The 57,671-nt window shown below is 52.5% G+C and carries 55 protein-coding genes (2 of these 55 only partly in view); 16 read left to right on the top strand and 39 right to left on the bottom strand.

The annotated features are described in order from the left end of the window. The 3 genes from AC13H5_RS04385 to AC13H5_RS04375 all read right to left on the bottom strand — a co-directional run. Nucleotides 1-743, bottom strand: the beginning of a protein-coding gene (locus tag AC13H5_RS04385; RefSeq protein ID WP_483546363.1) for an LTA synthase family protein. It extends 1,165 nt beyond the left edge of the window; only the first 743 of its 1,908 coding nucleotides appear in the window; the start codon lies at nt 741-743; its stop codon lies beyond the left edge, outside the window. 195 nt (nt 744-938) lie between these two features. Beyond that, on the bottom strand, nt 939-1,718 hold the full coding sequence (locus AC13H5_RS04380) for a sulfite exporter TauE/SafE family protein (RefSeq protein WP_034776656.1): 780 nt from the start codon (nt 1,716-1,718) through the stop codon (nt 939-941). 42 nt (nt 1,719-1,760) lie between these two features. Beyond that, entirely contained in the window at nt 1,761-2,132 is a 372-nt protein-coding gene (locus AC13H5_RS04375; RefSeq protein ID WP_235420128.1) for a rhodanese-like domain-containing protein, read from the bottom strand. Between the two features lie 113 nt (nt 2,133-2,245). Here AC13H5_RS04375 and AC13H5_RS04370 point away from each other — a divergent pair, with 113 nt between their 5' ends. From AC13H5_RS04370 to AC13H5_RS04360, 3 genes are all read left to right on the top strand, one after another. Then, on the top strand, nt 2,246-2,542 hold the full coding sequence (locus tag AC13H5_RS04370; protein ID WP_029595926.1) for a rhodanese-like domain-containing protein: 297 nt from the start codon (nt 2,246-2,248) through the stop codon (nt 2,540-2,542). Between the two features lie 69 nt (nt 2,543-2,611). Continuing rightward, on the top strand, nt 2,612-4,012 hold the full coding sequence (locus AC13H5_RS04365) for an MBL fold metallo-hydrolase (RefSeq protein WP_034776653.1): 1,401 nt from the start codon (nt 2,612-2,614) through the stop codon (nt 4,010-4,012). A gap of 63 nt (nt 4,013-4,075) precedes the next feature. Continuing rightward, the gene (locus AC13H5_RS04360) at nt 4,076-5,197 is read left to right on the top strand and encodes a redoxin family protein (protein WP_483546362.1); all 1,122 of its coding nucleotides are present in this window, start codon (nt 4,076-4,078) and stop codon (nt 5,195-5,197) included. Nucleotides 5,198-5,219: 22 nt separating this feature from the next. On the opposite strand, the gene nfsA is transcribed toward AC13H5_RS04360, so the two are convergent. The 3 genes from nfsA to AC13H5_RS04345 form a co-directional block, all read right to left on the bottom strand. Next, nucleotides 5,220-5,969: an oxygen-insensitive NADPH nitroreductase gene (gene nfsA, locus AC13H5_RS04355; RefSeq protein ID WP_483546361.1), complete on the bottom strand. Its 750-nt coding sequence runs from the start codon at nt 5,967-5,969 to the stop codon at nt 5,220-5,222. A gap of 132 nt (nt 5,970-6,101) precedes the next feature. Beyond that, a complete protein-coding gene (locus AC13H5_RS04350; protein ID WP_034776647.1) occupies nt 6,102-7,571 on the bottom strand; it encodes a catalase in 1,470 nt (489 codons plus the stop codon). 108 nt (nt 7,572-7,679) lie between these two features. After that, on the bottom strand, nt 7,680-8,261 hold the full coding sequence (locus AC13H5_RS04345; protein ID WP_052090087.1) for a DUF2238 domain-containing protein: 582 nt from the start codon (nt 8,259-8,261) through the stop codon (nt 7,680-7,682). Nucleotides 8,262-8,416: 155 nt separating this feature from the next. Between AC13H5_RS04345 and AC13H5_RS04340 the strand changes: the two genes are divergently transcribed. Both AC13H5_RS04340 and AC13H5_RS04335 read left to right on the top strand, forming a co-directional pair. Continuing rightward, nucleotides 8,417-8,830, top strand: a complete 414-nt coding sequence (locus tag AC13H5_RS04340) for a VOC family protein (RefSeq protein ID WP_034776645.1) — start codon at nt 8,417-8,419, stop codon at nt 8,828-8,830. Nucleotides 8,831-9,048: 218 nt separating this feature from the next. Further along, nucleotides 9,049-9,597, top strand: coding sequence for a GrpB family protein (locus tag AC13H5_RS04335; RefSeq protein WP_034776643.1), 549 nt, complete (start codon nt 9,049-9,051; stop codon nt 9,595-9,597). A 157-nt stretch (nt 9,598-9,754) separates the two neighbouring features. Here the strand turns inward: AC13H5_RS04335 and AC13H5_RS04330 are convergent, their stop codons facing one another. The 11 genes from AC13H5_RS04330 to AC13H5_RS04280 form a co-directional block, all read right to left on the bottom strand. Further along, a complete protein-coding gene (locus AC13H5_RS04330; protein WP_483546360.1) occupies nt 9,755-10,480 on the bottom strand; it encodes a class I SAM-dependent DNA methyltransferase in 726 nt (241 codons plus the stop codon). Continuing rightward, nucleotides 10,480-10,827 (bottom strand): ribosome silencing factor, encoded by a 348-nt coding sequence (rsfS, locus tag AC13H5_RS04325; protein WP_034776639.1) that lies wholly within the window; start codon nt 10,825-10,827, stop codon nt 10,480-10,482. The genes AC13H5_RS04330 and rsfS overlap by 1 nt, the downstream gene beginning before the upstream one ends. Before the next feature lie 10 nt (nt 10,828-10,837). Continuing rightward, nucleotides 10,838-11,395 carry a bis(5'-nucleosyl)-tetraphosphatase (symmetrical) YqeK gene (gene yqeK, locus AC13H5_RS04320; protein WP_214707941.1) on the bottom strand — a complete coding sequence of 186 codons (558 nt, stop codon included), beginning with the start codon at nt 11,393-11,395 and terminating at the stop codon, nt 10,838-10,840. Then, nucleotides 11,385-11,954 carry a nicotinate-nucleotide adenylyltransferase gene (locus AC13H5_RS04315; protein WP_214797170.1) on the bottom strand — a complete coding sequence of 190 codons (570 nt, stop codon included), beginning with the start codon at nt 11,952-11,954 and terminating at the stop codon, nt 11,385-11,387. Before AC13H5_RS04315 ends, yqeK begins: the two co-directional genes overlap by 11 nt. Then, entirely contained in the window at nt 11,951-12,247 is a 297-nt protein-coding gene (gene yhbY / locus AC13H5_RS04310) for a ribosome assembly RNA-binding protein YhbY (protein WP_034776635.1), read from the bottom strand. Before yhbY ends, AC13H5_RS04315 begins: the two co-directional genes overlap by 4 nt. A gap of 5 nt (nt 12,248-12,252) precedes the next feature. After that, on the bottom strand, nt 12,253-13,038 hold the full coding sequence (gene aroE, locus AC13H5_RS04305) for a shikimate dehydrogenase (RefSeq protein WP_483546359.1): 786 nt from the start codon (nt 13,036-13,038) through the stop codon (nt 12,253-12,255). Then, nucleotides 13,035-14,147: a ribosome biogenesis GTPase YqeH gene (gene yqeH / locus AC13H5_RS04300; RefSeq protein ID WP_034779781.1), complete on the bottom strand. Its 1,113-nt coding sequence runs from the start codon at nt 14,145-14,147 to the stop codon at nt 13,035-13,037. The genes aroE and yqeH overlap by 4 nt, the downstream gene beginning before the upstream one ends. 134 nt (nt 14,148-14,281) lie before the next feature. Continuing rightward, a complete protein-coding gene (locus AC13H5_RS04295) occupies nt 14,282-14,908 on the bottom strand; it encodes a YqeG family HAD IIIA-type phosphatase (protein ID WP_034776630.1) in 627 nt (208 codons plus the stop codon). Between the two features lie 127 nt (nt 14,909-15,035). Further along, nucleotides 15,036-15,818 (bottom strand): phosphatidylserine decarboxylase, encoded by a 783-nt coding sequence (locus AC13H5_RS04290; RefSeq protein ID WP_214763700.1) that lies wholly within the window; start codon nt 15,816-15,818, stop codon nt 15,036-15,038. Next, nucleotides 15,815-16,234, bottom strand: a complete 420-nt coding sequence (locus tag AC13H5_RS04285; protein ID WP_034776627.1) for a thioredoxin family protein — start codon at nt 16,232-16,234, stop codon at nt 15,815-15,817. Before AC13H5_RS04285 ends, AC13H5_RS04290 begins: the two co-directional genes overlap by 4 nt. 67 nt (nt 16,235-16,301) lie before the next feature. Beyond that, nucleotides 16,302-16,496, bottom strand: a complete 195-nt coding sequence (locus tag AC13H5_RS04280) for a YjzD family protein (RefSeq protein WP_034776626.1) — start codon at nt 16,494-16,496, stop codon at nt 16,302-16,304. A 165-nt stretch (nt 16,497-16,661) separates the two neighbouring features. On the opposite strand from AC13H5_RS04280, the gene AC13H5_RS04275 reads away from it, so the two are divergent. Beyond that, nucleotides 16,662-17,474: a Cof-type HAD-IIB family hydrolase gene (locus AC13H5_RS04275; RefSeq protein WP_483546358.1), complete on the top strand. Its 813-nt coding sequence runs from the start codon at nt 16,662-16,664 to the stop codon at nt 17,472-17,474. 45 nt (nt 17,475-17,519) lie between these two features. Here AC13H5_RS04275 and AC13H5_RS04270 read toward each other — a convergent pair whose 3' ends face one another. From AC13H5_RS04270 to AC13H5_RS04220, 11 genes are all read right to left on the bottom strand, one after another. After that, nucleotides 17,520-18,191: a 5'-methylthioadenosine/S-adenosylhomocysteine nucleosidase family protein gene (locus AC13H5_RS04270; protein WP_483546357.1), complete on the bottom strand. Its 672-nt coding sequence runs from the start codon at nt 18,189-18,191 to the stop codon at nt 17,520-17,522. A 73-nt stretch (nt 18,192-18,264) separates the two neighbouring features. Next, nucleotides 18,265-19,113, bottom strand: a complete 849-nt coding sequence (locus tag AC13H5_RS04265) for a YitT family protein (protein WP_034776620.1) — start codon at nt 19,111-19,113, stop codon at nt 18,265-18,267. A 145-nt stretch (nt 19,114-19,258) separates the two neighbouring features. After that, nucleotides 19,259-21,556, bottom strand: a complete 2,298-nt coding sequence (locus AC13H5_RS04260; protein WP_483546356.1) for a glycoside hydrolase family 65 protein — start codon at nt 21,554-21,556, stop codon at nt 19,259-19,261. A 210-nt stretch (nt 21,557-21,766) separates the two neighbouring features. After that, nucleotides 21,767-22,174, bottom strand: coding sequence for a general stress protein (locus AC13H5_RS04255; RefSeq protein WP_483546355.1), 408 nt, complete (start codon nt 22,172-22,174; stop codon nt 21,767-21,769). Beyond that, nucleotides 22,171-22,980 carry a YsnF/AvaK domain-containing protein gene (locus AC13H5_RS04250; protein WP_483546354.1) on the bottom strand — a complete coding sequence of 270 codons (810 nt, stop codon included), beginning with the start codon at nt 22,978-22,980 and terminating at the stop codon, nt 22,171-22,173. The genes AC13H5_RS04255 and AC13H5_RS04250 overlap by 4 nt, the downstream gene beginning before the upstream one ends. A gap of 88 nt (nt 22,981-23,068) precedes the next feature. After that, nucleotides 23,069-24,016, bottom strand: coding sequence for a YsnF/AvaK domain-containing protein (locus AC13H5_RS04245; RefSeq protein WP_483546353.1), 948 nt, complete (start codon nt 24,014-24,016; stop codon nt 23,069-23,071). Between the two features lie 234 nt (nt 24,017-24,250). Continuing rightward, nucleotides 24,251-25,294 carry a LacI family DNA-binding transcriptional regulator gene (locus tag AC13H5_RS04240; RefSeq protein WP_021066665.1) on the bottom strand — a complete coding sequence of 348 codons (1,044 nt, stop codon included), beginning with the start codon at nt 25,292-25,294 and terminating at the stop codon, nt 24,251-24,253. 51 nt (nt 25,295-25,345) lie between these two features. Beyond that, on the bottom strand, nt 25,346-26,857 hold the full coding sequence (locus AC13H5_RS04235) for an alpha-amylase family glycosyl hydrolase (protein WP_483546352.1): 1,512 nt from the start codon (nt 26,855-26,857) through the stop codon (nt 25,346-25,348). Between the two features lie 23 nt (nt 26,858-26,880). After that, complete coding sequence (locus AC13H5_RS04230) at nt 26,881-27,714, bottom strand: sugar ABC transporter permease (protein WP_034776607.1); 834 nt, start codon at nt 27,712-27,714, stop codon at nt 26,881-26,883. Between the two features lies 1 nt (nt 27,715). Continuing rightward, a complete protein-coding gene (locus AC13H5_RS04225) occupies nt 27,716-29,068 on the bottom strand; it encodes a carbohydrate ABC transporter permease (RefSeq protein WP_052090084.1) in 1,353 nt (450 codons plus the stop codon). A gap of 105 nt (nt 29,069-29,173) precedes the next feature. Next, nucleotides 29,174-30,439 (bottom strand): extracellular solute-binding protein, encoded by a 1,266-nt coding sequence (locus AC13H5_RS04220; RefSeq protein ID WP_483546351.1) that lies wholly within the window; start codon nt 30,437-30,439, stop codon nt 29,174-29,176. Between the two features lie 373 nt (nt 30,440-30,812). Here AC13H5_RS04220 and AC13H5_RS04215 point away from each other — a divergent pair, with 373 nt between their 5' ends. Together AC13H5_RS04215 and AC13H5_RS04210 are read left to right on the top strand one after the other, a co-directional pair. Next, nucleotides 30,813-32,597 carry a glycoside hydrolase family 13 protein gene (locus tag AC13H5_RS04215; protein ID WP_034776602.1) on the top strand — a complete coding sequence of 595 codons (1,785 nt, stop codon included), beginning with the start codon at nt 30,813-30,815 and terminating at the stop codon, nt 32,595-32,597. A gap of 156 nt (nt 32,598-32,753) precedes the next feature. Next, entirely contained in the window at nt 32,754-34,112 is a 1,359-nt protein-coding gene (locus AC13H5_RS04210; RefSeq protein ID WP_034776600.1) for an MATE family efflux transporter, read from the top strand. A 39-nt stretch (nt 34,113-34,151) separates the two neighbouring features. Here the strand turns inward: AC13H5_RS04210 and AC13H5_RS04205 are convergent, their stop codons facing one another. Further along, entirely contained in the window at nt 34,152-34,886 is a 735-nt protein-coding gene (locus AC13H5_RS04205) for an enoyl-CoA hydratase/isomerase family protein (RefSeq protein WP_138859858.1), read from the bottom strand. A gap of 152 nt (nt 34,887-35,038) precedes the next feature. Here AC13H5_RS04205 and ybaK point away from each other — a divergent pair, with 152 nt between their 5' ends. The 6 genes from ybaK (at nt 35,039) to AC13H5_RS04175 (ending at nt 40,281) form a co-directional block, all read left to right on the top strand. Beyond that, on the top strand, nt 35,039-35,503 hold the full coding sequence (ybaK, locus tag AC13H5_RS04200; RefSeq protein ID WP_034776595.1) for a Cys-tRNA(Pro) deacylase: 465 nt from the start codon (nt 35,039-35,041) through the stop codon (nt 35,501-35,503). A 24-nt stretch (nt 35,504-35,527) separates the two neighbouring features. Then, a complete protein-coding gene (pssA, locus tag AC13H5_RS04195) occupies nt 35,528-36,226 on the top strand; it encodes a CDP-diacylglycerol--serine O-phosphatidyltransferase (protein ID WP_021066674.1) in 699 nt (232 codons plus the stop codon). An 88-nt stretch (nt 36,227-36,314) separates the two neighbouring features. After that, nucleotides 36,315-37,067 carry a carotenoid biosynthesis protein gene (locus tag AC13H5_RS04190; RefSeq protein WP_034776593.1) on the top strand — a complete coding sequence of 251 codons (753 nt, stop codon included), beginning with the start codon at nt 36,315-36,317 and terminating at the stop codon, nt 37,065-37,067. Beyond that, nucleotides 37,033-37,728, top strand: a complete 696-nt coding sequence (locus tag AC13H5_RS04185) for a lysophospholipid acyltransferase family protein (protein WP_483546350.1) — start codon at nt 37,033-37,035, stop codon at nt 37,726-37,728. Before AC13H5_RS04190 ends, AC13H5_RS04185 begins: the two co-directional genes overlap by 35 nt. After that, on the top strand, nt 37,728-38,795 hold the full coding sequence (locus AC13H5_RS04180) for a glycosyltransferase family 2 protein (protein WP_483546349.1): 1,068 nt from the start codon (nt 37,728-37,730) through the stop codon (nt 38,793-38,795). Before AC13H5_RS04185 ends, AC13H5_RS04180 begins: the two co-directional genes overlap by 1 nt. 19 nt (nt 38,796-38,814) lie before the next feature. After that, nucleotides 38,815-40,281, top strand: coding sequence for a phytoene desaturase family protein (locus AC13H5_RS04175; RefSeq protein WP_034776586.1), 1,467 nt, complete (start codon nt 38,815-38,817; stop codon nt 40,279-40,281). Nucleotides 40,282-40,711: 430 nt separating this feature from the next. Here AC13H5_RS04175 and AC13H5_RS04170 read toward each other — a convergent pair whose 3' ends face one another. The 9 genes from AC13H5_RS04170 to addB all read right to left on the bottom strand — a co-directional run bounded on the left by AC13H5_RS04170 (nt 40,712) and on the right by addB (nt 56,284). Continuing rightward, nucleotides 40,712-41,551: a phytoene/squalene synthase family protein gene (locus tag AC13H5_RS04170; RefSeq protein WP_483546348.1), complete on the bottom strand. Its 840-nt coding sequence runs from the start codon at nt 41,549-41,551 to the stop codon at nt 40,712-40,714. Beyond that, nucleotides 41,520-42,998 carry a phytoene desaturase family protein gene (locus tag AC13H5_RS04165; RefSeq protein ID WP_034776582.1) on the bottom strand — a complete coding sequence of 493 codons (1,479 nt, stop codon included), beginning with the start codon at nt 42,996-42,998 and terminating at the stop codon, nt 41,520-41,522. Before AC13H5_RS04165 ends, AC13H5_RS04170 begins: the two co-directional genes overlap by 32 nt. After that, nucleotides 42,995-44,521: a phytoene desaturase family protein gene (locus tag AC13H5_RS04160; protein WP_215190421.1), complete on the bottom strand. Its 1,527-nt coding sequence runs from the start codon at nt 44,519-44,521 to the stop codon at nt 42,995-42,997. Before AC13H5_RS04160 ends, AC13H5_RS04165 begins: the two co-directional genes overlap by 4 nt. 73 nt (nt 44,522-44,594) lie before the next feature. Further along, entirely contained in the window at nt 44,595-45,596 is a 1,002-nt protein-coding gene (locus tag AC13H5_RS04155) for a class I SAM-dependent methyltransferase (RefSeq protein ID WP_034776575.1), read from the bottom strand. 102 nt (nt 45,597-45,698) lie between these two features. Next, nucleotides 45,699-46,079 (bottom strand): YisL family protein, encoded by a 381-nt coding sequence (locus AC13H5_RS04150; RefSeq protein WP_034776573.1) that lies wholly within the window; start codon nt 46,077-46,079, stop codon nt 45,699-45,701. A 145-nt stretch (nt 46,080-46,224) separates the two neighbouring features. Continuing rightward, nucleotides 46,225-48,783, bottom strand: a complete 2,559-nt coding sequence (locus AC13H5_RS04145) for an ATP-binding protein (protein ID WP_483546347.1) — start codon at nt 48,781-48,783, stop codon at nt 46,225-46,227. Further along, on the bottom strand, nt 48,780-49,142 hold the full coding sequence (locus AC13H5_RS04140; RefSeq protein WP_021066686.1) for a response regulator: 363 nt from the start codon (nt 49,140-49,142) through the stop codon (nt 48,780-48,782). Before AC13H5_RS04140 ends, AC13H5_RS04145 begins: the two co-directional genes overlap by 4 nt. A 115-nt stretch (nt 49,143-49,257) precedes the next feature. Further along, nucleotides 49,258-52,860: a helicase-exonuclease AddAB subunit AddA gene (gene addA / locus AC13H5_RS04135; protein WP_214752394.1), complete on the bottom strand. Its 3,603-nt coding sequence runs from the start codon at nt 52,858-52,860 to the stop codon at nt 49,258-49,260. Beyond that, entirely contained in the window at nt 52,844-56,284 is a 3,441-nt protein-coding gene (addB, locus tag AC13H5_RS04130) for a helicase-exonuclease AddAB subunit AddB (RefSeq protein WP_483546346.1), read from the bottom strand. The genes addA and addB overlap by 17 nt, the downstream gene beginning before the upstream one ends. 158 nt (nt 56,285-56,442) lie before the next feature. Here addB and AC13H5_RS04125 point away from each other — a divergent pair, with 158 nt between their 5' ends. Both AC13H5_RS04125 and AC13H5_RS04120 read left to right on the top strand, forming a co-directional pair. Beyond that, nucleotides 56,443-56,823 (top strand): truncated hemoglobin, encoded by a 381-nt coding sequence (locus AC13H5_RS04125; RefSeq protein WP_138859867.1) that lies wholly within the window; start codon nt 56,443-56,445, stop codon nt 56,821-56,823. Nucleotides 56,824-56,878: 55 nt separating this feature from the next. After that, nucleotides 56,879-57,235, top strand: a complete 357-nt coding sequence (locus AC13H5_RS04120) for a hypothetical protein (protein WP_034776562.1) — start codon at nt 56,879-56,881, stop codon at nt 57,233-57,235. A 24-nt stretch (nt 57,236-57,259) separates the two neighbouring features. On the opposite strand, the gene AC13H5_RS04115 is transcribed toward AC13H5_RS04120, so the two are convergent. After that, a protein-coding gene (locus AC13H5_RS04115; RefSeq protein WP_034776560.1) for a hypothetical protein crosses the window boundary here: on the bottom strand, nt 57,260-57,671 show its 3' portion. 5 nt of this gene lie beyond the right edge of the window; only the last 412 of its 417 coding nucleotides appear in the window; its start codon lies off the right edge, out of view; it ends in the stop codon at nt 57,260-57,262.

Raw genomic sequence — 57,671 nt, 5'->3', positions numbered from 1 at the left:
TCCGGCGCCGCATAGTTCTGACGTGTGAAGTTCTCGACTTCATCCAGTTCAGAACCGTCCGCGAGCGCTTTTTGGGCCGATGTCTTCGTTTGAAGCATGGCATCGTAGACGTGGAAGTTGAACGTTCCTAAGTTTTTGACCAACAGTTCCCGGTCGAACGAGCGCGTGAGTAACTCTGGACGCTCCGTTTCCGCAAGGACGAGGTTGAACCCGAACATGGCGGCGGCTGCCGTAAATGTGATCAAGACGCGCCGCTGTGACGCTTGGCTCGTCTCTTTCATTTTCCATAGTAGGAACGGGAGCACGACGAGATCACCTAACAAGAGCAAGTCTTTCCATTCGAGAAGCGAGAGGAATGACGACGAGAGCGTCTCCATGTTCGACGATTGGAATAGGACTGGTACGGTCAAGAAATCCGTGAACTCACGGTAATAGGTCGTATCCGCGAACAAGATGAGCGAGGAGACGAGATATAGACTATAAAGCGCCCACTTCCTCTTATTTCCCCCGAAGAAGAAGCTGAAGGCGAACAAGAACAACGTGAAGCTGAGCGGGTTGATGATGAGAATAAATGCCTGGACCGCATTCTCGGCCGGCATGTTGAAGAAGAACTGATACGCGATCAGCGACTTCGTCCATAACAAGATGGTGAACACCCAGAACAGACGATGTGTTTTGAACGAGTCGAGCGCCGCTTGGCGGAATCGGTCCATTCTTCCTTTCGGTTGATTCGTGTGATTCATGTAAACACTCCTTATATGCAATTCAAGTGAAAGGTTCATTTTCTTTTTAGACGTATAGCCTCTATTTTAACGTTCTTGTGAACCCGATTCAACTAATTGACGTTTACAACTATACATAAACTTAACAATTCCATTGCAGTCTTTACACAAAAAAGGCTACCAAGTCGCCTCGGTAGCCATTTAACATTGATTCGATTAACCGATGATGTCCATCCAAATTTTTACTGTACTCGCTAAAATCAGGAGCGCCAAAATCATTTGAAGTGACTTCGTCTTCATGTTCTTGCCGACGTTCGCGCCGAGCGGTGCCGCGATTAAACTCGCGATGATCATGATGACGGCTGGTTCCCACACGATTTGGTCGGTGATGATTTTCCCCGCTGTCGAACCGATTGACGAGATGAACGTGATGGCAAGCGAACTCGCGATCGCCATCTTCGTTGGAATCCGGAGCACGACGAGCATGATCGGCATCAAGATGAACGCTCCTGCTGCCCCGACGATCCCTGCTGCCACACCGACGATGAACGCCGAGCTCGATGCGATCACTTTATTGAATGTGACTTGGTCGAGCGGAACATCCTCGACATTCTTTTTCGGTAAGAACATCATGATTGTCGCAATGGTTGCGAGCACGGCATAAACGACGTTAATCAAGTTCTCAGACAAGAGCGTCGAGCCGTAGCCGCCGATGAAACTCCCGATCAAGACGGCGACACCCATATACAAGATGAGCTGTTTGTTCAAATAACCGCCTTTCCGGTATGCGTAAATTCCGCCGATCGTCGCGAAGAAGACTTGAATCGCGCTGATCCCCGATACTTCGTGGGCGCTGAACGCCGCGAAGCCGAGGAGCGGTGGAATATACAACAACATCGGATATTTAATAATCGATCCGCCAATTCCGACCATCCCTGAAATGAACGACCCGATAAAGCCGATCAAAAAGATGGTGATGATAAATCCAAATTCCATATCAATTCCTCCAATTCCCTACCCTATATAATAAGTAAGTTTTTATTTTTGTTCCCAGGCAATCATGCCGCCCGAGACATCATAAATTTCAGTGTAGCCACGTTCTTTCAACAGTTGTGCCGCTTGGGCACTTCGATTTCCGCTCCGGCAGATGACATAGATCGGTTCATCTTTCGGATAAGGCAATTCGGTTTCATTTAATGAAGAAAGTGGTGCGTTCACCGCTCCTTCGATATGCCCCCCCTCGTATTCGTCCACTTCTCGGACGTCTAACAAGGTTATTTCTTCGTTTTCCAATCTGTTTTGTAGTGTTTCGACGTCGATTTTTGTAATTCCAGTCTCTTTGGACGTGAAAAGAACGATTCCGATCGTCACCAGCACCAAAATCGATAAAATCAGCATTAATTTCTTCAATTTTCGACCTCCGATTCTTTTTCTTGCATTCAGTATACCTCAGGGGGTATATTAAAAACAACGAAAGAAACTCACTTCAAAAATTCTACAATCACAAAGGAGATCAATGACTCATGAAAACCATTTCGACAACTGAACTAGAAACATTGCTTCAATCTGATGAAACACTCAACTTGATTGATGTTCGGGAGACAGACGAATTTGCAGGTGGCCACATCAAGCAAGCGAAAAACGTGCCACTCTCTGAATTCGGTGCGAAAGTCGATGAGCTCGATCGTTCGAAACCGATTCACGTCATCTGTGCAGCAGGCGGACGAAGCATGAACGCTTCGGCTTACCTCGATTCACTCGGCTTCGATGTCATCAACGTCGATGGCGGCATGATGAGCTGGACGGGCGAAACAGTCTAACAATCTTCTATATATATATTTCAAAAACGACAATCGTTTACAGTCAACTATTCTTAGGGGGTATTTCACATGTTATTACGTTATTTCTATGATCAAAAATTAGCACAAGCATCTTATATGGTCGGTTGCCAAATGACCGGCGAAGCCGTCGTCATCGACCCGGCCCGTAACATCACACCGTATCTTCAGGAAGCTGAAAAAGAAGGCATGAAGATTGTCGCGACGGCTGAGACTCACATCCACGCCGACTTCGTCTCAGGTTCACTCGAGCTTGCGAAACGTACCGGTTCAACGGCTTATCTATCAGACGAAGGCGACGCGTCATGGAAATATGCATTCGCGAAAGACATCGACTCAAAACTCGTCAAAGATGGCGACACGTTCAAAGTCGGTAACGTCACACTCGAAGTCATGCATACACCAGGTCACACGCCAGAGCATATCTCGTTCTTGCTCTACGACCGAAACCAAACACAACCAATGGGTATCTTCACAGGCGACTTCGTCTTCGTCGGCGATATCGGTCGTCCTGACTTGCTCGAAGAAGCAGCCGGTGTAAAAGGAACGACAGCGATCGGTGCCGAGCAAATGTTCGACTCGCTCAAAAAGTTCAAAGATCTTCCTGACTTCGTTCAAGTTTGGCCGGGCCACGGTGCCGGAAGTGCCTGCGGGAAAGCGCTCGGCGCCATCCCGACATCGACGGTCGGTTACGAGAAAGCGACGAACTGGGCGCTTCAAATGACAGACAAAGACGCGTTCATCAAAGAGTTGACGACGGACCAACCAGAACCGCCGAACTACTTCGCGATGATGAAAAAAGTGAACAAAGAAGGCATCCAAGTCACGAACGAAATCGCTCGTCCAGAAGTCGTCGGTTCGGACCGCCTCGATACGCTCGTCGAGGAAACACAAGTCGTCGATACGCGTAAAGGGGAAGAGTTCGCCAAAGGGCACGTCCCGGGCACAATCAACATCCCTTACAACACGAAGTTCGTCTCATGGGCCGGCTGGCTCGTCAACTTCGACAAAGACATCACGCTCATCGCGAGCGCGGAAGATGTCGATCAAGTACAGACGGACCTCCAATCGATCGGTCTCGACCGTCTCCGCTTCGTCGTCCCAGTCGAAGAACTCGGTCAAGAACTGTTGACGGAAACGTACACAGACGTGACAGCGGAACAAGCGATCGAGTCGGCAGAAAAAGGTGACGTCTTCGTCCTCGATGTCCGGAATGCGACGGAATGGAACGCGAGCCACTACGAGAAAGCCGAGCGCATCCTACTCGGTAAACTCGCACGCGACCACGAAGGTCTCCCGACAGATCAAACAATCGCCGTTCACTGTGCATCTGGCGTCCGTTCACGGATGGCCGCGAGTGTGCTTCAATCACTCGGCTACAAGGATATCCAAAACATCCTCGGTGGCTATGGCGCGATGAAGACTGTCCTCAATGCAGAACAAATCGGCTAATGCTATACTACAAACAAAGAAAGCGCCCACTCGTTTGGGCGCTTTTTCTCTAGGAGGGATTCTGTGATTGCCATCGGTCCATTGAACGTTCGACTCGATTTGCTGGCTATGATGGCCAGCCTACTTATTCTCTACATCGGCTTTAAAAAAATCGGCTTGTCGGAAAAAGAGCGCGACGCCGTCCTCGGCACCTGGTTCGCCGGCTTTCTCGCTTGGAAAGGAAGCGCGATCGTCCTCGGTCTCGCGTCGACGGGAAGTTTGGCCTTATCCCTTTATGCGACCGGCGGCACGTGGTCGCTTCTCATTGCCGCTGCCGTGATTGCTATTTTCGTATTCCGGCTCACGCCTAGCCTTCGTGGCTATTGGTTGTTCTCGGCCTTGGTCTTTTGGTTTGCGGTGACGCTCGTCGTTCCCAAATATGGGATGCTCCCATTGCTCTCATCTCCGCAACCGCTCCATATCTATATGGCCGTCCTGATCGCCTTGCTGCTCGTCACGACATGGCGCTGGATGCAGAGTCCTACGCTCGGATTGTTACTCTGGACCGTGGTCGGTGCGTTCGCGATTTGGTCGGTCGGGTCGCTTGTGACCGATACATTCGAGTTGTGGTGGCTCATTCCGCTCTTTCTTCTCATCGCCGTCGCCACATATGTAGCACGGCCATCTCAAAAGGCGGTCCAATACGGACTCGGGCTCATCGTCGTGCTCGCCGTCATCAATGCGAGCTTACCGGACGAGACGCCACGGCTCGAGGCCGACTCGTCCCAGACCGGATTGAACATCGGCCAAGTCCCACCGAATTTTGAGTTGAAGCGAACCGATGGGACGCCGTTCAACTTGGAAGATTTACGCGGTGAGCGGGTCGTCGTCAACTTCTGGGCATCGTGGTGCCCTCCGTGCCGGGCCGAGATGCCGGATATGGCCAAGTTTGCCCGAGAACAAGACGATGTGACCATCGTCGCCGTCAATACGACGACGAGTGAACGGGACATCGAGGATGCGCGGACGTTCGTCGCCCCATATGAAGATGCGTTCAAGGTCGTCTATGACGAGGAAGGAATCGTCAGTAACGCCTACGGGATTCAAGCGATGCCCACAACATACGTCCTTGATGAAAATGGGGTCATCATCGCCAAGCAATTCGGGGCGATCGACCACGCCTGGCTCGATGCTCAGACAAACTAAAAACCGCCTCCCGGCGGTTTTTTCATTGCTTCAAATAGCCTTGCGTCTTTAGGAAATCTTTCACGTCGAGCCGGGTCGGTTTCGACAGCATCCGACCCATCTGTCCGGTCCATGTGTCACTTCGTTGGTTCGACCCGCGGACCGCATAGTAGTCGTGAATCGTCGCATCATACGCATCGAGTTCTTGTTTCAGTTGTTCTACGTCTGCGACGTACGTGTTCTCGTGATAAATATGTTCGAACGGGAGACGCGGTTTCTGGCCTTCGACGTGCTCCGGTACACCGACGGCAAGTCCGAAGAGAGGCAATACCCGCTCCGGCAAACCGAGCAGTTCCTTCACAGCGAACATATCGTTGCGAATCCCACCGATGTAACAAATGCCGAGGCCCATCGATTCCGCGGCCACGACGGCATTTTGCGAAGCGAGCGCGGCATCAATGACCGCGACGAGCAGCTTCTCGTCCGTCTCGAGCGTCGCATTCACTTCGGCCTCCCGTAGTTCACCGATTAACTCATGTCGATACAAATCGGCGCAGAAGACGAAGAAGTGACCGTTGTCGATCACGTACTGCTGGTTACCGGCGATCTCGGCCAGCCTTGCTTTCTTCTCCGGGTCGGTCATCCCGATGATGGAATAGGCTTGGATGAAGCTCGACGTCGAGGCGCGCTGGGCGCTCTCGACGATGAGCCGGATTTGTTCGTCGGTCAACGTCTCGTCCGTGAACGAGCGGACGGAGCGGTGGTTCAGTAGTGTGTCAATGACTTGGTTCATGTAACATCCCCCTTTTTTCTTATCTTGGCATATGGACGGGCTCGGGACAATTTTTGAGATTCGAACCACTTATCCTCCTAAGGTAAAAAAACAAAAACAGAGATGCAGCTACGCATCTCTGTTGCGGACAAGTTATTCCGTCACTTGACTCAAGAACGGCGTGATATCGACGTTGAGTGCTTCCGAGAGACGCGCGCCGAGGTCGCGGTCGGCCCGGTAGAAGTTGCAAATCAAGAGCAGCACCGTGTTCTCGTGGCGGACTTCTTTAATGTGCGCCACCAAGTTGTTCACGAGCGCCGTTTTCTCTTCTTCCGAGTAGCGACGGTACACTTCACCCGCTTGACCGAAGTCGTTCGTCTTCTCGATTTTTTGACGTCCGGCTACGCCTGTGAGCGGTTGTTCCGTCTCGATATAAGTCGCGTCCGGTTTCGGTGCGTCCTCATAGCGGTTTGGTTCATAGTTGACCGGGCTCGTCTGTTGTTTGAACGGCATCGCCCCATCACGCTGATTGTTCGACACTTGTGCGAATGGGCAGTTGATTGGGAGCTGCAAGTAGTTCGCCCCGATTCGGTAACGCTGCGTGTCCGAATACGAGAACAAGCGGCCTTGGAGCATCTTGTCTTCAGACGGTTGAATCCCAGGTACGAGCACGCCCGGGTTGAAACCGACCGATTCCGTCTCAGCAAAATAGTTGTCGACGTTTTTGTTGAGTGTCATCGTACCGACGAGCTGATACGGGATGACGTCTTCGAACCAATCTTTTGTCGCGTCGAGCGGATCGAAGTCGAAGTTGTCCATATCGGCCGGATCGAGGATTTGGACGTAGAGATCCCATTCTGGGAAGTCGCCTTCCTCGATGGCGTTGAACAAGTCGCGTGTCGCATGGTTGAAGTCTTCGGCCTGCACTTTCGCCGCTTCTTCCATCGACAAGTTTTTAATACCTTGTTTCGGGACCCAACGGAGTTTTATGTACACCGTGTTTCCGTATTCATTGACCCATTTGAAGGAATGGACCGATGAGCCGCGCATATGACGGTATGACGCTGGAATTCCTTCATCGCTGAACAAGTGGATGAGCATGCTCGTCGATTCCGGCGTGAGCGACATGAAGTCGAAGAAACGGTCTGGGTCTTGCAGGTTCGTCCGCGGGTCCGGTTTGAGTGAGTGGATTACATCCGGGAATTTGATGGCGTCACGGATAAAGAAGACCGGCAAGTTGTTTCCGACGAAGTCGTAGTTCCCTTCTTCCGTGTAAAACTTGACCGAGAATCCACGTGGGTCACGAAGCGTCTCTGGTGAGCCGAGACCGTGAATGACCGTCGAGAAGCGAGCAAAGATTGGTGTCTCTTGTCCCTCTTCCTGCAAAAATTTGGCTTTTGTATATCGTTTCATGCTATTTTTAACTTTGAAGACACCGTGGGCTCCGGCGCCACGGGCATGAACGACCCGTTCCGGTACGCGCTCACGGTCAAAGTGGGCGAGTTTCTCAATTAGCTGATAATCTTCGAGAAGTGTCGGGCCGCGACGACCCGCTGTGATGGAGTTGGCGTTATCCCCGATTGGGACGCCTTGGTTAGTAGTTAGATGACGGTGTTGATCCATTAATATTGCCTCCTCTTAATAATCATTATTACAAGATTAATAATATTAAAAGATAATAATTATTACAAATAAAACGCTCGATGGACTCGAGCGTTTTTGAAATCGCTTTCAATTTTTATGTTTGTTACGTTGTTCTTTCCGATGGATTTCGGTCACAAGGAGAGCCGCAATGATACCTCCGAGTGATCCCGCGACGATGTCGACCATCGTGTCATCATTCCCGTTCCCTTGCATCGTCGTGTTCAACACCAAGTCCGATGTGAATTCATACATTTCCCAAAGCGCTGCCCCGGCCATTGCGAAAACAACGATATAGACGAAGACGAACCGCTTCGGCATCTCGAGCCGGATGTCCTCATCAAGTCGACTTAAGAAATCGAAGCCGAGAAACGCCAAGAACACGCCGCTCAACACGTGCAGAAACGTGTCCCACCATCCGTTCGAATATAAACCGACGATCGAGCCCAAATATTGTGATGCGAACAAGAACAAGATATAGGCGACTTTCATCTTGGCGTCGAACTCGGTCTTGAACGTTTTCTCGAGAATGAACGGAATCAATCCCGACACGATCCCCGCCCCAGCGACGCTCGCGTCAAACCATTCCCCTTCAATGATCGACGTGATGAGAATGATTGCCATGAACAACACGAACCCGAATTCCAATAGACGTCCTCGTGTCAGTTTCAATGTAACGCGCCTTCTTTCGTTAGAATGTCTCATCTTGTTCATTCCCGTTTCAGCGAACATTTCAACAACCCAGTTCGAAAATTCGTGCTTTTGTCGGATTCTTCACGCGTCCATATGTTCCATACTGAAAAAAAACGATTCAAGGAGGAACTCTCATGCCGATCAATCCTTATCTCAACTTCAACGGTGACTGCCGCGACGCCGTGCTATTTTATGCGGACGTGTTCGGCGAGCCCGCTCCAGAGATTATGACGTTCGCAGCCCAGCCTGGACCGGACGGCGAACCGGTCCCAGACGAGATGGCCGACCTCGTGCTCCATGCCCGTCTGAACGTCCATGGTACTTCGCTCATGTTTTCGGACGCGATGCCGGACGGTCCGGTGACGTTCGGGCAAAACATCACGCTCGCCGTCGTGACCGACGACCTCGAGGCGATTCGTCGCGAATTCGAGGCCTTGTCAGACGAGGGCCATGTCCTCATGCCGCTCCAAGAGACGTTTTGGAGCAAGGCGTACGGCATGGTCGAAGATCGGTTCGGTGTCCAATGGCAGTTCAGTCACGAGGCGTGACTATGACAAAGACCCCATGCTACTTACGATGGGGCCTTTCGACTCTTTTTATGATTAGCATTATGACGGGGCCATGAATCAACACTGAATTACTTGTGAACGGAGAAACAAGGCTGTAAGCAATATGAGATAAAAATTATCTGGTTCTCTATATCGCGTTTTAAAATGAGGTTCTGAGTATAAAGTGAAAAAAACTTTCAGGGAGATGGGATAAACTCATGAAAGAAGACAAACACGAACACTCAAATATTCCGATTTGGGCTTATGAGACTATTGAAATAGAAGATTCTAATGTGCAGTGGGCACGGTTAGGTCTACAAGAAACAAGAGAGTTGTTCGACTTACTTTCAAAGTTTGACATCAAGGAAGCAGAACACATAGGTAGTACGGCCGTTCCTGGTCTACCCGCAAAACCTATTATAGATGTGATGATTAGTATCGAATCGTTTGAAAAAATCCACGATATTGTTGATACGTTAACGTTGCATGATTGGCACTATGTACCACCTGAACTAGATGGACAATCCTGGCGGAGATTTTTTGTGAAAGTAAAAAATGATAAGCGAGTTGCTCATTTAAACATCATGAAAGTGACAGAAGATCGTTGGGAAAAACAGATTGAGTTTCGAGATAAATTACGAGACAATCCTTCGCTTGTAAAAGAGTATGGGCTTCTTAAAAGGCATTTAGCAAAAGAATTTCGTAATGACCGAGAAAAGTATACTCAAGCTAAAGCTGCCTTTATAAATCAAGTATTAAACACCTGACTTGGAGGCACGGAAACACGAATTGGGCAAACATGACTGTAGCAATGCTTCACTTTGGGCAGAACCATCAATAAAAAAAGAATCAGACCGCATGTTGCGATTTGATTCGTTAAAAGCTCGAGACCCCATCGCAGTTTAATCCGCGATGGGGTCTCGTTTATTTCTGGGCGACAAAAAAGATTCGTTCTGCGTTCGGGCCCGGGGCTTGGTCCGTGAAGTCAGCGGTGACCGATTTCACATGGAAGCCGGCCCCGATGAGCCACTGCATATATTGCCCCGGCTCGTACGTCCGTTGCTCGTGTGTCTCTTCAACACGCTCATACGTGCCATCTTCGAGGGCGACAAAGAACGTCAAATCGTGCACGACCGAGAGCGGTGCTTCGCCTGGGTCGGCAAACCAGATGTACGAGCAATCTTCTCCGTTCGAGGCATACGTCTTCTGATTGAAGAGCGTCTGCATCTTGTTCGGCGAATGTACATCGAAGATGAACATGCCGCCCGGTTTCAATTGTTCGTACACCGCCTCGAACGTGTCGATGACGTCTGCCTCATCCTCGAGGTAGCAGAGCGAGTCACAGAGGATCGTCACGGCGTCGACCGGGTGTGGCAATTCAAGCTCCCGCATGTCCTGTTGCCAGAGCGGGAGTGTGATGCCTGCCTCGAGCGCCTTCTCTTGGGCGACTTCGAGCATCGACTCGGATAAATCGAGTCCGATCGTCTCGTAATGTTCCGCCAAGCGAATCGTGGCCGAGCCCGTCCCGCATCCGACGTCAGCAAGCGATGCACCGTCTTGGACGTGGCGACGCACGAAGGCGATCCAGTCCTCGTACGGGGCATCTTTCATTAACTCATCGTAGACGTAGGCGAACCCTTCGTACGCCATTAGCCGACTTCCACTTCAACGTGTGGCGCATCTGCCCACAATTTTTCAAGGTTGTAGTAGTCGCGGTCATCGCGATGGAAGATGTGGACGACGACGTTTTCGAGGTCAGCGAGCACCCAACGTGCCGAGTCCATGCCTTCGAATTTGTGGAGCGGAAGCTCATGCTCGCCGGCCACGTCTTTGATTTCGCGTGCGATCGCTTGGACTTGCTTCTCTGAGTTACCGTGGCAGATGACGAAATAATCTGCGACCGGTGAGATGCCTTCCATGTCGAGGACGACGATATCTTCGGCACGCTTATCGTCAGCGGCCTTCACGATCAATTCTAATTCTTCTTTTACAGTCATACTGTACCTCCTAGGGTGTTTTCACAAAATGGTTATACGTCTCAATCGTCAGTGGAAAGATTCGCACCGACTTCTTCAATAAATAATCGATTGTCTGACGCAACGTCGCGACGACGGCCGCTTCGAGCGAACGGTCCGCGAGGTCACGCAACGTGTCGACGCCCGGATACGACCGGTTCGGTTCAATCGCGTCCGCGACGAATAAAATCTGGTCGAGGCGTGACATGCCTGGTTCTCCGGTCGTATGGTTCTTAATGGCCGATACGACGGCCGGGTCAAGGTCATACGCCCGGTCTAATAGAATCGCGCCGACCGGTGCATGCAGCAGTTCGTCATCGAACGCAAGCAAGCTCGGGTCAAGGTTTTCCTCGACCACGACTTGGCGCATCATATCGCTATCCAAATATTTCGCATAGTCATGCAACATCGCCGCGAGACGTGCTTGCTCCACATCGGCACCGTATAAACGGGCCAACCGATCTGCCGTCTCAACGACACCGAGCGTGTGGATATAGCGTTTCTCCGGTAATGTCGCCTCAATCAATGATTGTGCTTCCTCATACGTCATACAAGTTGCGCTCCTTGATATAAGTTTCGACATCGCGTGGGACGAGATATTTGATTGACTTGTCCCGTTTCGCCCGTTCCCGGATATCGGTCGATGAGATCTCGAGTTGCGGCATATCGATTGTGCGCACATCTGCCTGTCTCGGGATGCGGTAGCGGCTACCCGGACGCGCAACGGCCCCGAACGTGACGAGGGTCACGAGCGTGTCGTAATCGTACCACTTCTCGAGCGACTCGAGCGAGTCCGCCCCGATCAAGAAGAAAAACGTGTCATCTGGGTACATGTCCCGCAACCGTCTCATCGTCTCGACCGTGTAAGACGGTTCGTCGCGTTCAAACTCGATCAAGCTCAGCTTGAAATCGGCTTGGTCCGCGATCGCCCGTCGTGTCATCTCGATCCGATCCTCGGCCAGACTGAACCCCGCCTTGTGAGGCGGGATCGCCGCCGGTAGAAACCAGACCTCGTCGAGGGCGAGCTGTTCACGTGCCTGCTCGGCAATCAACAAATGACCGAGATGCGGCGGGTCGAACGTGCCTCCCATCAGGCCGATGCGGCTCATGGGAGTTTGATTTGGCGATTTTCTTTCTCAGTCGCCTGTTTGTACAAGACGATGACTTTTCCGATGACTTGAACGACTTCGGCTTTCGTGCCCTCAGCCAATTCACCGGCTACATCTTTCGGCGTATCGGCACAGTTTTGGAGCACTTGAACTTTCAAGAGCTCACGTTTTTCGAGCGCGTCGCTGATGTCTTTGCACATCGCTTCGCTGACTCCATTTTTCCCGACTTGGTAAATCGGTGAAAGGTGGTGTGCTTCAGCACGTAAAAAGCGTTTTTGTTTACCTGATAACATACTATTTATTCCTCCAATAAGCTTTCAATTAACTTCATTCCGACAAGTTGATCCGGTCTCACACCTGTCCAATATTCAAACGCCAAAGCACCTTGTCCGACGAACATGGCAGTTCCGTTGACGATTTTCGCGTCATTTTTGGCGGCTTCCTTTAAAAACGGTGTGACGAGTGGACGATATATGATATCACAAACGACGGTGTTTTGTCGTAAACCTTTTAATGATCGAGGCGAATGGATACCATCCATCCCCACCGAAGTCGTCTGGATGATCACGTCATAGCATGAGGGATCAACGTCGGTGAGCGCCTGCGCTTCAATGCCGAACGCCTCCGCGAGACGCTCCGCTCGTTCCATCGTTCGGTTTGTGACCGTGACGGCTCGGGTCGGCAAGGCGCTGATAATCCCGCGCGCTGCCCCACCTGCCCCGATAACGAGCACACGTCCCGTCCAATCGGTATGACGGTCGAGTGCGGTGACTAGACCCACACCGTCCGTATTCGTCCCAATCAGCTTTCCATCCCGTTTATAGACGGTGTTGACGGCACCGGCGGCTTCAGCCGCCTGATCAAGTTCGTCGAGATACGGGATGACCGCCTCTTTGTACGGAATCGTGACGTTAAAGCCGTGCCAGACGCCGTCCCGCATCGCTTGAAACAAGTCCCCGAGCTCGTCCGGGGCGACGTCGAGTGCCTCATAGCGCCCGAAAAGCCCAGACGCGCTCAGCCACTGCTCGTGCAGGACGGGAGAGAGCGAATGAGCAATCGGGTGACCGAGGACGGCCAGTCTCATACGAGCGCCTCACGCAATGTGACGGCCACTCCTTTTGGTGCCCATGCGGCGATGCGTCCACCTTTTCCGTGAATCGCAACCCAACCGAGTCCACTGAAGACGATGTCGGTCTTGACGCCGTCACGGAGACTGAACTCGTGACGCACGAGCGGAGGCAACATTTGTAATGTCTTCTCGTTCGGCGGGTTGAGCATCTTACCGATATGGTTTTCGTATAGTTCATCTGCTTTGTCGAGCTTCGTCCGGTGTGTCTTCAACTCGTTTGACATGTAGACAACGAATGAGCGCTTGTTGCCTTCCATGTAGTCGAGACGGGCGAGTCCACCGAAGAAGAGCGTCTGCTGCGGGTTCAACTGGAACACGTGCGGCTTGATCTCTTTTTTCGGGGTGATCGTTTTCAAATCTTTCGCATCGACGTAATGCGCCATTTGGTGACGATTGATAATCCCTGGCGTGTCATAAAGGTTCGCATCATCATCGAGCGGGATATCGATTAAGTCGAGCGTCGTTCCCGGGAAATGACTGACCGTGATGATGGCCTCGTCCTCTGCCCCGAAACGTTTGATGACTTGGTTGATGAGCGTCGACTTCCCGACGTTCGTACAACCGACGACATAGACGTCCTTGCCTTTCCGATAATATTCGATCTTTTCGGCAAGCTCGTCGATCCCGTGACCTTTTTTCGCACTGATCAAATGGACGTCGATCGGTTCCAAACCGAGCTCTTTCGCTTCGGCCTTCATCCAGTTGGACATCCGGTTCGGGTTAACCGATTTCGGCAACAAGTCGACCTTGTTCCCGACCAAGAGGACGGGGTTCGTGCCGACCGAGCGTTGGAGCCCCGGCAACCAGCTACCGTTGAAGTCGAAGATGTCGACGATTTTGATGACGAGCGCTTCTTTCGCGCTGATGCCGTTTAAGATACGCAAGAAGTCGTCATCTGTCAGTTCGACGTCTTGAATTTGATTGTAGTGCTTCAATTTGAAGCAGCGTTGGCAAATGACGATCTCGCGATCGAGTGCCGATTTTGGTGCATAACCGACACCGGTCGGGTCTTCCGTTTGAATGGCGACGCCGCAACCGGCGCAATAACGTTTTGTTTCTTCCATAATGTTGTCTGCTGTCATTTGAGTTGCCTCTTCTTCATTCACCGTAGCGCCTCGCCGCTACTCCTGAAGCGTTAATTCCGACGCCTTACGCGCCGTACATGGACAGCCTCCTTCTTCCTGTGCGTTCGAGGTCCTTATTCATCTTTTTTATGTGAATCTTCGGAACGAGAGTGCATCGCTTCACCGATTTTCTCAGCGACCGCCACTTTGGCGCGCTTCGCATCGACAGCGATTTCCTCAACTTTTTTCGTGATCAACACGTACTTCCCGCGACGTTTCATATGGGCGAACACGACTTTTTCAAGCATGCGATTGAACTTGGTGACGAGTCCGTCCGTCTTGACGACCGGTTGCACGTGGATGACGTGAATCCCGGCCATATTGGCGCCGAGCACGTCCGTGAACAATTGATCGCCTAAGAAGATGGCTTCTTTCGTCGAGTATCCATATTTTGCGAGCGCCTGTTTGAATCCAGACGGCAACGGCTTTTTCGCACGCGCCACATAGTGAAGGCCGAGCGGTTCCGTGAACGTACGTACGCGGTTCTCGTTGTTATTCGAGACGACGATGACATCGAGTCCGTGTGATTTCACTTTTTCAAGCCATAGCAAAAGAAGCTCCGGTGCGTGCGGGACGTCCCAGGCCACGAGTGTATTATCAAGGTCCGTCAAAATGACGCGAACCCCACGGTCTTTCAATTCTTCAAGGTCGATGTCAAAAACTGACGCGACGAACTGTTTCGGATAAAGTCGATTAAACACGTTTAAATTCCTCCAATTAGCTAAAGCGATTCAACTACTATACATGTAGTGATATCCCTTCTATGGTAAACGAAAACCGACCAAACGACTAGTGTATCGTTCGGTCGGCCTGAAAAAGTTTTAAAAATCAATCGTTTTGCATCGTACCGATGACTTCTCCGAGTCGCACCGGACCGATTTTGGCTGGGTCGATTGTGACGCGGTCTTTCTCAAAACACAGGATGACGGTCGAACCGAACGAGAAGTATCCGACCTCTTCTCCTTTGGCAGCGCGGTCGCCGTCAAGCGTCCATTCGATCGTGTTGACGTTTAAGGCGCCGACCATGATATGTTCGTACAACCCGGCCGCCGTTTCAAAGCGTGTGACGCGGCGATAGTTTCGTGAGAGTGGACGAACCGTCTCCGTCAAGCCGATGTCATTGACCGGGGCCGAACGGTCACCGAGCTCGTAGTGGCTGAGCACCCGCCCGGCGAGCGGGACGTGAACGCGATGATAGTCGCGTGGGCTCAAGTAGAGGACACAGACCGTGCCACCGGCGTAACGTCTCGCTTCTTGTTGCGAGCCGAGCAGTTCGGCGAGCGTGTACGATTGCCCCTTCACTTCGAAGCGGCTATCGTCCGTGATATCGGCCACGATGGATAGTTTCCCGTCACATGGCGAGACGACCGAGTCCGGACTTGCATCGATTGGCCGGACCCCTTCCTTCAAGTGCCGTGTGAAAAAGGCGTGCAAGCTCGGATAAGCCTCGATCGGCTCCGCCGCTTCATCAAGATTGATTTGATACGTTTTCGCAAACGAAGGGATGAAGGACCGGCTCGCTGACGATTCAGCGAAGGCACGGAGTCGTTTGGCAATGACCGGGGTCGCGTTCAACTCAAACAAAGTCTGATACAAGCGGCTTTTGATCACTGTGCGCCCTCCTCGTTTTTAAAGAACGTCTCGTATTGTTGTTCAGAGACGGCACCTTCCACACGACCGACTTCCTTTCCATCTTGGAAACGAATCATTGTCGGTGTCCCGTTGATGCCGTAAGTCGTCCAGACGTTGTGGTCGGCCAAGTTGATCGACACGGCGTCATATTCTTCGATGAGTGGCTCGACGTACGGTTTGACTTGCTCACAGTATTCGCAACCAGTCTGCCAGAAGTAGACGACGACTTCCTCTTCTTCTGAAATCTTCGTTTCAAGCTCGTCCGGTGTGACAGCGTTGACGCCTGTCTCCTCGTTCGCATTGTTCAAGAAGAACAAGAGAGCGATCCCAACGATGATGATGACACCGATGATGGCGAACGTGATGAAGTTCGCCCGTTTGGCACTGTTTTTCATGTTCGATTCCTCCTAAATAATATAAAAAGAACTGACTCGGATATGAGCCAGCTTGGTTGTAGACGTCTTACTTCTCTTGTGCGACGTCGCTAATCCCCATATCTTGGTTAAGCGTGTCCAAGAGTACAATAAAGATCGTGATGACGACGCCAAAGAATGTCGCGAGCATCGCGTTGAACGACACGCCATCGACAGCAGAAATAATAAAGATTGCTGTATTCGAAAGCAAGATCGCCCAGAACAATGTGACTAAGTAACGCATCGATAGTCCCCTCCATCTCACAGATGATTCATGAAAAATTCATACGACCTTAGTATAGCATTGTTACCGTAAAATGTGCGACCTCGATTGTATATTCTTTCCGTCGAAACGGGAAATATGGTACGGTTTGAGAAATAAGCATCTCGTAGAAAAGAGGAACCCTTTATGTCACGTTATTTAATCGCAGTCGATTTAGATGGAACGTTGTTGCGCGACGACAAGACGATCAGTGAGCGCAACGTGCGCGCGCTTCAAGCGGCCCGTGAGGCCGGTCATGAAGTCATGATCGCGACCGGACGCCCACAACGCCATTCGATCATGTATTACGAAGAGCTCGGCTTGACGACACCGCTCATCAACTTTAACGGAGCGCTCGTCCATCACCCGAAAGATCCGTCATACGAAGTGACGCACCGGCCGATTCCGCTCAAGACGGCGCACGAGATCATCGAGGAAGTATCGGAAACGAAAGCGCACAACATCGTCGTCGAAGTGACCGACCACGTCTATTTCCATAAAGATCCGCAAGAGTTTTACAGCCCGTACGCCGAGCGCGCGCTCAGCGTCACGTCAGGCAACTTGCTCAAGCATTTGCAGGATGAGCCGACATCACTTCTCATCCACGCGACGAAAGAGCACGTCGACAACGTCCGCGCTCGTTTGAATAAAGTCCACGCCGAGGCCGTCTTGAACCGACAATGGCGCATGCCGGAGCACATGATTGAGGTCATGAGCCAGAACACGTCGAAAGCGCTCGGTTTGCGCGAAGTGTCGAAACATCTCGGCATCAACCGCAAAAACATCATCGCGTTCGGCGACGAGGAAAACGACCTCGAGATGCTCGACTACGTCGGCACCGGCGTCGCGATGGGCAACGCCATCAGCCAGTTGAAAGCCGTCGCGGATGAAGTGACCGCGTCGAACATGGAAGACGGCATCGCCATCTACCTCGAAGAAAAACTTGGCATCAAAGCATAATCCACACACCGACTGTTCCTGCAGTCGGTGTGTTTTGCGATTTGCCTACAGAAAGCGCATCAAATAGTCGTCAAAAATCTTGGTCATGACTTTCGGGGTATTGGCCAAATACACATTGATTTGTTCCGCGTTCGATTCGACTGGATTCGCGTCGCGCTCATCCGTCGGGAAGTCAGAGATGCCTTTGACGATAATACACTCGACGCCATTTTTCTTACAGACATACGCGATGGCTCCCGCCTCTGTATCCGCGATGGTGATGTCGTGTTCCTCCAGTTCCAAATAGTCTTTCCACATCACGACCGCTCGATCGGCCGTCGCGATGGTCCCGGTCAAAAAATCGTTCCCGTATTTCGCTAGTTCAATGTCGACGATGAACGATTGCTTGATCAGTGGTTCCACTTCTTTGACCGTGCAATCATATTGAACGGCGCGATGAGGGACGAGGATATCCAACGGGTTGAACGTATCGTCGATTCCGGCACACGTTCCAGCCACAATTACTTTTACTAAGTTGAACCGAGACATCATATATTGATTGGCGCCGGCCCCGTTCGCTTTCCGCACACCGGTGCTGTAGAACACAACTTCGGCGTGATCAACCGTCCTCATGAAGTACTCGCCATACGGGTAGCTGAACCGCTCATCCGCTTTGACGTCATAATGCTCCAATGTCGCTTCGTATTCCCACTTCGTCGCAACACTGACTCCAATCATCACACGTCCACCCCATCTCTTTTTATTCCTATCTATAGAATAACCCCCGCTGAGCGTTCAGCGGGGGTTCATTTCAGCGTCGGAACGCACCTTCGACATTTTCAGTCGGAACCATGTTGATGAAGACGCTTGGATCGGCGTCTTTACAGATTCGCGTGATCTCACGCACTTCGTGGCGCTGGGCGACCATCATGAGCGTCGCTTTCTCGACTTTCGAATACGTACCGATTGCCGGCATGAGCGTGATGCCGCGGAAGACGTGCTGATGCAGTTCTTTCGTCACTTCGTCCGGATGACTCGTGACGATGAAGAGCGTCTGCCGCTGCGTGTTCGTATAAATTTCGTCGATGACTTTCGACGTGACGTATAAGAAGACGATCGTATAAAGCGCGGTCGGCCACCCGAACAAAGCACCAGCCCAAAGCGCGATCATCATGTTCATGAGGAAAAGATAGACGCCGACCGAATTGTTCGTGAACTTCGCCAAGATGAGGGCGACGATATCAAATCCACCGGTCGAGGCACCGAAGCGAATCGTGATCCCCGAACCGATGGCGAGCAAAACCCCGCCGAAGACGGCGTTTAAGAGCGGGTCGTCCGAAATGATTGACGACTGCGGAAGCACGCGAATAAACACGGTAACTGCCGCAACACTGATCAACGTATGAATCATCATGTTCTTGCCGAGCATGAAGTAGCTGACGATCAAGAGCGGCACGTTCAAGACGAAGAACCAAATCCCTTCTCCGAGCTCAAACGGTGTCCCCGCAAACAGTTTCGTAAAGATTTGGGCGAGCCCTGTAAATCCGGTCGAGTATACCCCCGCCGGGATTAAGAATAATGTCATGGATAATGCAACGAACACTCCCCCGATAATCGAAACGATCCCGATGCGTGCGTGTTCTTTAACGGCTTCCGTCAAGTTCTGTCTCCCCTTTCAAAAATGGCTAAGAATCAAGATAACATAGTTTTCTAGTGCTGCCTACCATAAAAATAATGGGATGTGTCCGCGCTTCTCATAAAAAAACAAGCCGGCCGGGGCCGACTTGTTGAGCTGATGCGTTTGGTCACGCTTTCACTGTCTCGATGGTCACCGCATCGTTTGCCGGGACCGTGACGACGTTTCCGTAGACACGGATCGATACGTCCGTACCGCCCGTCTGTTTGATCGTCACTTGTTCACGCGTCGACGTGACCGTCAAGTGATGACCGCGCCAGAGCATGTTGAACGAGTACCCGTTCCAGCCCTTAGGAATCATCGGGCTGAACGTGAGCTCCGACTCGAGGGCGCGCATGCCTGCGAAACCGTGAACGATCGACATCCATGAACCGACCATCGATGTGATGTGAAGCCCGTCTTCTGTATCGTTGTTATAGTTATCGAGATCGAGTCGTGCCGAACGTTGGTACAACTCGACCGCCTTGTCTTCGTAACCGACTTCGGCCGCAATGATTGAGTAGACGCAAGGCGACAAGCTCGACTCGTGGACCGTCCGCGGCTCATAAAAGTCGAAGTTGGCCCGCTTCTGTTCGACCGTGAAGCGGTCGCTGAACGTATAGAGCCCTTGGAGCACGTCCGCTTGTTTGATGAAGTTCGAGCGGAGGATGCGGTCCCACGACCAGTTTTGGTTGAGCGGCAAGTGTTTCGGATCAAGGTCTTTCACCAAAATCTGTTCTTTATCCATGAAGCCGTCCTGTTGCATGAACACGTCTGGGACGAGGTCATCTTTCGGATAGTACATCTTCGTTTGGATATCGTTCCACTTCGCGAGTTCTTCGTCTGAAAGACCGAGCATCGCGACAAGTTCTTCAAGGCGCGCCGGCTCTGCTTCTTTCAAATAGTTGTACACTTCTTGCGTGTACTCGAGCGTCCAAGCGGCAATCAAGTTCGTATACCAGTTGTTGTTGACGTTGTTGTCGTATTCGTTCGGACCTGTGACGCCTAGGATCATATACACGTCTTTGTGCGGGACAAAGTTGACGCGGCTCGCCCAGTAACGCGAGATCTCGACCAATACTTCAAGTCCGTATTGACCTAGGTATGACTTGTCGCCCGTGAAGTTCGTATAGTTGAAGATGGCGTGGGCGATCGCACCGTTCCGGTGAATCTCTTCATGCGTGATTTCCCACTCGTTGTGGCACTCTTCCCCGTTCATCGTCACCATCGGATAGAGGGCACCTTCCATGCCGACGTTCTTGACCGAGTTCTCTTTTGCTTGCGGCAATTGGTTGTGACGATATTTGAGCAAGTTCCATGAGACTTCCGGTTTCGTCGTTGCCAAGTAGAAGTGGAGGCAATATGCTTCCGTATCCCAGTATGTGGCACCGCCGTATTTCTCACCGGTGAACCCTTTCGGTCCGATGTTGAGGCGCGAGTCTTCGCCCGTGTACGTCTGATACATATTGAAGATGTTGAAGCGGATGCCTTGTTGCGCTTCAGCGTCCCCATCGATGCGGACGTCGGCATCTTCCCAGCGAGCGAGCCATGCTTCTGTCTGCTCGGCGAGAAGCGTTTCAAAGCCTTTCTCAAACGCCATCTCAACGCGTTGCATTCCCGTCGACTGCAATTCCTCGACTTCGTAGTCACGGTTCGTGACGACCGAGACGTATTTGTACGCTGTCGCCGTCTCGCCAGCTGCCGCCGTGACCGTGAATTTGTTGGCGACGTAAAGGTCAGTCGCTTCGAGCACTTCACAACGGGCTCCTTCGACGTCTGCGATCATCGAGGCCGTGATGTGCCAATCGAGTTTCTTCGTTTTCGTTGTCACGAATCCGAAACGTTCTTCAACACCATGCTCGACCGGTAACCAGAACTTCTCATCATAGTTCGAATCCTCATTGACGACATCGCCGTCCAAGTAAGGTGTGAATTCAACTTTCGCTTCGTAGTTCACCGGAGTGACGTTGTAACGGATTGCCAAAATCTCTTTATCGACGATTGAGAAGAAACGGACGACTTCGACGTTCGTCTCTTCCGTTCCGTTCACGAGCGTGAACGTCCGTGTGAGAACGCCGCGTTGCATATCGAGCTCACGCGTGAAGTCTTTCACTTCCCACTTCGCCAAATCGACCGGTGTCCCGTTGATGGCGACGCGAAGACCGACGACGTTCGTCGCGTTCAATACTTTTGCGAAGTACTCCGGATATCCATTTTTCCACCAACCGACACGCGTCTTATCTGGATAATAGACGCCGGCCACATAAAAGCCTTGGTGTGTATCGTTTGAATAATCTTCTTCAAAGTTACCGCGCATCCCCATATGACCGTTACCGAGCGAGGTAATCGATTCTGCGAGGCGGTTTTCTTTCGGATGCAAGTTCTCTTCCGTTACTTTCCATTCATCGACTGCAAACAATCGTTTCATCTGTCTGCCACTCCTTTTTCTCTACAAGGCTACTCGTCATCAGACAATCGAATCATGCAACCGTTTGTCTATGAAAGCGCTGTATTTCAATCTCACCTCTCATTTTACACGACTCACACAAGAATGCAATCGTTTGCATAAACTTTTTTCTTACTTTTTGGAGCAAACAAAAAACCTACTACCTTTTCGAGAAGGCAGTAGGTGCTCTAGTCACTTGTCTTGGTCGCGTCCAAACGCGGCGTTCGCTTCGTGACCCTCGAATGCCGGGTTGTTCCCGTCATTGAATCCCGTATCCGGTTCGTCGAGGATGAGGGCATACCCTCCGTTTAAAATGTCTCCGTACGCCCGGTTGACGTCATCGTCAGTGAGGCCAAGGTCAAGCAAGGCCCGCTTCACTTCCTCCTCGCCTTCCGCGACGCCAGTGAATTTCTGCATCCAGTTCGCGCTCGCTTCTTCCACTTTCGCATCGGTCTTCCGTTTGACGAGCGAGACATCGTCTTGATCTTTCGCGACGACGAACACATCACTTTCGTCGTAACCCTCTTCGGTCAGTTGATCGATTTTGGCGACGAGTGCCGCCTCCTCTGGATACGTATCTACAAAACGACGTTTACTCATTGTGTCTCATCCTTTCGCGTTGTATGGTCTTCGACCGTGACATCGGCTTGTCCGACTTCGGTCACTTCGATTTCTTCTTTGCGGAGCGTTTCCGTCATCGTCTTGACGTCTTCGGTCACTTGTTTTCGAACGATGATTTCTTCGACGACGACAGGACGCTTCACGATGAAAGCCCGTTCCTCGATGACTTGGATCCGTAAGTGGTCCCCTTCGTCAATCGTGCGAATGCCGGGTTGATCGAAGTCATAATCTTCGACCACATCCTCTGATCCGGTCGTCCGCTCCACATGGACCTGTTCCCTCCGAACGGGCACTTCAATCTCTTGTTCGGTCTCCGATACGTGACGATTGATGACGACTTCTCCTGCTTGGACCGCTTGCTTCTCGATCGTCAGCCGTTCCTCGTGTAAGGCGAGCGTCTGTTCTTCCGTCTTCGGCGCGGTTTCGGTCTTCGAACTCGTAGCATTAACCTGTTGTTCACTCCGGTCCGCGTCGACATAGAGGAAGAGTCTACCTTGTTCGACTTCTTTCGCAAAGCGGTCTTGTTGCTCTGACGTCAAGCGCATGCTTTTGAGCCAGCGTTCGATTGGCCGCTCACTCGACGTGACGAGCGAGGCGACCGTTCCCGGTTCATCGGTGACGAGAACATAGAGGTTCGAGTGACGGCGGACAGCGTCCGCCACATCGGCCCGCTTGACAAGGACGTACATGTCTTCTTCTTCATACCCTTCTCGTTTTAAATCGACCGTTCGATTAAGCAACGCATCGGGATGATCAAATACTTCTGAGATGATTGCATGTTTCATGGCGTTCGTTCCTCCTCTAGTCAATTGGCGAAAAAAAGGATGGTCCCTCAGAGAGAGCCATCCTTGTCGAGGTACTTAGTCAATCAGATTAGAAGCGGTCGCGCTCATCACGACGTGTATGGTCGCGGTCATGATCACGATGGCGAAGGTCATCTTCCCCTTCGACGTGCGCCTCTTCTTTACGTAACGTCTCACGTACCGTTTCTGTATCTTTCACTTTCTCTTTGCCGACAACGATTTCTTCGGCGACGACATCTTTCTTCGTCACATCGACGCGCTCTTCCGTGACCGGCACGCGAATCTCATCGCGGTCCGTTGTCGCATCGAATGAATGTCCTGTCGCTTCACGGTCCCCATCAACGCGACGGCGTTCGACGTAGACTTCGTCGCGCTCGACTTCGACATCGACACGTTCTTCGTGTTCGACGACATCTTTCTCGACGCGAACCTCTCCTGTTTGAACACGCTCTTTGTTCACTTGGAGACGCTCTTCATGCAATTCGAGCTTTTGCTCATCCGTCAAATCCGCGCGGTTACGAATGTCTTCATCCATATCGTTGAATCGTTCCGATGGAATACCAGTGCTTGAAGCTCCTGTCATCCCGACGTCACGTGCGGTCATGTTGCCTGCTTCGTTGCCTTCTGAACCGTAGCCAGCTGATGTGCGGCCACCTTCGAACGTCGAGTTACGACCGTCATCTAAGATGCCGTCGTTCGAGTCCAACAAGAGGACGAATCCACCATTCTCGATGTCTTGACGGTGACGTGCTGTCTCTTCTTCTGAGAAACCGAGTTTATCGAACGTATGTCGAACTTCGTCTTCTCCGTCCGCGACTCCAAAGAAGCGATCAAGCCATGACGCTTTCGTTTCTTTTACTTCTGCATCCGTTTCGCCGCGAACCATCGAAAGGTTCGATTTATCTTTCACAACGACGTACAAATCGTCTTCGCGATGCCCCTCGGCACGAAGTTGATCAATTTTTGACACGAGCTCTGACTCCTGATAGTAAGTGCCTACATAACGTTTGTTATCCATGATTGTATCTCCCTTTCACATTCTGTATTTTTTGGTTATTGGCTGGGCGGATTCAAAATGATCTGCCATTCGGCCGGTAATGTAGATGTTCCCTTGCAACTCCGTTTCAATCGTTTCTTTCATGATTGTAATCTGTTTGTAACATCATGACTTTCGACCGATTGCTTTCGCTTCTATTATATGCATTGAGATTTTCCACAAAAAAACCTTCCGCATGATACGGAAGGTTTGCACTCATTCAACGATTTCAGTCTTCTTTTTCTGACCGCACGACTGGCGTACGACCAAATAGTGCGGCACGATGACGCGTTTCCCGTAAGGTGGCGCGCTATCGCCGATCTGTTCAATCAAACAGTTCGTCGCCTCGAAACCAAGGCCGAAAATGTTGATTTCGACCGATGTGAGCGGCGGGTTCGAGTGTTCTGCGATGTAGACGTTGTTGAAACTGACGACGGCGACATCCTCAGGTATCTTAAGGCCCATCTCACTGAGCGTGCTGATGACACCGAGCGCCATCATATCGTCACTGACGACGACGGCTGTCGGTGGTTCCTCTAGTTGGAGCAACTCGCGCACGGCTTTGGCGCCGCCTTTCGTCATGAACTCGGCCCGGGCGATATAGTCTTCGCGAACCGGGATTCCTGCTTCCATGAGCGCCGTCGCATACCCGTTGCGCCGGTCTTGCGTGACCGCCAGTTTATCCGAGCCTCCGATGAAGGCGATACAGCGATGGCCGAGATTGTATAGATGTTTCGTCACTTCTCGTCCGGCCAAATAGTTGTCCGTGTCGACGTATGTGATTGATGAAGCATCCCCGAACGGCTTCCCGACGACGACGAACGGGAATTTCGTCTGACGTAAGTATTGAACGACTTTGTCGTCTTCTCGTGAATACAAGACGATGACCCCGTCGACGCGACGTCCTTGCACCATCTCGATGACACCGGACAATACTTCTTCTTCGGTGACACCAGTCGTCATATAGAGCGAGTAGCCGTTTTGATGGGCTTTCGTACTGATCCCACGCAACACTTCCGGGAAAAATGGGTTTTGTAGCGTCTTCGTCGCTGCGCTCGGCATGACGAGACCAATCGACTGCGTCGAGCGGTTGGCGAGGCTTCGCGCGTGAATGTTCGGATGGTACCCGAGTTCTTCCATCGAACTGCGTACACGCTCTTTTGTTTTTTGACTGATACGCGGACTGTTGGCGATGACGCGTGACACGGTCGACGGTGCGACATTGGCGTGTTTGGCGACATCTTTAATCGTGATTTGCATGATGCTCCCCCTTGCTTCCGTTAGTTCAAAGTTCCCTATCACAGGGTATCGTCAGCTCGCACTCTTGCGACGCTTCCACATGACCAATCCAGTCAAGAAAATCGGGATGGCGACGACGAGTAGACCAATCGTCCACATGTTCACTTCCGATTCTTCGACGATGTAGGCGTTTGCACTTTCTCCTGCGAGTTTGATGGTGAACGTGCCACGGCTGTCCGTGACAAGTTGTGAGAACAAGAGACCACGAAGCCGTGTATCTTCTCCGACCTCGCTTACCTCGAATTCAATCTCTCTGTCCTCGGCGTTCATATTGATGGCGTACAGTGCGACATCGTCGCCGTCACGACGTTCGAACACGGCCATGCCGTCTTTCGAAGCGATCATCCGTTGTTCGCCGGTCGCAAACACCGGGTAATCGGCCCGCATCCGGTTCATCGTCGCAACGTATTCATGGAGCTCTTCATTTCCAGGGAAATCGGTCATGACCCGGTTCGCGGGGTCAGCCCCGCCCTTTTGTGCATTCTCCGTGCCTTGGAAGACGATCGGCATCCCCGGTGACGCGTAAAGGGCGAACAATCCGAGGCGGAGCCTGCGTTCGGCCGACTCGGCACCACCTAGTTCCGCGACGTGCATGAAACGTTCGACGTCATGGTTATCGAGGAAGGTCGCCATTTGGTTCGGATCATTAAAGAACGTCTCGGCGTAACTTGCGGCCACGTCGATTTCGTCGACGTTCGCCGTCTTTTGCGTCATCGTCTTCGAGACGCGGTCATAAAACGTGAAATTGGTGATGCTGTTGAAGCCTAAGCCATCATACTCGGCGACATACTGCGGGTCCGGATCGAACACTTCGGCCAAGAGATAAAAATCTGGATCGACTTCACGGACCGCTTTGACGAAATCTTCCCAAAACGGTTTGTCGACGTGACGTACCGTATCGAGACGATAGCCGTCAATGCCGGTCTCTTCAATCCAATACGTGGCCGCCTCGAGCAAGTAGTCTTTCACTTCCGAGTCTTCGGTCTTAAAGTCGGGCAAATCGAACAGCCAGTGCGTCTCGACTTGTTCTTGATCGTTCCACAGCACGATTGGTAGCTCGTCATGGAACCAGTCTGGTTTTTCTTCGACCCACGGATGGTTCGGCCCGACGTGGTTGACGACAAAGTCGAGGATGACTTTCATATCCCGCTTATGCGCCTCATCGACGAGCTCCTGCAAATCTTCTTTCGTCCCGAATTGGGGATCGATGTCATAAAAATCTTTAATCCAATAGCCATGGTAACCGCCCGGCATGTTTTCAAACACCGGCGTCAACCAGATGGACGTGAATCCGAGCGACTCGATGTAATCAAGTTTTTCAATCACGCCTCGGATATCGCCCCCATGAAAGGCTTTCGGGTCATTCTGATCGACCTGGTCATTGTTATCGGGATTCCCGTCAACAAACCGATCGACCATGATAAAGTACATGCGTTCCTGTTCCCACGATGCTGCTTCTTTCGCTCCGACGACTGTTGGAAACAAAAGAAGCGACAGAAGAACGAGCACGACGCCTCGCCTCATATCGCTTCCCCCTTAAGTGAGTATTATCCTTTCGTACCACCGGCAGTGAGACCCGAGACGAAGTAGCGTTGGAACATGAAGAACAAGAGAACGATTGGGAGGGCCGAAAGGACGGCGCCTGCCGCGAACAACGTGAAGTTGTTGTCGAACTGTCGAGAAATCATGTTGTAAAGACCAACCGCGAGCGTCTGTTTCTCTGGTGTCCGAAGGACGAGCGATGCCAAGATGAAGTCGTTGAACGGGCCCATGAAGTTGAAGAGGGCGATCGTTGCGACGATTGGCTTCGCGAGCGGCAAAATGATTTGCCAGAAGATACGAAGGTGACCGGCACCATCCATCCGAGCGGCTTCATCGAGCTCTTTCGGAATCGTATCGAAATAACCTTTTGCCAAGTACGTATTCATCGGAATCGCGCCACCGGCATACAGCAGAATGAGCGCTGTGTGCGTGTCGAGAAGACCGAGCATGTTGAGCAATACGTAGATGGCGATGATGGCGACGAATTGCGGCACCATTTGCAAGACGAGGAACAAGACGAGCGAGTTCTTCCGTCCGACGAAACGATAGCGCGAGAACACATAACCAGTGATCGTCACCAAGATGACAGCGAGCGCCATCGTAATGAAAGCGATTTTCAACGTGTTCACATACCATAAACTATAATCCGAAATCGTTAGATCAAACAAGTTTTTATAGTGAATGAACGTCGGATTTTCTGGAATGATTTTTGACGTGATGGTACGACCCGGGTTGAATGACGTCCCTACCACCCAAAGCATTGGATAGAGAATGATGATCGACGCAAGCGTCAAGATGACATAAGAGAACGCCAAATTGATTCGTTTTTGTTTTTTCATATCAGATCATATCCTCGTCTTTGAAAGATTTTGTCCGACGGAACTGGATGACGGCAAGTGTCATGATGAAGAATGACAAAATGAGCGTGATCGCAGCCGCAAGTCCGTATTGCGGGTTGGCTCCGAGAGACAATTTGTAAATCCATGAAATCAAGATATCGGTACCACCGGCAGTTTGTCCCGGTACAGCCGGTCCACCGCCGTTAAAGAGATAGATGATGTTGAAGTTGTTGAAGTTGAACGTGAACTGCGTGATGAGAATCGGTGCTGTTGCGAACAAGAGCATCGGTAACGTAATCAAGCGGAACTTGTCAAAGATGGTCGCACCGTCAATCGTCGCCGCTTCATATAAGTCGCCAGGGATCGATTGCAATACCCCAGTCATGAGCGTCATGATGAACGGGAAGCCGAGCCACCATTGAATCAAGATGAGCGCGCTGCGTGTCGCCGTCGGATCGGTCATCCAGTTGATCGGATCAAGTCCGAACGCTGGAAGGATCGTCGTGTTGAACACACCGAACGATTCGTTGAACATCGAACGGAAAATCAAGATTGTGATGAACGCTGGAACGGCCCATGACAAAATCAAAATCGAGCGGAACAAGCGGCGGAAGCGAAGGCCTTCTTGGTTCAAGAGGACCGCGAGGAAAATCCCGATCGCGATGACACCGACCGTCGAAGCGACCGTCCAGACGAGTGTCCAGCCGAGGACGCCGACGAATGTGTCGCGCCAAATGTCGATTTCAAAAATTCGTGTGAAGTTCTCAAACCCAATCCACTCGACAAGTTTTGCCGGTGGCGCGTTGTTGTAACGATAGTTCGTGAACGCGATCAAGAATGTGAAAATGAGTGGTAATACGACTGTGAAGACGAGCAAGATGAGCGACGGGATTAACATCAAGTATGGGAATCCATGGTCGCGCAAGTTGCGGAGTTGCACTTGGAACGTTGGGACGTTTAGGTGCTGATCACGAATGCGACCGACTCGGTAGGCGTCACGAATGTTCCAGATGTAGAACGCGATTCCGAAGAAAAGTAAGATTAATGCGACAATCCCTTCTACCATCAAGAAGATGGAGTGGTCGTTACGAGGTCCTGCCACTTCGCCAAGCGTGATCAATCCCCAAAGGCCACCACGGTCGCCAGGTCCTGCGCCCGCTCCTTTGAAAAAGAGATCGTAGTTTACTGCAAAATAAGACATGATAACGATAAAGAAAGCGATCGCTTTCGCTTTTTGATTGTTATAGAATTGACCGGCTCCCGGAATGATCGAAAGTAATGCGGCGTTCCGAGCATGATTGGTCGGTTTTTCCGGACGTTGTTCCGGCGTTTTAGGGTTCGCGATTGAAGCCATCCTCAATTTCTCCTTTCAATTTGAGCAAATCAATCGAGCAAGCGTTTGCTCAATTCTAGAAAATGAGGGGGAACGCCAGTCGGCGTACCCCATCATTTCATATCCTTATTGGTTGTTTGCTTGGATTTGTTGCTCGATGACTTTAACAGCATCGTCAGCTGATTTTTGTGCATCTTGCTTGCCAGTTGCTACGAGCTGAAGCGCTTGTGCCATTGGCTCCCAAACTTGTCCCATTTCAGGAATGTTAGGCATTGGGATCGCGTTCGTTGCTTGATCGAATACCGCTTTCGCAACTTCGTTCGACGTGATTGTCTCGTTCGACTCGAGTGCTGCTACTGGTGGGATCTCGTTGTAAGCTTCAAACATCTTCAATGCGTTCTCTTCGTTCGTGAGTTCTGCGAGGAACATTTCAGCCCACTCTTGGTTTTCTGTGTAAGCCGAAAGTGCATATGTCTTCACGCCCATGAACGTCTTGATTGGCTCACCGTTTGGAAGTGTCGGCAATGCAGACGCTCCAAGGTTGATGCCGGCATCTGTGTAACCAGCTACGGCCCATGGTCCGTTCATGACTGTGTGTGCTTTCTTCTCAGTGAAGAGTTGGTCCATCGCTTGGCCGCCAGACTCGCCGATCAACCCTTTAGGGAAGAGGCCTTCTTGGTACCATTTGCCGATGTACTCGAAGCCTTCGACTGCGCCTTCGTTGTTCAAGCCGATGTCAGTTGGATCGAGCGCGCCGCCGTCTTCTTTGAAGACGTAACCGCCGAAGCCAGCCACGACACCGTGAGCGAAGTAGAAGTTATCCCAAAGACCGAGGAATCCGTACTCGCCTTTATCTTTAAGATCTGTAGACAACTTGTACAAGTCGTCCATTGAAGCAGGAGCTTCTGATACCAAATCCTTGTTGTACATGAGGACTGGCGTTTCAACTGATTTCGGGTAGCCGTAAGCTTGTCCGTCGAACATGACAGCCGATTTCGAAGCGTCTGTGAACGCGTCAAGTGCGCCTTCGTCAGTAAGTGGAGCCAAGTGACCTTGGTCAGCGATCGTTCCGATTTGGTCGTGCGGTACGAGAACGATATCAGGACCTTTACCAGCCGGGCCGTCAAGCGCCAACTTGTCCTTTTGATCCGTCATCTGGACTTCAACGACTTCAACTGCGACGCCGTGTTCTTCTTCAAACGCCTTCGCAACTTCTTTCGTCGTTTCCGACTTTTCAATATCTTCCCAAATTACGATTTTTTCTGGCTTGTTCTCGCTAGAAGAACCGCCTTCGTTAGTAGAACCATTGTCCGTACCGCCACCACATGCAGCAAGTGCACCGAAAGCGAATACTGCCGTTGAAAGTCCTGCTACCATTTTTTTCATCTTCATGATGAAAAACCTCCCCAAGGAAATAGTATGGTCAGATTTGCGCAATCGCACTGGCCTACTGATTTTAATCAACTCCGCTACAGAATCAGTAGGTTAGTGAAAACGTTTGCATCCTCACCTCAATTTTTATTATACAGTTGTGTAAGCGTTTTACAAGTCTTTTTTTTCGCTTTTTTTATTGTGGTTGTCCCATTTATCTCTTTTTGAATTATTTATGACCCTATTTCGCAAAAAATGACGAATCGGGCGATTGACAAAATGTAAACGCTTTATTACCCTTTGCTTGAGCAAACGTTTTCACAACTGTTGTTTCTTTTCTGAACAGACAGTGTAAAATGGTTATAACCCTTAATAGAGAAAGGAACTCAAACCCATGATCAAAGAAGCCATCTACCACCGCGCCATGTCCCCTTTCGTGTACAAGTATGACCGAGAAACGATACATATTCGCTTCCATACGAAAAGAAATGATATCCAATCTGTTGACTTAATTTGGAACGACCCGTACGACTGGCACTCGGAAGATCCGGCCATGTGGAATTTCGACCCGGACAAGCCGAGCTTTTGGCGTACGTTCGAGACGCCGATGGAAAAAATCGGCCATGATGATCAATACGACTATTGGTTCATCGCCATCAAACCGCCATTCCGCCGCCTCCGTTACGGCTTCCGGCTCCATGACGGCAATGAGACGGCCGTCTATACGGAAAAAGGTTGGTTCGAAGATAAACCGCTCGACGACACGGGCTACTATTTCTGCATCCCATTCATCAACCCGGTCGACATCTTCCACGCCCCATCGTGGGTGAAGGACACAGTCTGGTATCAAATCTTCCCGGACCGGTTCGCGAACGGTGACCCTTCTAACGATCCCGAAGGCACGCTCCCATGGAATAGTACCGAACCGACGATCACGAACTTCTTCGGCGGCGACTTCCAAGGGATCATCGACCATATTGACCATATCGTCGATCTAGGGATCACCGGGATTTACTTCTGCCCGATCTTCAAAGCGACGACGAACCATAAATACGACACGCTCGATTATATGGAAATCGATCCGCAGTTCGGAACGAAAGAGCAGTTCAAACAACTCGTCGATCTTCTCCACGAGAACGGTATCAAAGTCATGCTCGACGCCGTCTTCAACCATGTCGGCTACAACCACCCTTGGTTCTTAGACGTCGTCGAAAAAGGACCACAGTCAGAGTACCGTGACTGGTTCTATCTTCGTGACTTCCCGATCGAGACGACGCCGAAGCCGAACTACGACACGTTCGCGTTCGAGAAGAACATGCCGAAGATCAATACGGAGCACCCGGCGTTGAAAGCTTATCTATTAGAAGTGGCCCGCTACTGGGTCGAAGAATTCGGCATCGACGGGTGGCGGTTAGACGTGGCCAACGAGGTTGATCACGCGTTCTGGCGCGATTTCCGTAAAACGGTCAAACAAGCGAATCCGGATGCGTACATCCTCGGTGAGATTTGGCACGATGCCCAGCCATGGCTCAAAGGTGACCAGTTCGATGCGGTCATGAACTATCCGTTTACGAACGCGAGCCTCAACTATTTCGCGCTCGACCGGACGTCCGCTTCCGAGTTTCGCAATGAGTTGACACGCGTCGAGATGATGAACACGACAAACGTGAACGAAGTGACGTTCAACTTGATCGACTCGCACGACACCCCGCGCGCCCTCACTCGGGCAAAAGGACATAAAGGGAAGTTCAAGTTGCTCATGACGTCGATGCTCACGTACACAGGAAGCCCATGCATCTATTACGGGGACGAGATCGGCCTCGAAGGTGAACAAGATCCGGGTTGCCGCCGTTGTATGCCGTGGGACGAAGCCGAAGAAGACCGCGAATTGTTCCGCTATGTGCAGAAATTGATTCGACTCCGCAAAGAGCATCCGGTGCTCGCGAACGGCGGCTCGTATCGTTTCAATCTCGTCGACGATGAGGATAACGCCCTCATCATCGAGCGTTGTACGAAAGATGAGACGTATTTGATATACTTCAATAACTCTGATTCCGTATCGAAACTTAACCCGCTCGGCCATACCGGAAGCGCTTACGACTTGCTGCGCGACCGGGATGTAGACTCGCTCGAAGTCGAGCTCGCACCGTACAGTGCCACGATTTTAAAAATGAAATAAATTCCGTTTTGCACCCGTTTCGGCGGGTGTTTTTTTGTTGAAAATAATTTGCCAAATCCCTTTCTTTTTCATTTCAAAAGGAGTAACATGACCCTTGTGATTTTGACAACGTAAATATTTCATATAGAGAATTGTAGAAACAAGGGAGAATACAACATGCCGACAAAAGACACCGAACAGCTCAGTTTATTTAAAATCTCGTGGCCGATTTTCATCGAACTCGCACTTCATATGGGGACCGGGATCATCGCCACGCTCATGCTCGCCCATTACTCCGATGCTGCCGCTTCCGCGGTCGGCGTCGCCAACCAAATCTTGAACGTCTTCTTAATCGTCTTCAGCGTGACCTCGGTCGGTGCGACCATCTTGATCGGTCAAGCGATCGGCGCCAATCGGATGAAGAAGAGCCGTGACTTCGCCCGTTCCGCCGTCAGCTTGAACATGTGGCTCGGCGTGCTCATGGTCGCGGTCGTCTTCTTGTTCGGTGAGACGTTCCTCCGTTTGTTCGGCTTATCGGATGAGCTGTTCGACCATGGCCTGTTATTCTTGCAGATTGTCGGGTTGTCGCTGTTCACCGAAGCGCTCATCATGGCGCTCAGTTCCGTCCTCCGGAGCCACGGGATGACGAAGCACGCGATGCTCGCGACACTTCTCATCGATATCATCACAGCTGCCGGGGCGATGCTCGCCGTCATGGGCTGGTTCGGTCTCCCGGTCACGGGTGTCGCCGGCGTCGCATGGGCCATCGTCATCGCCCGTTTCTCGGCGATGGTGCTATTGTTCTGGATCGTCAAGAAGCGGCTCATGCTCCGCTTCCCGCTCAAGGAATTGATTCGTCCGAAACGCGACGACATTCGCGCCTTGCTCCAAATCGGCGTACCATCAGCCGGAGAGAACTTGTCATATCAGTTCTCGCAAATCATCATCACCGGTTTCATCGCCACCATGGGCGAGGCTTCCCTCGCCGCACGGGTATACGTCATGAACTTGTCGATGCTCGCCTTCTTGTTCACGGTCGCCGTCGCGCAAGGGACGCAATTATTGATTGCCCGTGACATCGGCGGGAAACGGTTTAAAGAAGCGTATACCCGCGCCGTTAAGACATTGAAGATTGCCATGTTCGCTTCACTCGTGGCGTCGCTCGGGCTCGCTGTCTTCGGCAAGTCGCTGCTGGGCTTGTTCACATCGAACCCGGATATCATCGCCGTCGGGGTGCCGATTTTATGGGCGACGCTCATCCTTGAGCCAGGTCGCGCCATGAACATCGTGTTGATGGGATCGCTCAAGTCGGTCGGCGACGTTCGCTTCCCGGTCATGATTGGGATTGCCTCGATGTGGGGCGTTGCCGTCGTCTTCAGTTATTTGTTCGGACTCCAAATGGGACTCGGCGTCCTCGGCATTTGGCTCGCCTTCTCGCTCGACGAGTGGTTCCGCGGTTTCTTCGCCTTCCGTCGTTGGAAATACGGCACGTGGCAACAAAAAGGCTTCCAGTTCGAACCGAAGCCAACTTCATAATCAACCAAAAAGAAGCGGTCGCTGTGACCGCTTCTTTTTTCATCGATTTAGGAACGCCTGCATCGCCTGCCGATGAACGTCCGTCTGACCACATTTCCGTTGCCAGATGATCTCTTGCTCGAGACCGTCCTCGAACGAGTCGGCCCGGAATAACGCCTTCATGCCTTGCACCGCCGTCGGTGACTTGGCTGCGAGCGTCTCGGCATAGGCCGTCAACCGCTCCAAGTACGCCTCATCCTCGACGAGCTCGGTGACGAGACCGAACGTTTCGGCCTGTTCGGCATCAATCGTGCTGCCGCTCCACATCCAAGCGAGCGCGAGATCGGGCCGCATCAAGCGCCGTAAATGGTACGGTCCCCCGGCATCGGCGACGAGACCGATTTTGATGAACGCCGAACTGAACTTCGTCGACCGGGCGACGAGACGGACGTCCGCCGCGAGCGCCAGACTGAGTCCCGCCCCCGCCACGACCCCGTGAATGCCGGCGATGATTGGTTTCGGACAGTCGGCAAGCGCCCGCACGAGCGGATGGTACACCTCTTCCAAATACACCCCATAGTCGGCGTCACTCTCAATCGTCAAGTCCTGTCCCGATGAGAAGGCACGCCCTTGCCCGACGAGCACGATGACGTGGACGGCCTCATCCGCCACGAGCTGCTCCATCGCTTCCCTCGCCTCACGAAGCAACGTCTCATTTAATGCGTTCAATTTTTCCGGCCGGTCCCATTTCAGCCAGCCGACCCCGTTCCGCTGTTCCAGTTGAATCGTTTCCATCCCATTTCCCCCTTTACTAAAATGAATCACTATTCATTTCTATATCGGTCATTCTGTTTCCTTCTTGTCATAGAAACTTTCCGAGTTCGATTGCCCGACGCTACCACTATTTGCTATTCTTAAAAGAGTCGTTCAACGAAAGGGTGGGGCTGATGCAACTGACGAATGCCGCAAGACAATTGAAACAACGGAACATCCCGTTCACGTACCACTCCTACGAAGTGGACGCGTCCGACGTCTCCGCCAAACATGTCGCCGCGTCACTCGGTAAACCGCTCGACCAGCTCTATAAAACGATTTGTCTCGAGAATGAGCAACGGCGCTACGCCTTCTTCCTCATCTCAGGAGATTTAGATATCGATTTGAAAGCGGCCGCGAAAGCCTGGGGCGCCAAAAAAGCCTCCCCTGTCCCGATGAAGGAGCTCGAAACGCTGACCGGCTACATCCGCGGCGGTGTCTCGCCAATCGGGGCGAAAAAACGGTTTCCTGTCTTCTTGCATGATAGTGCCAGACAAAAAGATACGATCATCATCTCGGCCGGCAAGCGCGGCTACCAACTCGAACTCACACCGACCGACCTGCTCCGGTTCACGGACGGTCACTGGTTCACTCAATGACAAAGAAAGATGGAGGCAATACCTATGTGGAAAGAACGAATCCGCTCATGGATTCCTAACTCGTTTACGTTCGGCAACTTGTTCTGTGGCGTCTTGGCGATCGTTTATGCGGCGCGCGGCGACTTCTCGAACGCGACGCTGCTCATCATCATCGCCATGATGCTCGACAGTTTGGATGGACGGCTGGCCCGTATGCTCGGCGTGGCCGGTGACTTTGGAAAAGAACTCGACTCGCTCGCCGATGTCGTCACGTTCGGGGTCGCCCCGGCGCTTCTCGCCTACTATACGTTTTTCATCGATTACGGCAACTACGGTCTCTTCTTCGCCGCCTTGTTCCCGTTGTTCGGTGCTTACCGCTTGGCCCGCTTCAACTTGTCGGCGACGAACGTCACGGCCAGTTACTTCTCGGGCGTCCCGATCACCGCGGCCGGTGGCTTGCTCGCCGTCGTGACGACGTTCGGGGACCAGATCAACGAGTTGCTCACCCCAATCTTCTTCACGGGTCTCGCTCTGCTCATGGTCAGCCGTGTCCGCATCCCGAGCTTTAAAGACGTGCCGCTCCCGCGCCACTCGTTCATCATCACGGTCAGCCTTATCTACTTGACGTACATGATTTTTGCCCGGTGGAAAGAATGGCCATCGTTCTGGTTCATCGCCGTCACGTTCTATGTCTTATTCATCGCTTTCTCGTTCGTCAAAAAACGAAAGCGGATGGCGAATTGACGGGTCCCTCTCGAGGGACTCTTTTTTTTGCATGCATTTATTAGACGCAAGCCGCAAACCTCTCTAGAATGAGAATAGAGGTGATGAAATGAAAGTGTATCCATGGATTTGGAAATGGTTTTTGGTTTGGTATGTCGTCGGGGTCGTCCTCGTCGGCTTTGATTTGTTGCCGAGTTGGCTCGAATGGGCAAACCCGGTCTTCTTATGGCTCGCCGGTCTCATCGGCGGTTGGGTGATTGCGGACGGCGTCCGCCACGCCCGCCTGATCGTCCCGTTCATCTTCTTCGGTTCAATCGCTGTCGAGACGCTCGGTGTCAAAACCGGGTTCCCGTTCAGTGAGTACATCTACGCGGAGGCGTTCGGTCCGACCGTGTTCGGTGTACCGGTCACGATCGGGGCAGCTTGGCTCGCCGTCATCGGCTCGAGTTTTGCCGTCGCCCGCTTGTTCTCGTTCAAGAACCGGACGCTCTGGCTCGTCCCGTTCCTCGCCGTTTGGCTCGATATGGCGATTGACCCGGTCGCAGCGAACGTGAAAGGCTACTGGGAATGGGCCAATGACGGTCTGTATTATGATATCCCGACGCAGAATTTCGTCGGTTGGTTCGGACTGTCACTCATTTTCTCTTGGTTGCTCGACCGGTTTGAAGTCGAAGCCGAGCCGATGTTACTCGGGCACGGACGTTATTTGTTCGTCATGCTGCACGCCCTGTTCGGTGTCACGGCCGTCAACGCCGGTCTTTACGGCATCGGCGTACTCAGCGTTGTCACAGCCGCAGGCCTCATCTTGATAGAACGGAGGAGCCGACATGATCGAAGCGAGCAAAAAGAAATGGTTCAATAATCTGTTCTCGACGTTCGTCAAAGAACGTCAAATCCGTCCGTTTTTCCATACGATCCACGTCCGGGCCGATGACGTGCCGACACCAGGATTGTTTTTGAGCACACATAGCTCGTGGTGGGACGGGATGATTTTGCTCATGTTGAACGAATACTATTTGCGTCATGACGTTCACGTCTTGATGGATGAGGATGGGTTGCGCCGCTTCCCGTTCTTCCGTCACTTGGGCGCGTTCTCCATCAAAAAAGGCAAACTGTCGGACGTGCGCGCCTCGCTCGACTACGCCAATCGGCTCTTACTTGCAGGCAAGTCCGTCTGGGTGTTCCCGCAAGGACGCGAGTATCCACAAGAGCATCGTCCGCTCGAGATTGGCTCAGGTGTGACGATGCTGCTCCACCAGCCGGAAGTCCGGCTATGCGCCATCTATTATACGTTCGCGTCGCACGCCGCTCCGCTCGTCTATGTGCGCTTCCGCAACCATACGGTCGTCTCCAAGACGCGGCGGCTTCAAAAACAAGAGCTCGCCGAAGCACTCGAACGCCTATATGACGATACGCGCGACGACGTAATCAAGCAGTCCGACCGCTATATCGCCTTGTTCCCGCCGAAGCGCAGTTTGGCAGATTGGACGGAGCACTTGCTCCAAATCGGAAGAGGCCGCTGATGGTGATTTTGTCGCTCACGTTTTTGATGCTGCTGTTCACGTTGGTCAACTTGCTGTTCCTCCGTCCGCTCACCGCACCCATCCCAGCTCCTCCGACCGCGGTGTGCATCCCACTGCGGAACGAGGAACGGAACGTGCCAAAACTCATCACGAGTTTGAAGGCCGCCTTGACGGATGAAAGCCACGTCTATTTATACGAGGACCGGTCCGAGGATGCTACATACGAGGCACTCGTCCGGGAAATCGCGGACGATGCCCGCTTCACCATTTTCCGTGGGGTGCCGCTCCCGGAAGGTTGGGCCGGCAAAGTCCACGCGTGTCATCAGCTGGCGACCCAGACGACCGAGCCGTACGTGTTGTTCCTCGATGCCGACGTGACGATCGACCCGACGTTCATCGGGCGACTGCACGGCACACTCGCCCGTGAAGGGGCGGTCTTCTTGTCAGGTTTTCCTCGTTTCCCGACACCAACGTGGCTCGGGAAACTGTTGATTCCGATGCAACACGTCTTGATCGCCCAACATTTGCCGTTGTTTTGGCGAAAGGTGCGTCATCCCGCCTTCGCCGCCGCCAACGGAATGAACGTGCTCGTCGAACGGAAAAGTTATGACGACGTCGGTGGACACGCCTCGATCCACAATTCATTGATCGATGATATCGATCTGTGCCGTGAGTTCAAGCGACGCAAAAAAGTCACATCGCTCGTCAACGTCTCGCCTTACATCACATGTGACATGTATGCGACGAATGAAGAAGTGTGGAACGGGTTTTCAAAGAACGTATTCAAGGGAATGAATGAAGCAGTGGGCATCGCCCTTTATTTCTTCTTATACTACGGCACCCAGCTGTCTGCTTTCATCGCACTCCTCGTCCGCATGGACTGGATCTCGTTCTTGGCGTGCGTGTTCGTCTTGCTCGCTCGACTGGCGATCGACGTCAAATCGGGAGGACGCCACTTTTGGCTCCATCCGTTCAGCCTCATCGCCTACTTGTTGCTCCTCGCGAGCGCGGTCGTGCGCAAATGGCGACGAAAGCCGATTTCATGGAAAGGCCGGACGTATCAATAATCTCGCTAGGAGGCACAACATGAAACATATCGCTATTATCGGGGCCGGGCTCGGCGGCTTGAGCGCCGCCGTCACCCTTGCCGCCCGCGGTTACGACGTGACCGTCATTGAAAAGAATGAACATGTCGGCGGAAAACTCATGCCGATCATCACCGATGGACACCGGTTCGACTTCGGGCCGAATACGATTACGATGCCGGACGTGTTCCGCTCCGTCATTCGCAACAGCGGGGCCAACCCGGATGACTATTTTGAGCTCGTCAAACTTGAGTCGCACACAGTCAATCATTTCTCTGACGGTTCGACGTTCACGTTTCATTCAGACCGCGAGAAAATGGAAGCCGAGGTACGCCGTCTGACCGGCGATAAGGCCGACAAGAATCAATTGACCGACTACTTAGACGAGGCGGAGAAGTTGTTTGAAATCGCCAATAACCGGTTCTTCACACGGATGGATTCAAAAATCGATACCGGCCTTTGGGCTGACATGATGAAAGTGCATCCGCTCAAGAGCCTTCATGCGCTCCATAAGAAGTATTTTAAAGACCCGCGCATCATCCAGGCGCTCGACCGCTATGCGACGTATATCGGCAGCAGTCCGTACGTCACACCCGGTACGTTCGCGCTCATTTCGCACCTGGAGCTGAATGATGGCGTCTATTTTGCCAAAGGTGGGAACTGGACGATTGCGAAAGGCTTCGCCAAACGGGCGAGCGAGCTTGGCGTCGAGTTCAGGCTCGGTCATGAAGTCACAAAAATTGAAGTGACGAACGGAAAAGCTCACGCGGTCGTCATCGACCATGAAGAAGTCATGTCTTGTGACGCCGTCTTATTGAACGGAGAACTGCTCACGCAGTATCCGCGACTCGTCGATGCTTCTGACCGTCCGTCGTTCCCGGTGCCGACGCGTGACACGATTGAACCATCGGTGTCCGCTTTCGTCATCATGGTCGGCTTGAACAAGCGGTTGAACTTGGCGCATCATAACGTCTACTTCTCAGACGACTACGAAGCGGAATTCCGGGCGCTGTTCGACGAGGAACGCTATGCGGACGAACCGACGATTTACATCTCGAACTCGGCCCATACGGACCCTTCGATGGGAGAAGCTGGCGACAACTTGTTCATCCTCGTCAACGCGCCGGCCCATATGACCGACATCGATGCCGAGACGTATGAACATTTGATTCGCCGACGCCTCCGGAAATTCGGCGTTGAGTGGGAAGATCGCGATGTCGTCTTCCATCGCCGTGTCACCCCGCTCGACTTGACGCGTGATTTTTACGCATATTACGGGGCACTCTATGGGACATCGGCCAACTCGAAAAAAGGAGCGTTCTTCCGACCTTCCGCTCGCTCGGAAGATGTGTCCAACATTTGGTTCGCTGGAGGCTCGACCCACCCTGGCGGCGGCAGCCCGATGGTGACGCTTTCAGGACAATTTGCGGCCCGGTCGATGTTAGAGGACATACCTCTGACAATTTGAACATTTTGTGAACAGAAGATTCGACACTTGTCGACACGGGATAGACGTGATAACATCATATTCGAGTTCAAGCAGTTTTGTAACGTTTGTTACACCTGTAGCGATCGAATGGCTTCCCCGAGCCTATCGCGTTTTGAACTTGTCACACCCGAGAAAAAAGTGATGAGCGAGTTTCCCCACTCGTATCCCGCGGCTGGAACAGCATGCATTATGATGTTCCCCCTTAGTCCATCAAGCATCCTGCTTCAGCGAAGATGCCCCATCGTTTCATTCCCCATGAGACGAGGCACATCTTTAGGGTTCATCACGTCCGATTCGTTCGTTTCCCCGATGAACGAATCACACAACGCTTACACCACTTTTGGTCCCCCGCCAAAAGTGGTTTTTTTGTGCACAAAAAAGGCAGCCGTTTTGCGACGGCTGCCTGATTTTATAACTTGGCCAACAGTTTCCCTTTTTGAATCGTCGAGACAAACGCCCGCTTCGTGAAGACGTCGTGCCCATTCTGCCGGGCCGCGTCCAAGATGCCTTCATAGAGCAATGCCGCCGCGCTGACCGGCTTCCGGCTCGTCGCAGGATATAAGTGATGGGTCTCCCGGGCCCGGACGTATAGGTGTTCGGCCCGGCGCGCCATCGTCTCCCAGACGTCGATGAACGCCGGGGTCACTTGTCGCGCGAACAAATCGGCTTCCGCGACACCGAACTCGGCGAGCAACGATTGTGGGACATAAATCCGATCTCGGTCGAGGTCTTCCCCGACGTCACGCAAAATATTCGTCAACTGCATCGCGATACCTAAGTCGATCGCACCTTGTTTCAACTGTTGCCGTCCCGTCGCATCCACGTCCGGCGCGAGGATCGGCAACAGCATCAAACCGACGGTGCTGGCCGCATAGTAACTATATTGCTCCGTCTCCTCGAGCGTCGCGTAGCGCGTTTTATGTAAGTCCCACTTCATGCCTTCAGCCAATTCAAAGAACGGTTCGACGTCCATGTCGTACCGTCCCCAAACGTCACGCAACGCCACCCAGAGCGCATCGGTCAGATGTTCACCGGCCAAGAAGCGATCGAACTCGGTCAAAAAGTCCGTCAAGCTCTCTTCAGGACGGTCGGATTCATCGACCGCGTCATCGAGCGTCCGACAAAACGCATAGACCGCGGCCACGGCCTGACGGTCTGGTTTGGAGAGCAAAGAAAAGGCCCGATAAAACGTGAGCGAGCCTTTTTTCATTACGTCTTCACAGTGACGATACGCTTCTTGTGTCGTCATGGTACAATGCCCCCATTTCTTCTTCCATTCTCTTCACTAACAGCTGCGAGCCGATCATGACAATCGGGACGCCTCCGCACGGATGCACCGATGCTCCGACGGCGTAAAGTCGGTCGATGTGCGCGTACGGGCGAGCCTGTGGTTTGAACGCGGCCGATTGGGCCAATTTCGGGGCGATGCCGAAACTCCCGCCTTCAAATAACCCAAATCGTTCCGCATCCATCGGCGTCCGAACTTTCATCTCAATGACACGATCCCTGAAGTCGGGGACCATCTGTTCGATCCGGCCAATCAAATGCTCGATCGCACCGCTCGTTTCAAAGTCCTCACGCTCCAATTTACGTGGGACCGGCACGAGGACATAGAGAACGCTCGTCCCGTCCGGTGCCAGCGTGTCGTCCATCAAAGACGGATTGAACGTATACATCGCCGGATACTTGCTTAGTTTACCATCTTCGAAGATGGTCCGCATCGACCCGGCAAAATCATTCGGCAAGTCGAATTGGTGGATCGGTAAATCGATGTCCCCGGTCACGGTGAAGTAAAGCAGGAGCGTCCCGCTCGACGGTTCGTATGATTTCGGCTTAACGCCATCAATCAACCGTTCCATGAGGGGGAAATCACCGTTGACGACGACCGCATCATACGGATGAACGACACCATCCACGATGACCGCGTTCGCCCGGCTTTGTTCCACCTGCACCCGTTCGACGTTCGCGTTCAACTCGAACTTGACGCCGCGTCGTCTCAACTCTTGTTCTACTTTCGTCGCAAGTGAGAAATATCCTCCCTTGACGTACCAGATTCCTTCTTCTTGTTCGCGGTACGGGATCAAACCATAGAGGGATGGGGTATCATATGGGTTCCCACCAATATAGAGCGTTTGGAGGCTGTAGGCGACGCGCAGACGCTCGTCTTTGAAGAAGCGTTTCATGTTCTCGTGGGCCGTCTCATACGCCTTCAAGCGCATGAGGAGCATCAATAGTTTCGGTTCGAACAAATCGGTCTTGCCTTTATAGCCCCGGTCTAAGAATGCATCGAACCCGAGGCGATACTCTTCTCGTTTTTGAGTCATATACTTTCTAAAGCCGTCGCCCTCGTTGAACAGACGGTCGATTTCGGCCGCCTGACGTTCGATGTCACGGTATTTGTAGAACGTCGTGCCATCCTCGTAACGGAGGCGATAAAGCGGGTCGACCTCGATCAACTCGAGCTCTCGCTCCGGGAAACCGGCCTCGAGGAGCTGACTTTTCAATTTTCCGGGCAATAAGACGATGGTCGGCCCTTCATCGACGCGGGCGCCGTTCTCGAACTCGACATAATTGAGCCGGCCGCCGACACGAGCTTCTTTTTCATAGATGGTCACGTCTAACGACGGATATTTGTGGGTCAGGAGCAAGGCCGCGTAAAGCGACCCAATTCCGGCACCGACGAAACTGATGTTCATTGGCCGACACCTGCCCGGTCACGCAACAGGTTGGCGGTGATGCGCGCCGATTCAAAAATCGTCGGCAGTCCGCTGCCTGGATGTGTCCCACCGCCGACGAGCCAGACGTGGTCGAGCTCCTCGAACTGGTTATGGGGACGGAAATACATCATCTGTGACAAGTTATGTCCTAAGTTGAACGTCGCCCCTTCATAGACACCGAACGCTTCCCAATCGTTTGGCGTGAGCGGCTGCATCACCTCGATATGGTTCCGGATCTCACGATACGGCGAACGAGTCTCAAGTGCATCGAGGACGCGCTCGGTCATCGTCGTCTCGAGCGTCTCCCACGGTAAATTCGACAGGTTGTTCGGCACCGGGACGAGCACATAAAGCGAGGATTTCCCTGACGGTGCGAGTGTCGGGTCAATCCGTGAAGCATTTTGGACATAGAACGAGAAGTCTTCGCTCAGCTTCAGGTCTTGCGTCATCTCTTTCACATTACGCTCGTAGTCGTCGGCGAAATGGATCGAATGGTGCGCGACATCATCATAGACACGGTCGAGTCCAAGATAAAGCATGAACGTCGAACACGAGTAGCGTTTCTTCTTCAGCTGTTTTGGACTCCAACGTGTGAGTGCGTCGCTTGGGACGAGTGTCGTCATCGCATGGGCGAAGTCGGCACCGACAATCACTTCGTCAAAGGCATAGTGGACATTGTTCGCTACGAGTCCGTTGACGCGTTTCCCGTCGAGCAAGAGCCGGTCGACGCCTTCCTCGAGACGAATCTCCCCACCCTCTTCTTCGATGACGCGCGCCATCGCTGTGCAGAGTTGATTCACGCCGCCAATCGGATGATGGACGCCGTAAGCATGTTCCATATACGACAAGATTGAGAAGCCACCCGGGCAATCCCACGCCGACATGCCGAGGTATTTCGCTTGGAACGTGAACGCGTACTTCAGCTCTTCGCTCGTGAAATACTCTGACAAGACGTCGTATAACGACTTGCCGATCGATAAGAACGGGAGCGCCTTCAAGACGCGCGTCGCCACGTAATCGGTCAGTTTGTCATGTGCCGTCTGGAGCACCGGCATCAGTTTCGACAGCTTGATGGCTTGTTCGGCCATGAAGCGTTCGTACCCTTCCCCGTTGCCTGGGAACTGCTCTTCAATCGCCTGATGCATTTGATCGCGATCGGTCGTCATCGATAAGACCCGATTTCCTTTATCAAAATAAAGATCATACATCGGCTCGAGTCGTTTCATCTCGACATAGTCGTGTAAATCTCGACCTGTCTCTTCGAAGATCTCTTCTAAAATGTATGGCATATTTAAAAAAGTCGGGCCACGATCGAACGCGAATTCTCCGACTTGCAGACGCGACGTCCGTCCACCGACGAACGCCTGCTTCTCAAACACTGTTACTTTCACACCACGACTTGCAAGCAGCATAGCGGCCGCAAGTCCTCCTGGTCCGGCACCGATTACGGCGACTCTTTTTTCCGACACGTTGAACAACTCCCTATGTGAAAAGTCTCTTATGCTTCTATCCCATTATAGAAATGACTGGAGACAAGTTCAAATCTGAATCGGCTCGTCGTGTGTCCGCGATGTGTCAATTGTCGCGTTTCGCGATGACAATGTACCATGACCCTTCTGGGATGAACGGGATGAAACGGACGTTGTCGAAACCGACCTTGTGCATTTGACGACGTAACTCACGAATCGTTGGGAGCGGATAGAGGTTATCATGCAACGTCATGAACGCATTGAACGCTGAGGCAAATCGAGCACCGAGCGGCGTCTCGGCGAGAGGCGTGACGAGGACGGCGACACCTGCTTCGTCTAAGTTTTCGAGCATCCGTCCGAGCAGTTCGATTCGTTGTTCCGGAGAGAAATAATACAACATATTATTCATCATGACGGCATCAAATCGTTCATCGTGATCCCACTCCATAAAATCGGCTACTTCATAGCGAATCTCACCGGACTCATCTTGTTCCCGCGCCTCTGCGATCACGTCTTCCTCTAAATCGATGCCGGTCAACTGCCAATCGGGTTCGAGTCCGTGCAGTTTGCGTAAGTAACCCCCGTGGCCGCACCCGATATCGAGCATCGTCTTGACGTCGGCTTGCCGCAACAGCTGCTGCACGACCGGGAACGCGACCGTCTCGACGAGCGTCGACGTCTGTGCGACGACCTGGCCATGTGTCGCCCCATCGAACGTTTTCTGTTTGCCCGACTCTAAAAAGTCAGGATATGCGATGAGTGCCGGAATATGAAGTTCCATCATCTCTTGGAGCATAAAGCCGATGCTGCGCTCATCTTCGTGCGACAACTGATATTTCAAACTACGGGTCGGGAAATAGCGCCAACCTTTCTTCTTCAAATGGCGCACGGCGACCCCGACGTCGAGCCAACGCTCGAGCGCGAGTTTCGTCAACGGTTGCTTCAAGCGAAGCGTCATCTCCGCAAAGCTCGCCCCGCCTTGGAGCGCATCGAACAACCCATATTTATAGCCGATATATCCGTGCCAGAGCGGCAGGAACGATTCGGTTTGTTTCATCCATCTGCGTGCGTGCAAGACGCGTGACCATTCATTCATCTGTTGTTCCATCGTTTCACCTCATCATCGTTATCACTGATTTTTTTATTTTCCCCTAATAATTTACGGACAAACAAAAAAATCCCACTCCGATGTGCGAAGTGGGAATCAAACTTAAATGAAGTTGCTGAAGAACGACTGTCCATACGGCAACGCATAGCCGATGAAGATTGTCACAAGCGCGAGAATCGCAAAACCGCCGAACATCGTGCCCGCAGGTTTGTTCTTCTTCACACGGATGAGCGTCATCTCACCAAAGATGAGTGTCAAGAGTCCGACCGTGATCTTCACGTGGTAGAACATGCCGCCTTCGAGTAATTGAAGATACAAATAAAGTCCCGTGCCGAACGCGACGAGCAACATGAGTCGAAACGCCATGTGGGCGATCTTCCCGCTCTTGTTGGCATTTTTGTAGCCGATATAGGCGACAGCGAACAAGACGAGTAACAAGACCCAGCTCGTGACGTGCGTGTGTAGGAATGCAATCAATGGCATTCTAAGTCCCCCTTTCCATTATGTACAACCTCTATTGTACACGAGTCGCTCTGATTGCGGTCAAGCAGGCCACTGAAAAATCTGATTGCCTATCAAAAAGACGCCTGATCGAGGAATGATCAGGCGCCTTGTCGTATTTCATTTATTAAGCTGTCGTTGACTCTTGTTCGCGAACCGCGTATTCGAAGCTCGGAATCACGACCGTGAACGTCGACCCTTGATGTTGGACCGACTCGACATGAATCTGTCCGGCGTGACCGCGCACGATCTCTTGACAGATCGGAAGACCGAGTCCGGTTCCGCCGATTTCTCGGCTGTCGGAATTATCGACCCGATAGAACTTGTCGAAGAGACGGTCGAGCGCGTCGCTCGGAATACCGATACCTTGGTCCTTCACTTTAATCGACACCGATTGATCGTGGTGGGCCAATTCGACGGTGATTTTTCCGCCGCGCGGTGAATACTTCACGGCGTTCGAGAGCAAGTTGCTCATCAACTGCTTGAACTTTTGACAGTCGGCGAACAGTTCATACGGACGGTCATCGGCCGTGATGAGTTCAAACTTATGCTTCAGCGAAGAAGCCTCATAGAACGTCATCATGTCGCGGATGACCGGCTCGATATCGAGCTGTTCGCGGTCGTACATCTGACTGCCGGCTTCCATCCGTTGCACGTCGAGGAAATCGTTGACGAGATGCGTCAGGCGCTCCGTCTCGGCGTGAATCGTCTGCAAGTACTTCGCTTGCTTCTCGTTCGGCAACTGCTTCTTGACCATGAGTTCGGTGAACCCGTAGATCGACGAGAGCGGTGTCCGCAACTCGTGGGAGATCGTCGAGATGAATTCGCTCTTCAAGCGTTCCGCCTCGGTCTCGCTCGTGATGTCACGGAAGACGAGCAACGTCCCTTTCGACAACCCGCCGACGACGATGCGTTCCGCATACATCTGCAAGTTCATCTCGCCTTTACGGATCGAGAAGCTGACGCTGTCATGCGGGAAGTCGTCGGTGAAGAGGCGATCGGTATACTTCAAGAAATCATCTTCTTGGTCGACTGTCGTCGAAATCGTCTCTCGCCATTCGTTCCACGACAGTTCCGCGAGTTCTCTCGACGTGATGTCGTCAAGCTCAGGGAACATCTCATAGAGCGGACGGTTGACGAAGACGTCATCGGTCGAATGTTCGACGTAAATGACCGCCTCGCGAATTGAATCGAGGATCCGTTCCGTCTTCCCTTTCTCACGGGTCATCTCTTCAAACAGACGCATCCGGAGAAGCGAGAGCGACAACTGACGAGCGAACGACATGATGTCACCCATCTGTGTCTGCGTAAAGCGATCTTTATAGCGGACGAGATAGATGAACGCGATGATCGAGTCATCTGTCGGGTCATGGACCGGTACAGCCGTCTCATACATATAGTATGGGTACGGGAGCGGGTGGTCGCTTGCGACTTGTTTCGACGAATGGACTGTCGTCCGAAGCGTCATCGCCCGCGTCAAGACTGAGTTCTCGCTGTCGAGCAACTGACGCGTGAGCGTCTCGTTCAATCCGTGGCTTGTGATTGAGAACGAGCCTGTCGCATCGACAAATACGAGGGCGCCGACTTCGGAGTCGGTGATGGCGACCAGTTTCTCGATAATCTCTGGGTAAGCCGTCAACGAATCGCGGGCCGCGAGCGTCTCGGTCAACTCGTTGCGGTAAGCCAAGTGTTGCTCGTTCTGTTGTGTCTGCTCCAAGATTTCTTCGAGTTCTTGCTGTTGCGCTTGAAGTTCTTCTTGTTGCGCAATCAACTCTTCTTGTTGCGCCTGTAATTCGTGGTTCTTTTCAATCAAGTGACGTTCATTGTCACGAAGCGTCTCGGCCATCTTGTTGAACGATCGTGACATGATCCCGATTTCGTCTTCACGTTCCATCTGATCACTCAAATCGACGATCTCGCCTTTCAACAACCGGTCAGATGCGACCGAGAGACGTGAAATCAAACGCGTTTGACGGCGCAAGAATGGTTGGATGAACAACAAGATCAATGCCGCGAACGACAAGATGCTCGCGATCCACAAGAATTGAAGAATATCATTGTTTAACTTCCAAGCGTCATATACTTTCTGCTTCTCGCTATCCATCAATGATTTATAATCTTCTAACGCCGTCTCGATCTGTTGGATTGGGCCGAGTGTATCGATGCCGCGTTCCGGGCTATAGGGAACGACGCCTTGTTCAATCAAACGTTCGGCAGTCGGCAATGCCAATACCGTCTCCGGATCAATCGTATCTTCGGTAATTTCACCTTCGGCGCGCAATTGTCCGTATTCTGTCGTCACCGGAAGGATGACGCCAAAATAGAAGTCGTGGAATTCTTGCAAGTCGTCTGCGAAAATTTCACCTTGCTTCGTTTGGACGACGCTCTTGAACCAGTTGATTTCTTGCTGGAACTCGTTCTCTTTCGACTGAGCCCGTTCAAGCGAATCGGTGTCTCCGAACAAGAGATAACCGCGCGAATCATACTGGACGCCTTGCCACTCATCCCACAGCGTGTTCAACCGCTCAATCCGTTCATCAACGTCTTCAAGCCGTTGTTCGTTTTCAGCAACTCGCTCTTGCATGTACGTGTACATGATCATCGATCCGACCAGCGCGAGCGCGAGGAAGGAATAGAGAACGACCATAAGGTCGCGACCGAGTTTTTGTTTAAACCATCTGTTCAATTCACGATTCCTCCTATAATCTTCACCAACTCAAGTGGACTGAACGGCTTAGATATAAAGTAGTCGACGCCAATCTCGTTCGCGCAATCACGATCAGATTGTTGGCTCTTCGCCGTGAGCATCATCACTTTTGTATGTTGACGTCCCGGTAGTTTCCGAACTTTCTCGATGACCTCAAGACCGGTCATGCCTGGCATCATATGGTCGACAATCACGAGGTCATACTCGTTCTGTTCGATTAGCCGGTAGGCTTCAAGGCCGTCTGGCGCTTCATCAATGTCATATCCTTCATCTTCTAATGTATCTAAAACAAGCATCCGTAATACTTCTTCATCTTCTGCTAGTAAAATTTTTACCATGACGATTCCTCCATTTTTTATCCCATTCCATTATTTTAACGGATTCAGTTCGTAATCACAAAAAATAAGGGTGTACGGTGTATAACCGTACCCCTTTTTCTTCACAACGTCTACATTATAATACAACAATTTCCTGTAATTCGAGCGAATAAATGAGCATCTGCCCGACCGTGATCCCCCAAATCGCCTCGATGGCCTCGCGATAGAGCGATAATTGGACATGATAACGGTCGCGCAACATTTGTTTCGCCGCGTCACGGGATTCGCTCGAAAAGAGCACAGAATCCGATTTATAGTCGAGAAGCACGTATGTCTCGCCGTCATGGAACAGACAATCGATAATCCCTTGAATCAGCACATGTTCGTCAGTGAACGTCCCGCTCGGATTGACCCGTTCGGCCGGAACCGTGTACGTAAACGGCAACTCGCGCCAGCCAGTCCCGGTTTGAAGCGCTACCGTTAATGCGCGCCCCGTGTCTGAAGCAAAGAACGCCTCGATTTCAGGGATGGCAAGCCTTGCCGTCTCGACCTCGACCGGGCTAAGCATGCCGTCGGCTTCCCAGCGATCGATTTGTAAGGCGAGCGGTTCCGACGGGTCGATCAATTGAAAGACAAGGTGTAACGTCGTACCCCGCTCGGCTCCCGTCTGTTTCGATTGTTTCCACTTCGGCTCTCGGTACGGGGTGTCACTCGCCCGGTACGTCTCTTCAAACGCCGCCTGCTCGAGTTGGAGAGCGCGTTTCAGTTCCGTGACCGTTTGCTTGGCAGCCGTCTCGGTCGCGGCTTGGGCCGGATATTCATAAGTGAACGCCCGGCGGACAAAATCTGTGACGTTCGCCTCGTCTTTGACCGGAAAGTCGATCGCTTCGAACTGTTTGACGTGATGGAGCTGCGCCATCATCTCTTGGAGCGTGGCGACTTCCGCCAAGTCCTCTTCGCCGATGATACGGTACGTCCACGGGGTCGCTTCCGATTGGGGTGCGACGATCGGCAACCCTTGCTCTTCTAAAAACGGGGCCGCCCCTTCGAGTTTTAAGAGCGCCGGAGCGACCCAATCGAGATACGTCTTCGCCTCACGGCGCGCATCGGCCGATAAAGTCGTCCCGGTTTGCTCGACGTGCAACCATTGCCCGATCTGTTTCCCAGGCTCTTTGACCGTCCCGACCAAAATCAGTTTTTCTTTCGCGCGGGTGAGCGCGACATACAAAACGCGCATCTCTTCGGCTTTCATCGTCGCATCGAGATCGCGGCGAATCATCTCTTTGACGAACGTCTCCGTCTTCGTGCGGGTGACGACGTCAATCGCGTCGAGGGAAATCCCGTAACGTTTATGGAAGATGACGCGCTGCATTTGATCGCGCTTGTTGAACTGCTTCCCTAGCTGAGCGACGATTGTGACCGGAAACTCGAGTCCTTTTGATTTGTGGACTGTCATGATCCGGACGACGTTTTCTTCTTCACCGAGTGAACGCGCCTCGGACAAGTCCTCACCGTTATCCTGAAGCCGATCCATCACGCGGAGGAAACGATACAAGCCGCGGTAACCACTCCGCTCATACGACAACGCCCGGTCATAGAGCGCCTTCAAGTTTTCTTGGCGCCCTTTCCCGCCCGGCAGTCCGCCGGCAAAATCATAAAATCCTGTGTCGTTGAACACTTGTTGAATCAATTCTGACAAGCTGTGGTTGCGAGCGAACGTGCGCCACGCTGACAACGCGTCGAGGACATCGCCACACTTCAGACCGAGATCGTCCTCATCATCTGCTTTCGCTTTGAGCGCCTCAAAGAACGACTCTTCCGACTCAAGGCGGATTTTCGCCAACTCTTGGTCGCTGAACCCGAACATCGGCGAGCGAAGCGCCCCGGCGAGCGGGATGTCTTGGAGTGGGTTGTCGATCAGTTTCAACACCGCGAGCATCATCCGAATCTCCGTCGCTTGGAAGTATCCCCCGTCCGAATCGGTGTAGGCCGGGATGTTGTACTGTGTCAAAATATCCATCAACTGTTCGACCCGCTCTTTCTTTGAACGGACTAAGATGACGATGTCACGATATTCACACGACCGGAGCAAACCTGTCGCTTCATCGGTCACTTTGAACGGTTCCTCGCCCGAGACGAGCTCTAAAATCCGGGTCGCGATGGCCCGGCCTTCGAGTTCTTGTTTCGACAAGTCGCGGCTCTCCCCGTTGACGAGAATGAGTTCAGGACTCGCCTCGAGCGCCTCATAGTCACGCCCCGGGACGAGACGTGCCGCCTCATCGTATTCGATTTCGCTCACTTCCTCGTCCATCAACCGGACGAACAAGTCGTTAATGCCGTGGAGTACCTCGGCTCGGCTTCTGAAGTTTTGGGACAAGTCGATCCGTTGTCCCGACCCATGCTGTTTGAAGCGCGTCGCCTTCTCGATGAACAAGCGTGGTTCGGCATGGCGGAACCGATAAATCGACTGCTTGATATCGCCGACCATGAACAGATTTCCGACATGCTCGACTTCATTGCTGACAAGCCCGATGATCGTCTCTTGAATCTCGTTCGTGTCCTGATACTCATCGATCAATACTTCGGCGAAACGTTGCTTGTAAAGCGAAGCGACCGAAGATGGTCCTCCCTCGTCTCGTAAAATAGCGAGCGCATAATGCTCGAGGTCGCTGAAGTCGACAAAAGCACGATCCCGCTTCGCCTGTTCATAGGCGGCACCGAACGTCCGCACGGTCTTAACGAGCGTCTCGACGAGCGGACGTTGTGTCATCAACACGTCCAAATAATCGGCCCCACTCGTGCTCGCTTGGGCGATGGCTTCACTTAACTTCTTTTTCGCCTGATCGTATGCCGGCTTCAATACCGTGTGATAGACGTGATGTTCTTCTTTCTTTTGAACGGATTTCATCGTCCCGAACTTGACGGCGCGGGAAGCCGTCTCGAGCTCGCTCCACTTGAACGAGTCCGGATCGAGATTCGCAAATGGTAAAATCGCCTGTTGCACGTTCTCGGATTGCGCCTCATAACCGGCGAGCCGAAGTTCGATGGCGACGCGACGGAGCTGACGCAATGCTTTTTCGATGTCTACCCAAAGCAGACGCCCGAATTCAATCAACAGTTGTTCCTCATCAGGATCCCCATCGAACTGATACAACGACACAAGTTCGTCCAAGTACGCTTCCGGGTCTGGTAGCGTCCGTGCATAGTGATAGAGGCCGAGAATCAATTCCTCGATCTCACTGTCGCCCCGGTCCGACGTATAGGCGTCAATCAAAGCGAAGAAAGCTTGGTCTTGTTGACCGTACGCCTCCTCGAGCACATCCTCGAGCACATCGTCCTGCAAGAGCACCAAGTCCCGTTCCTCGGCGATTTTGAACGCCGGGTCGAGGTCGAGCAAATAATAATTCTCCCGAATCACTTCGAGACAGAACGAGTGAATCGTCGTGATGAGTGCCCGGTTGAGCATTTGGCGTTGCTTTCGAATATAGGCGTTCTCGGGATCGTCACGGAGTGCCCCGTCGAGTGCTTTGGCGATTCGACGTTTCATCTCGGCCGCCGCCGCATTCGTGAATGTGACCACGAGCATGCGGTCCGCCGTCAATTCGTCCGTCTCATCCAAGAGACGGCTCGCGAGCCGTTCCACGAGGACGGCCGTCTTGCCGGAACCGGCTGCCGCCGAGACGAGCACGTGGGATCCTCTGGCATCGATGGCCGCTTGTTGGTCATTCGTCCACTTCATCGACGTCACCTCCTAATCTTGACAAGACGTCATCTTTTTCTAATTTCTTCAATTGCCGTGGCTCATTAGACAGCGCCTCATCAAAGTGACAGACACTTTGGAACGGGCACGTCTGGCAGGGCCGTCGTTCTTTATATTCATATGGCTCGACTCCGATTTCACCGTCATACATCGCCTCGGCGCTCGCCTCCGCCAAATTAAGGGCATGGTCCATCAATTGCTCGAGCTGTGGCGGGGAGACGACTTTTTTCGTCGTATTCGCATCGATCGTCCCATCTTTCTTGTACTTGACCGGGATGACGATTGATTTTTTCTGATCGAGTTTCGCCGTCCGGTCCATCGCCTCTAAAATGGCAGGATCGTCGACGAGCAACCCTTGCATCTGATACGATTCGAGCACTTTCCGCTCGGTGTCCGTGTCCGTCTCGGCCGGTGCGACGAGCGGCCGGTGGACGTGGAAATAAAGCGCCGCTGCTGGGGCGACATTCTCTTGCGTCCAGGCGTTCGCCTGCTCGATCAGCACTTTCAAATAGATGAGCATCTGCATGGCGAGCCCGTAATAGATTTCGGCGAAGTCGATTTCTCGTTTGCTCGACTTATAGTCGACGATCCGGACGTAGAGCTGATCATGGACCGAGGCCGTGTCGACGCGGTCGATGCGACCGACAAGTTCACACGTCGCCCCGTTACTGAGCGTGAACGACACGGGCGGGAAATTGCCGCTGCCGAAGGCGAGTTCGAAAGCGACGGGGTCGAATCCGTCCCGTTTCGATTGCTCGATCAACACTTCCGCCGTCTTGCTGACGACATCGGTCAATTTCTTCTTCAAATAGCCATACCGGTTCGAACTCATCAAAATCGCATTTTGAATTTCCGGCGTGACGAGTTCGACGGCCGCCTCGGCGAGTGACGAACACTCGTCGCGGCTCACATCCCGCCATTCTTTCCCGTCCATTTTCACGGTCTGGGACATATGCTCGATCGTGCGATGGTACAAGTTTCCGATATCCGGCGCTTCTAACCGATATAGGCGACGTTCTTTCAAACGGAGCCCATAGCTCGCAAAGTGACGGAACGGACAAGCCTGGAACGTCTCGAGCCGTGAGACGCTCGCTCGAATCGAGTTTGTATAAAGTGACTTGGCGACATCTTCCGGCAACGGTTGTGGCACGTTTTGATAGAAGAGTGCACTCGTCAATAAGCGAATCCGTTCGCGGCCTTCCGGATGTTTCAACAGTTCGTTGTACACTGTGAACCACGTATCTTGAATCGGATAATGCCGGCTGAGTCGTTGCAGTTCGAGCGCTGTCACCGCTGCCGTCTGATTCACGTTCGTGATAAAAGATAACTGGTCGCTCGGGCGATGTTCCCCGGCTTCCGCGAAATGGGTCGTCACGACTTTCCCGCCACTGAGGCGGGCTTTCAGGTCAGCGATAAAACTCGCCGGTTGAATCGCCTTGCCAGCCCGGTCGACGAGGGCATAGCTGACGAACACACGATGGCTCGGTGCCGTGAGCGCCTTGTATAAATAGTACGTCTCGTCATCAAATAAATGCTCGGTCGCTTTCCCGGCCCGAACGCCGTTGTCATGCATGAAATCAAGGTCCTGGTCGGTCAACAGTTTCGACTGGGTCGCTACGAGCGGGATTTGATCTTCGTTTGCTCCGAGTAAGAAGACGACCTTTTTATCAATCAAGCGGCCCCGGACGTAATCAGTGACCGTCAATTGGTCCAGAGATGGCGGGACGAGCGCGTAGCGTAAACTGTCGAGCCCGGTATCCATCATCTGCAGGAACAGTTCGGTCGAGAGCGTCTCATCTGGCGCCGCCGCTTCCAACTGCTCGAGCAAGTGCAACACGGCATCCCACACTTGGGTATGTTCTCTCGCTTCGAGCAATCTCGATTCCTCGAGCGCCTCCTCGCGCCAATAGGCGAGACAAGACGCCACATCAACCCGTTCTAAAAAGGCATAGATGGCGTGCGTGTAAGCTTGCATCGTCTTCGCCGCTTTTAAATCGGCCAACAGCGGGTCGAACGTGTCAACGACGGTTTGGCGGTAACGATTGAGTGCCGTCTCCAAGTCAAGTTCTTCCCCGGTCAGCCGTGCCTCTTCTTCGGCTCGGCGTCGCAAATACCAATCCTCGTGCCAGTGATAATGTTTGATCCCACGCTCGATGACAAACGCCTCGAGCCGGTCGACCGACGTGCGCCGATGCTCCGCATCGAGCAAAATCAGTTCGGTTTTGAGCGCCCGAAACACCGGTTCTTCCCGGTAGCCGCGAATCGCGACCTCAATCGTCGCCTTCAATAATTCGACGACGGGATGATCGAGCATCGGTTGCCGCTCATCGAGGAAGAACGGCAACCGCATTTTTTGGAGCGCTTGTGTCGCCAAGTCGCCGTATTCTTCAAGCGAGCGTGACACGAAAGCGATATCGCGATAGCGGAATCCTTCCTCGCGGACGAGCCGAACGACCTCACGGACGGCCGCCTCGACTTCTACCGACCGGTCGACGGCCGCGTTCAACACCACGTTCGAATCAGGACGCGTGTATGGAGCTGCCGTCACTTGCCCGAACGTCGCCTCGAGATAGGCCAGGCTCGGATGTTGGAAGCGCGGAGATCCTGTATGAGGGTGGTCGTTTGACGAGAGACCGCGCTCGGCCAACAGCTCTTTGAAACGCATGAGTGTCCGTTGCGTCGGTCCGAACGACGGATGAGGCCGATAGAGCGAATCCGGGTCAATCGTCAACAGCACGTCGAGCGGCGCCTTCTCCGCTAAAGCGACGAGCACGGCTAGCTCCTGTTCCGAAAATTCATTGAACCCATCGACGTAAAACTGCGTCCCGGTCAAATCGATGTCCGGCAACAGTTGTAGCAACACGTTGAAATAGTCTTCCGCATGGAGCGATTTCCCTTCCGTCATCGTCAAGAAGCCCTCGTAAAGAATCGACAAATCTTGGAGTTTGAGGGACCGGTGTTGGTCTTGCTCGCTTAAGCGGAGCAACTGCTCGGGATCGACGAGGCCGCGCTTGAGGAGCGTGATCAACTGGTTCAGTTCCTCGTAAAAGCCGAACTGGTTCATCGTCCGGCGGAACAACGTCAATCGTTCCTCGTTCATCTCGACGACGCGGCGCAACAGCAAGTGCGTCCCTGTCTGATCTAAAAACTGTTCGGTCGCGACGCCACGGTCGCGCATCATCAAAAAGGCGAGTCGACGCATCGATAAGACTTGAATCCGGGTCGACCCGTTCAAGCCGTCCGTCATCGCCATCTTCCGTTCCATCTCAAACGACATTTGGTCTGGGACGAGCATATAGATGGTCGGTCCGCTCGGGTCACGCTTCAGCTCTTCGATGACATGTTTCGTCATCCATTCGCTTTTTCCGCTCCCGGAACGCCCGACATGAAAAGTGACCGTCATTTAGGCGAACACCCCTTCCCTTTTTTCTTTATTATGACCCATTCGACCTCGTTTGTAGAGGGAAATCCTTTAACAGCCCGGGAAGAAAATTGACCAGCCCGCTTCAGTCCCCTTTTCCGCAAAAATCGATTAGACTGAACGTATGAGGGGGAAAGAAGATGAGTGCATATGAACAATTTGGAGGCGAACGTGGCGTTCAGCAACTCGTGGACGCTTTTTACGACCTCGTCTACGCCGATCCGATCTTATTGCCGTTGTTCCCGGACGACAAAGACCGGGTCAAAGCGCATCAGTTTGAGTTTTTAACACAACTGCTCGGGGGACCGAAACTGTATACGGAACGTCGCGGTGGCGGCAACTTGGCGATGATCCATCGCGACCACCCGATCTCGGAAACGCACGCCGGCCACTGGCTCGGCTGCATGGAGCAAGCGCTCAAAACAGTCGATGCCCCCGAATCGGTCAAGCAACAACTGTTCCATCGTTTGATCATGTCATCCTCGAACGTCGTCCGCGTCTGCTCCCACCATTTTGAGTAGTCAGCATTTCGAAAAGCGGGTATGATAAGAAAGTAAGTAAAGGAGGTCGTTTTTCATGACAGAAGAAGAAAAAAAAGAGGCCGTTTCCTCTGAAGAAGAAACGGAAGAAGTAGAACCGACGGCAGTCCTCGCCGACGCCCTCGCAGAGGATGAAGAGGAAGAAGACCAACCCGAAGAAAAGAACATGGACCATATTAAAGGCGTGTTCAACTATCCACATGAGAATGGACGAGAGTACCGCGTCGTCTTCTATAACGATCGCAAAAACCTCGTGTTCCGTGAACTCGGGAACGGGAAAGTCGAATTCGTCGGCCGTTTCACAGACGAGTCGTATGACCAAGAGAACGAAGCAGAGATGCGTGAACTCGGCGAGCAACAGCTCGAACGGATTCTCGCGGATCGCCTCAAATAAAAAAATCGCCCGCGGGCGATTTTTTTATTTGTGCTTGTTTTTGTTTTGTTTTTTCTTACGAAGCGCGTAAATCGCACCCGCAAGTCCTCCGGCGACAGCAATCCCGGCCATGACCGGCACGAGCACTTTTTTCGTCGGAATCATCTCTTTCACCCGTTCATAAGGTGTCGGCACCGACAGCTCGAGTTGAACCGCCGACTCGCCGTGACCGTGCGCACGCGCCTGACGAGCCGCATCGGTAATGACGACACGTCCCGTCGTATAACGACGAACACCGTGTTCATCGGTGTACGGGCGACGGACACGTTTGACGCCACGCACGGTGCGCCCACGAGCCGCATCGGGTCGGACTATCCGTTCACTCGTCCACGAGCGGCCCCCTGTCGCGCTATAAGCAGGGCGCATCTTGCGCCGATTGATCCATGTGTACGAATCG

This window comes from Exiguobacterium sp. FD-YE-25-4 (assembly GCF_057004685.1).
The sequence above is the reverse complement of the archived record's forward strand: the minus strand, read 5'-3'. Positions and strand labels throughout refer to the sequence as shown.

Coding starts and splice junctions, on each gene's coding strand:
- AC13H5_RS04380 (WP_034776656.1), bottom strand. CDS start 1,718: ATGGAATTTGGATTTATCATCACCATCTTTTTGATCGGCTTTATCGGG.
- AC13H5_RS04370 (WP_029595926.1), top strand. CDS start 2,246: ATGAAAACCATTTCGACAACTGAACTAGAAACATTGCTTCAATCTGAT.
- AC13H5_RS04365 (WP_034776653.1), top strand. CDS start 2,612: ATGTTATTACGTTATTTCTATGATCAAAAATTAGCACAAGCATCTTAT.
- nfsA (WP_483546361.1), bottom strand. CDS start 5,969: ATGAACCAAGTCATTGACACACTACTGAACCACCGCTCCGTCCGCTCG.
- AC13H5_RS04350 (WP_034776647.1), bottom strand. CDS start 7,571: ATGGATCAACACCGTCATCTAACTACTAACCAAGGCGTCCCAATCGGG.
- AC13H5_RS04340 (WP_034776645.1), top strand. CDS start 8,417: ATGCCGATCAATCCTTATCTCAACTTCAACGGTGACTGCCGCGACGCC.
- AC13H5_RS04335 (WP_034776643.1), top strand. CDS start 9,049: ATGAAAGAAGACAAACACGAACACTCAAATATTCCGATTTGGGCTTAT.
- AC13H5_RS04330 (WP_483546360.1), bottom strand. CDS start 10,480: ATGGCGTACGAAGGGTTCGCCTACGTCTACGATGAGTTAATGAAAGAT.
- rsfS (WP_034776639.1), bottom strand. CDS start 10,827: ATGACTGTAAAAGAAGAATTAGAATTGATCGTGAAGGCCGCTGACGAT.
- yqeK (WP_214707941.1), bottom strand. CDS start 11,395: ATGACGTATGAGGAAGCACAATCATTGATTGAGGCGACATTACCGGAG.
- AC13H5_RS04315 (WP_214797170.1), bottom strand. CDS start 11,954: ATGAGCCGCATCGGCCTGATGGGAGGCACGTTCGACCCGCCGCATCTC.
- yhbY (WP_034776635.1), bottom strand. CDS start 12,247: ATGTTATCAGGTAAACAAAAACGCTTTTTACGTGCTGAAGCACACCAC.
- aroE (WP_483546359.1), bottom strand. CDS start 13,038: ATGAGACTGGCCGTCCTCGGTCACCCGATTGCTCATTCGCTCTCTCCC.
- yqeH (WP_034779781.1), bottom strand. CDS start 14,147: ATGGAAGAAACAAAACGTTATTGCGCCGGTTGCGGCGTCGCCATTCAA.
- AC13H5_RS04285 (WP_034776627.1), bottom strand. CDS start 16,234: ATGAAAAACAGTGCCAAACGGGCGAACTTCATCACGTTCGCCATCATC.
- AC13H5_RS04280 (WP_034776626.1), bottom strand. CDS start 16,496: ATGCGTTACTTAGTCACATTGTTCTGGGCGATCTTGCTTTCGAATACA.
- AC13H5_RS04275 (WP_483546358.1), top strand. CDS start 16,662: ATGTCACGTTATTTAATCGCAGTCGATTTAGATGGAACGTTGTTGCGC.
- AC13H5_RS04270 (WP_483546357.1), bottom strand. CDS start 18,191: ATGATTGGAGTCAGTGTTGCGACGAAGTGGGAATACGAAGCGACATTG.
- AC13H5_RS04260 (WP_483546356.1), bottom strand. CDS start 21,556: ATGAAACGATTGTTTGCAGTCGATGAATGGAAAGTAACGGAAGAGAAC.
- AC13H5_RS04255 (WP_483546355.1), bottom strand. CDS start 22,174: ATGAGTAAACGTCGTTTTGTAGATACGTATCCAGAGGAGGCGGCACTC.
- AC13H5_RS04250 (WP_483546354.1), bottom strand. CDS start 22,980: ATGAAACATGCAATCATCTCAGAAGTATTTGATCATCCCGATGCGTTG.
- AC13H5_RS04245 (WP_483546353.1), bottom strand. CDS start 24,016: ATGGATAACAAACGTTATGTAGGCACTTACTATCAGGAGTCAGAGCTC.
- AC13H5_RS04240 (WP_021066665.1), bottom strand. CDS start 25,294: ATGCAAATCACGATTAAAGATGTCGCCAAACACGCCAATGTCGCACCG.
- AC13H5_RS04235 (WP_483546352.1), bottom strand. CDS start 26,857: ATGAGGCGAGGCGTCGTGCTCGTTCTTCTGTCGCTTCTTTTGTTTCCA.
- AC13H5_RS04230 (WP_034776607.1), bottom strand. CDS start 27,714: ATGAAAAAACAAAAACGAATCAATTTGGCGTTCTCTTATGTCATCTTG.
- AC13H5_RS04225 (WP_052090084.1), bottom strand. CDS start 29,068: ATGGCTTCAATCGCGAACCCTAAAACGCCGGAACAACGTCCGGAAAAA.
- AC13H5_RS04220 (WP_483546351.1), bottom strand. CDS start 30,439: ATGAAGATGAAAAAAATGGTAGCAGGACTTTCAACGGCAGTATTCGCT.
- AC13H5_RS04215 (WP_034776602.1), top strand. CDS start 30,813: ATGATCAAAGAAGCCATCTACCACCGCGCCATGTCCCCTTTCGTGTAC.
- AC13H5_RS04210 (WP_034776600.1), top strand. CDS start 32,754: ATGCCGACAAAAGACACCGAACAGCTCAGTTTATTTAAAATCTCGTGG.
- AC13H5_RS04205 (WP_138859858.1), bottom strand. CDS start 34,886: ATGGAAACGATTCAACTGGAACAGCGGAACGGGGTCGGCTGGCTGAAA.
- ybaK (WP_034776595.1), top strand. CDS start 35,039: ATGCAACTGACGAATGCCGCAAGACAATTGAAACAACGGAACATCCCG.
- pssA (WP_021066674.1), top strand. CDS start 35,528: ATGTGGAAAGAACGAATCCGCTCATGGATTCCTAACTCGTTTACGTTC.
- AC13H5_RS04190 (WP_034776593.1), top strand. CDS start 36,315: ATGAAAGTGTATCCATGGATTTGGAAATGGTTTTTGGTTTGGTATGTC.
- AC13H5_RS04185 (WP_483546350.1), top strand. CDS start 37,033: ATGATCGAAGCGAGCAAAAAGAAATGGTTCAATAATCTGTTCTCGACG.
- AC13H5_RS04180 (WP_483546349.1), top strand. CDS start 37,728: ATGGTGATTTTGTCGCTCACGTTTTTGATGCTGCTGTTCACGTTGGTC.
- AC13H5_RS04175 (WP_034776586.1), top strand. CDS start 38,815: ATGAAACATATCGCTATTATCGGGGCCGGGCTCGGCGGCTTGAGCGCC.
- AC13H5_RS04170 (WP_483546348.1), bottom strand. CDS start 41,551: ATGACGACACAAGAAGCGTATCGTCACTGTGAAGACGTAATGAAAAAA.
- AC13H5_RS04165 (WP_034776582.1), bottom strand. CDS start 42,998: ATGAACATCAGTTTCGTCGGTGCCGGAATTGGGTCGCTTTACGCGGCC.
- AC13H5_RS04155 (WP_034776575.1), bottom strand. CDS start 45,596: ATGGAACAACAGATGAATGAATGGTCACGCGTCTTGCACGCACGCAGA.
- AC13H5_RS04150 (WP_034776573.1), bottom strand. CDS start 46,079: ATGCCATTGATTGCATTCCTACACACGCACGTCACGAGCTGGGTCTTG.
- AC13H5_RS04140 (WP_021066686.1), bottom strand. CDS start 49,142: ATGGTAAAAATTTTACTAGCAGAAGATGAAGAAGTATTACGGATGCTT.
- addA (WP_214752394.1), bottom strand. CDS start 52,860: ATGAAGTGGACGAATGACCAACAAGCGGCCATCGATGCCAGAGGATCC.
- addB (WP_483546346.1), bottom strand. CDS start 56,284: ATGACGGTCACTTTTCATGTCGGGCGTTCCGGGAGCGGAAAAAGCGAA.
- AC13H5_RS04125 (WP_138859867.1), top strand. CDS start 56,443: ATGAGTGCATATGAACAATTTGGAGGCGAACGTGGCGTTCAGCAACTC.
- AC13H5_RS04120 (WP_034776562.1), top strand. CDS start 56,879: ATGACAGAAGAAGAAAAAAAAGAGGCCGTTTCCTCTGAAGAAGAAACG.